The organism is Rhodoferax sp. GW821-FHT10B06 (assembly GCF_059415605.1).
On record NZ_JBWKNO010000021.1, the window covers coordinates 57,262 to 99,007 of the forward strand.

34 protein-coding genes (1 of these 34 cut by a window edge) are annotated in these 41,746 nt (G+C 57.5%); 8 read left to right on the forward strand and 26 right to left on the reverse strand.

All coding sequences use genetic code 11. The features are described 5' to 3' along the window. Positions 1-78 carry the 5' end (the start) of a sulfite exporter TauE/SafE family protein gene (locus AC07O2_RS23285; protein ID WP_495096703.1) on the reverse strand. Its footprint begins 660 nt before the window's first position, so 78 of the gene's 738 nt are visible here — the first part of the coding sequence; the start codon lies at positions 76-78; the stop codon falls past the left edge of the window. Positions 79-172: 94 nt separating this feature from the next. Then, positions 173-1,813 carry a phosphoglucomutase (alpha-D-glucose-1,6-bisphosphate-dependent) gene (gene pgm, locus AC07O2_RS23290; protein WP_495234584.1) on the reverse strand — a complete coding sequence of 547 codons (1,641 nt, stop codon included), beginning with the start codon at positions 1,811-1,813 and terminating at the stop codon, positions 173-175. 181 nt (positions 1,814-1,994) lie between these two features. On the opposite strand from pgm, the gene AC07O2_RS23295 reads away from it, so the two are divergent. Next, positions 1,995-2,726, forward strand: a complete 732-nt coding sequence (locus AC07O2_RS23295) for a DUF1223 domain-containing protein (RefSeq protein ID WP_495234585.1) — start codon at positions 1,995-1,997, stop codon at positions 2,724-2,726. Between the two features lie 7 nt (positions 2,727-2,733). Here AC07O2_RS23295 and AC07O2_RS23300 read toward each other — a convergent pair whose 3' ends face one another. Together AC07O2_RS23300 and AC07O2_RS23305 are read right to left on the reverse strand one after the other, a co-directional pair. Continuing rightward, positions 2,734-3,663 carry a glutathione S-transferase family protein gene (locus AC07O2_RS23300; RefSeq protein ID WP_495234586.1) on the reverse strand — a complete coding sequence of 310 codons (930 nt, stop codon included), beginning with the start codon at positions 3,661-3,663 and terminating at the stop codon, positions 2,734-2,736. Positions 3,664-3,677: 14 nt separating this feature from the next. Next, positions 3,678-3,884, reverse strand: a complete 207-nt coding sequence (locus AC07O2_RS23305; protein ID WP_495096707.1) for a hypothetical protein — start codon at positions 3,882-3,884, stop codon at positions 3,678-3,680. A gap of 259 nt (positions 3,885-4,143) precedes the next feature. Here AC07O2_RS23305 and AC07O2_RS23310 point away from each other — a divergent pair, with 259 nt between their 5' ends. After that, positions 4,144-5,442 carry an MFS transporter gene (locus AC07O2_RS23310; protein WP_495234587.1) on the forward strand — a complete coding sequence of 433 codons (1,299 nt, stop codon included), beginning with the start codon at positions 4,144-4,146 and terminating at the stop codon, positions 5,440-5,442. 51 nt (positions 5,443-5,493) lie between these two features. Beyond that, a complete protein-coding gene (locus AC07O2_RS23315; RefSeq protein WP_495234588.1) occupies positions 5,494-6,777 on the forward strand; it encodes a glycerate kinase type-2 family protein in 1,284 nt (427 codons plus the stop codon). Here AC07O2_RS23315 and AC07O2_RS23320 read toward each other — a convergent pair. The 20 genes from AC07O2_RS23320 to AC07O2_RS23415 form a co-directional block, all read right to left on the reverse strand. Further along, positions 6,767-7,660 (reverse strand): LysR family transcriptional regulator, encoded by an 894-nt coding sequence (locus AC07O2_RS23320; protein WP_495234589.1) that lies wholly within the window; start codon positions 7,658-7,660, stop codon positions 6,767-6,769. The two genes, AC07O2_RS23315 and AC07O2_RS23320, sit on opposite strands and share 11 nt — an antisense overlap. 115 nt (positions 7,661-7,775) lie before the next feature. Next, positions 7,776-8,951, reverse strand: coding sequence for an acetyl-CoA C-acyltransferase (locus AC07O2_RS23325; RefSeq protein ID WP_495234590.1), 1,176 nt, complete (start codon positions 8,949-8,951; stop codon positions 7,776-7,778). Between the two features lie 12 nt (positions 8,952-8,963). Further along, positions 8,964-11,063, reverse strand: a complete 2,100-nt coding sequence (locus tag AC07O2_RS23330) for a 3-hydroxyacyl-CoA dehydrogenase NAD-binding domain-containing protein (protein WP_495234591.1) — start codon at positions 11,061-11,063, stop codon at positions 8,964-8,966. A gap of 100 nt (positions 11,064-11,163) precedes the next feature. Further along, entirely contained in the window at positions 11,164-12,483 is a 1,320-nt protein-coding gene (locus tag AC07O2_RS23335; protein ID WP_495234592.1) for a lactonase family protein, read from the reverse strand. 90 nt (positions 12,484-12,573) lie between these two features. Then, positions 12,574-13,269, reverse strand: coding sequence for an ABC transporter ATP-binding protein (locus AC07O2_RS23340; protein ID WP_495234593.1), 696 nt, complete (start codon positions 13,267-13,269; stop codon positions 12,574-12,576). Next, positions 13,269-14,024 carry an ABC transporter ATP-binding protein gene (locus tag AC07O2_RS23345; protein WP_495234594.1) on the reverse strand — a complete coding sequence of 252 codons (756 nt, stop codon included), beginning with the start codon at positions 14,022-14,024 and terminating at the stop codon, positions 13,269-13,271. Before AC07O2_RS23345 ends, AC07O2_RS23340 begins: the two co-directional genes overlap by 1 nt. Next, on the reverse strand, positions 14,021-15,181 hold the full coding sequence (locus AC07O2_RS23350) for a branched-chain amino acid ABC transporter permease (RefSeq protein WP_495234595.1): 1,161 nt from the start codon (positions 15,179-15,181) through the stop codon (positions 14,021-14,023). The genes AC07O2_RS23345 and AC07O2_RS23350 overlap by 4 nt, the downstream gene beginning before the upstream one ends. Then, a complete protein-coding gene (locus AC07O2_RS23355) occupies positions 15,171-16,100 on the reverse strand; it encodes a branched-chain amino acid ABC transporter permease (RefSeq protein ID WP_495234596.1) in 930 nt (309 codons plus the stop codon). The genes AC07O2_RS23350 and AC07O2_RS23355 overlap by 11 nt, the downstream gene beginning before the upstream one ends. Before the next feature lie 53 nt (positions 16,101-16,153). Beyond that, positions 16,154-16,891: a contractile injection system protein, VgrG/Pvc8 family gene (locus tag AC07O2_RS23360; RefSeq protein ID WP_495234597.1), complete on the reverse strand. Its 738-nt coding sequence runs from the start codon at positions 16,889-16,891 to the stop codon at positions 16,154-16,156. A 426-nt stretch (positions 16,892-17,317) separates the two neighbouring features. After that, entirely contained in the window at positions 17,318-18,133 is an 816-nt protein-coding gene (locus AC07O2_RS23365) for a hypothetical protein (protein WP_495234598.1), read from the reverse strand. Next, positions 18,120-19,934: a hypothetical protein gene (locus AC07O2_RS23370; protein ID WP_495234599.1), complete on the reverse strand. Its 1,815-nt coding sequence runs from the start codon at positions 19,932-19,934 to the stop codon at positions 18,120-18,122. The genes AC07O2_RS23365 and AC07O2_RS23370 overlap by 14 nt, the downstream gene beginning before the upstream one ends. Further along, positions 19,931-23,149 carry a type VI secretion system Vgr family protein gene (locus tag AC07O2_RS23375; RefSeq protein WP_495234600.1) on the reverse strand — a complete coding sequence of 1,073 codons (3,219 nt, stop codon included), beginning with the start codon at positions 23,147-23,149 and terminating at the stop codon, positions 19,931-19,933. The genes AC07O2_RS23370 and AC07O2_RS23375 overlap by 4 nt, the downstream gene beginning before the upstream one ends. An 18-nt stretch (positions 23,150-23,167) precedes the next feature. Further along, entirely contained in the window at positions 23,168-25,876 is a 2,709-nt protein-coding gene (gene tssH, locus AC07O2_RS23380) for a type VI secretion system ATPase TssH (RefSeq protein WP_495234601.1), read from the reverse strand. A gap of 15 nt (positions 25,877-25,891) precedes the next feature. Beyond that, positions 25,892-26,989 carry a type VI secretion system baseplate subunit TssG gene (gene tssG, locus AC07O2_RS23385; protein ID WP_495234602.1) on the reverse strand — a complete coding sequence of 366 codons (1,098 nt, stop codon included), beginning with the start codon at positions 26,987-26,989 and terminating at the stop codon, positions 25,892-25,894. Next, positions 26,953-28,797, reverse strand: a complete 1,845-nt coding sequence (gene tssF, locus AC07O2_RS23390) for a type VI secretion system baseplate subunit TssF (protein ID WP_495234603.1) — start codon at positions 28,795-28,797, stop codon at positions 26,953-26,955. The genes tssG and tssF overlap by 37 nt, the downstream gene beginning before the upstream one ends. Position 28,798: 1 nt before the next feature. Then, complete coding sequence (gene tssE, locus AC07O2_RS23395) at positions 28,799-29,290, reverse strand: type VI secretion system baseplate subunit TssE (RefSeq protein WP_495096726.1); 492 nt, start codon at positions 29,288-29,290, stop codon at positions 28,799-28,801. Positions 29,291-29,355: 65 nt separating this feature from the next. Next, positions 29,356-29,847, reverse strand: coding sequence for an Hcp family type VI secretion system effector (locus tag AC07O2_RS23400; protein ID WP_495234604.1), 492 nt, complete (start codon positions 29,845-29,847; stop codon positions 29,356-29,358). Positions 29,848-29,882: 35 nt separating this feature from the next. Further along, the gene (gene tssC / locus AC07O2_RS23405) at positions 29,883-31,370 is read right to left on the reverse strand and encodes a type VI secretion system contractile sheath large subunit (protein WP_495104605.1); all 1,488 of its coding nucleotides are present in this window, start codon (positions 31,368-31,370) and stop codon (positions 29,883-29,885) included. 11 nt (positions 31,371-31,381) lie between these two features. Beyond that, on the reverse strand, positions 31,382-31,882 hold the full coding sequence (gene tssB, locus AC07O2_RS23410) for a type VI secretion system contractile sheath small subunit (protein ID WP_495096729.1): 501 nt from the start codon (positions 31,880-31,882) through the stop codon (positions 31,382-31,384). A gap of 71 nt (positions 31,883-31,953) precedes the next feature. Next, entirely contained in the window at positions 31,954-32,568 is a 615-nt protein-coding gene (locus tag AC07O2_RS23415) for a tetratricopeptide repeat protein (protein WP_495234605.1), read from the reverse strand. A 259-nt stretch (positions 32,569-32,827) separates the two neighbouring features. On the opposite strand from AC07O2_RS23415, the gene tssJ reads away from it, so the two are divergent. The 3 genes from tssJ to icmH are packed head-to-tail and all read left to right on the forward strand — an operon-like array spanning position 32,828 to position 35,660. Beyond that, on the forward strand, positions 32,828-33,493 hold the full coding sequence (tssJ, locus tag AC07O2_RS23420) for a type VI secretion system lipoprotein TssJ (protein WP_495234606.1): 666 nt from the start codon (positions 32,828-32,830) through the stop codon (positions 33,491-33,493). 38 nt (positions 33,494-33,531) lie between these two features. Continuing rightward, on the forward strand, positions 33,532-34,878 hold the full coding sequence (gene tssK, locus AC07O2_RS23425) for a type VI secretion system baseplate subunit TssK (RefSeq protein WP_495234610.1): 1,347 nt from the start codon (positions 33,532-33,534) through the stop codon (positions 34,876-34,878). Then, on the forward strand, positions 34,875-35,660 hold the full coding sequence (gene icmH, locus AC07O2_RS23430) for a type IVB secretion system protein IcmH/DotU (protein ID WP_495104601.1): 786 nt from the start codon (positions 34,875-34,877) through the stop codon (positions 35,658-35,660). Before tssK ends, icmH begins: the two co-directional genes overlap by 4 nt. A gap of 78 nt (positions 35,661-35,738) precedes the next feature. On the opposite strand, the gene AC07O2_RS23435 is transcribed toward icmH, so the two are convergent. Then, a complete protein-coding gene (locus AC07O2_RS23435; protein WP_495096734.1) occupies positions 35,739-36,470 on the reverse strand; it encodes an alpha/beta fold hydrolase in 732 nt (243 codons plus the stop codon). Positions 36,471-36,972: 502 nt separating this feature from the next. Between AC07O2_RS23435 and dnaG the strand changes: the two genes are divergently transcribed. Beyond that, complete coding sequence (dnaG, locus tag AC07O2_RS23440; RefSeq protein ID WP_495234607.1) at positions 36,973-38,850, forward strand: DNA primase; 1,878 nt, start codon at positions 36,973-36,975, stop codon at positions 38,848-38,850. A 254-nt stretch (positions 38,851-39,104) separates the two neighbouring features. Continuing rightward, entirely contained in the window at positions 39,105-41,453 is a 2,349-nt protein-coding gene (gene rpoD / locus AC07O2_RS23445; protein WP_495234608.1) for an RNA polymerase sigma factor RpoD, read from the forward strand. A gap of 67 nt (positions 41,454-41,520) precedes the next feature. Here rpoD and AC07O2_RS23450 read toward each other — a convergent pair whose 3' ends face one another. Next, entirely contained in the window at positions 41,521-41,664 is a 144-nt protein-coding gene (locus AC07O2_RS23450) for a hypothetical protein (protein ID WP_495234609.1), read from the reverse strand. Positions 41,665-41,746: the final 82 nt, after the last annotated feature.

The window sequence follows — 41,746 nt, forward strand, 5'->3', positions numbered from 1 at the left end:
GGTGACAAAAGAGCCGCCACCGGCCAGCGAGTTTTGCAAACCGGCCCACAGCCCAGCCACCAGAATCAATACAAGCACGCGGACCCCTCAAATTTCATATATAAAAAAAGCTTCTGGCGCAGTATTTACCTGCGCGAGAAGCTATTCAAACCATAGCAAGAATGCAGCGATATTACGCCAGTGCCTTATCCACAATGCCCTGCGCTTCTTGCGTAATACGGCGCAAGTGGTCTTCACCGTGGAAGCTTTCTGCGTAGATCTTGTAGATGTTCTCAGTCCCGGAGGGGCGTGCGGCAAACCAGCCGTTGGCGGTAGACACCTTCAGCCCACCCAGGCTGGCACCGTTGCCGGGGGCCGTGGTTTGCACCTGGGTGATGGCCTCGCCCGCCAGCTCCGAACTGGTGATCTGCTGCGGCGTGAGCTTGCCCAGCTTTTTCTTCTGCTCGGGCGTGGCCGGAGCGTCGATGCGGTCATAGGCGGGTGCACCAAAGGCCTGGGTCAGCTTTTGGTAAGCCTGGTGCGGGTCGTCGCCGGTGCGGGCGATGATTTCGGCCGACAGCAAGGCGGGAATCAGGCCGTCCTTGTCGGTGGTCCACACAGTACCGTCGCGGCGCAGGAGGGACGCGCCAGCGCTCTCTTCGCCACCAAAGCCCAGCGAGCCATCGCACAGGCCGGCTGCGAACCATTTGAAGCCCACCGGCACCTCGTACAGATTGCGGCCCAGGCGGGCAGCCACACGGTCAATCATGCTGCTGCTGACCAGGGTTTTACCCACGCCGGCCTGGGCGCTCCAGCCGGGCCGGTTCTGGAACAGATAGTCGATGCACACGGCCAGGTAGTGGTTGGGCTGCATCAGGCCACCGCTCTTGGTTACGATGCCGTGGCGGTCGTGGTCGGTATCGCAGGCGAAGGCGATGTCGTACTGGTCCTTCAGGCCGATCAGCGAGGCCATGGCGCTTTTGCTGGACGGGTCCATGCGGATGCGGCCGTCCCAGTCCACGCTCATGAAGTGGAAGGTGGCGTCCACTTGCTCGCTCACCACACTCAGGTTCAGCTGGTATTTCTCGGCGATGCGGGCCCAGTAGTGCACGCCCGCGCCGCCCAGCGGGTCCACGCCCATGCGCACGCCCGCGCCGCGGATGGCATCCATATCGATCACATTCGCCAGGTCGGCCACGTAGTTACCCAGGTAGTCGTGGCGGTGCGTGGTGCTGGCCTTCAGCGCCTGGGCATAGGGCATGCGCTTTACGCCCTGCAGCTTGTTCTGCAGGATTTCATTGGCGGCTTTTTCTATCCAGCCGGTGATGTCGCTGTCGGCCGGGCCGCCGTTGGTGGGGTTGTACTTGTAGCCGCCGTCTTCGGGCGGGTTGTGCGACGGCGTCATCAAAATACCATCGGCCAAGCCTGTGCTGCGGCCCTTGTTATAGACCAGGATGGCATGCGACACGGCAGGTGTGGGCGTGTAGTCGTCATTCACGGCCAGCATGACCTGCACGCCATTGGCGGCCAGCACCTCCAGCGCGGTGGCGCCCGCGGGTTCGGACAGCGCATGCGTGTCTATGCCCAGAAACAGCGGGCCGGTGATGCCGTTCTTTTCACGGTACAGGCAGATGGCCTGGGTAACGGCCAGCACATGGTGTTCATTGAAGCTGGCCTTGAACGCATTGCCCCGGTGGCCTGAGGTGCCGAAGGCCACGCGCTGGGTGGACTCGGCCGGGTCGGGCTGCAGGCTGTAGTACGCGGTAACCAGCCTGGGCAGATTGACCAACAGGGATGGGGGTGCGGTGTGTCCGGCCAGAGGGCTGTTGGGCATGGTGTGTCCTGTTCTTGGATGGGTGGTTCTCAACAATATTGAACCACAGCAATCCGGTGCCTAAGCCCTGGAACCGGGCCGATTGCCGGGTATCTATCCACGCATGTGTTTCCAGTTGTAAGCCTGTAAGAATTGGCGGTCTGCTGCGACCAAAGGCTATGACTATTTCCAGGAGCCGCTCATGTGGAACGCTATCAAGTTCGTAGCTGCCAGCGCAGGTATTGCCTGCGCTGGAGCGGCTTTTTCTTCAGAAGGAAGCTGCAGCCTGCAGTCGGGCCGCAACAAGCTGCCAGTGGTGGAGCTGTACACCTCCGAGGGCTGCAGCTCCTGCCCTCCGGCCGACCGGTGGCTCAGCCACCTCAAGGGCCAGACTGCCGTGGTGCAGGCCTTCCATGTGGGTTACTGGGACCAACTGGGCTGGGTGGACCGCTTCGCCACACCCGCCCACACGGTGCGGCAGCGCCAGGTGGCCGCGTGGAACCGGCAAAGCTCCATCTACACGCCGCAGGCGGTACTGGACGGCAAGGACTGGAGAACCTGGGGTGGAACGCTGGACAAGCAGGCCGCCGAGCCCGGCCTGGCCCAGATCAGCCTGCACCAGCTGGGGCCAGACCAGTTTGAGGCCACGGTGACGCCGGTTGCCGGCGCACCCGCGCACTGGTCGGCATATTGGACGGTGACGGAGAACGGCTACAGCTCCAAGGTGCAGGCCGGTGAAAACGCGGGGGAATTTCTGCAGCACGACTTTGTGGTGCGCCAATACACCAGTGCAGGCGTCTACACCGGCGACGCTGCGCAAAAGCTCAGCTTCCGCAGCATTGCCAGCACGCCGGAGCACAGCCGGCAGATCAATCTGGTGGTGTTCGATCCGCAAACGGGCAAGACGCTGCAGGCCATCACTGCGCCTTGTTAAGCACGTCTTAAATGGCCTTCAGCACATAGCCTATGCGTGGGAAGTGCACATGCACCGTGCCGGCCCGTGCATCCTCGCGGCGCAGCGTGATGTGCATGCGGGTGGCTGCCACCAGCTCGCCCTCGCTGGTTTCCGGGCCAAAGCTTTCGGCTTGGACACTGACGCGGCTGCCCAGCGGGATGCCGTGGTCGTCCTGGAACACTTCGGTTTCCAACGGCAGCGGCGTGGATTGCGCGGCGAGCGCGACGGCATCCTCCGAGCTGAGCTGCTGTATGGGTGGATGGTCCAGCGCGGCCATGTGGTCCATCCAGTCCAGCACATTGGGCGTGGCATCAAGGATGGGCGCCAGCGCTGGCACGTTAAAGCGGGTGAACCACAGCGGCGCGTAGGCAGCAAAGTCCGCCAGGCAGGGAGCCGTACCCACCAGAAAAGGCAAGTCTTCCAGCATGCTAGCTAGGCGGCGTAAATAAGACTTGTAGGCCGATGTGGCATCGCCCGGGCGCAGGTGCGGTACACCGCCCCTCATCTTGGCACGGTCCTCCGCGAAGGCCAGGCCCACCTCCGGCGGCACGTGGCCAAACAGCTGCTCGCGCCCGCGCGGTTGGAAGCAATAGGCCATGGCGGCGGTGAACAGCGTGGTATCGGCCCACTGCGCCAGTACCCGCGCCAAGCCTTTGTGCGAAGGGGGTGACAGCGAAGGGCTGGGCTGGCGGTGTTCCAGCACGTCGCAGATCAGCGCGCTGTCGCAATAGATGTCGGCACCGACCTGCAGCACCGGGGTTTTACGGTAGCCGCCAGTCAGGGCCACCACGTCAGGCTTGGGTGCGATGCTGGGCACGGTGACCGACTGCCAGTCCAGCTGCTTGTAGGCCAGCACCTTGCGGACCTTTTCAGAGAACGGCGAGATGGTGTAGTGGTGCAGTATCAGATCGGCCATGGCAAAACCTTCCACTATTCGTCGCTGGAGCGTACGCGCGAGCGCACGTAGATCAACACGGCCCCGAAGACTGCGGCCACCCCACCGCCGACCACCATGGTCTGGCCCAGGTCATCGTCCGCGCGTTGGGTGAACAATCCCAGGATGAGCGTCAGCAGCCCTCCGTAGAGCAGTATCCAAATGGTGTTCTCTAGCCGGGCAATCGTTTTAGGGGTGAGCATGCGCGCCACTGTACCGAAAGCAGGGCCCGCCCGCCATGGTTGCACTATTTTTACCCAGGATTTACCTGGGTAGAACGCCCCCTAGGGGTTTGCGCTAGGGCGGAATTAAACCCGCCGCGTAAGTCCTTGTCCTGCAACGGTATTCCGCCGCTTCCATGCAGGGTTGCCGATATATCAATCTGCACCAGGGCAAGACGCCACTAGACTGCGCGCAGGCTGATGGCAGTCCACAGAATCCCTCTTACGGAGACAAACAACAATGGCCCCCCTACCCTCCACCGCATCGGGCAGCGCGCTCGAAAAATCCGCGTACAACAAAGTCGCCTGGCGCCTGATCCCCTTTTTGTTTCTTTGTTACGTCGTAGCCTATCTGGACCGCGTCAACGTCGGCTTTGCCAAGCTGCAGATGCTGACCGACCTGAAGTTCAGCGAGACCATTTACGGCCTGGGCGCGGGCATCTTTTTCGTGGGCTACTTTCTGTTCGAAGTGCCCAGCAACATCATCCTGCACCGCACCGGCGCCCGGGTGTGGATTGCCCGCATCATGGTCACCTGGGGCGTGATTTCGTCGGCCATGATGCTGGTCACCACGCCGGCCATGTTCTATGTATTGCGCTTTCTGCTGGGCATTGCCGAGGCCGGCTTCTTCCCCGGCATCATCCTGTACCTGACCTACTGGTTCCCCATGCAGCGGCGTGCCCGCGTGGTGGCCCTGTTCATGACGGCCATTGCTCTGTCGGGCGTGGTGGGCGGCCCACTGTCGGGCTGGATCATGCAGGCTTTTGCCGGTGTGAATGGCTGGCATGGCTGGCAATGGCTGTTCCTGCTGGAGGGCATTCCGTCCATCCTGGTCGGCATCTGCGTGTTCTTCTATCTGGAGGACTCTATCGCTGGCGCCAAATGGCTGACCGACGCAGAAAAGCAATTGCTGATAGACAACATTCGCCGCGACGAAAGCGGCCGCAGCGAGCACAGCCTGAAGCAGGTGTTCCGCAACCCCAAGGTGTGGCTCATGGCCAGTATCTACTTCTGCAGCGTGATGGGCCTGTACGGCATCAGCTTCTGGCTGCCGCAGTTGATCAAGAATGCCGGCGTCAAGGACGTGCTGGACGTGGGCCTGCTGACCATGATTCCCTATGGCCTGGCGGCCGTGGCCATGGTGGTCGCCAGCCGCAGCTCGGACCGCAGTGGCGAGCGCCGCCTGCACACCTCTGGCGCGGCCTTCATCGGCGGCCTGGGCCTGGTGCTGAGTGGCGTGTTTGGCAACGATATCGTGCTGGCCATGGCTGCACTCAGCCTGGCCACCATGGGTATTTTGACCAGCCTGCCACTGTTCTGGACCCTGCCCACCGCCATGCTGCGCGGCTCGGCGGCCGCCGCCGGCATTGCCCTGATCAACGCCCTGGGCAACCTGGCCGGCTTTGTCAGCCCCTTCATGGTGGGCAGCATCAAGGACGCCACCGGCAGCACCACGGCGGGGTTGTATGTACTGGCCGGCAGCCTGTTCCTGGGCGGCATCCTGGTGCTGCTGGCCACCCGCAAGCCAGCAGGGCGTTGAACCGGCATGCGCCGCGCTGCACCGACAATCATCCGGAAAGGAAACCTCCCCGTGACGCCTTCTTCCGCCGACCACCGCGCTCTGCTGCGCAGCCTGTTTGACGCCGCCATCGCCGCCGCACAGCCCGCGCTGTGCCTGCCGCCGCATTTACCTGCACGCCCCAAGGGCCGGACCATCGTGATCGGTGCAGGCAAGGCCTCGGCGGCCATGGCGCAAAGCCTGGAAGCGCATTGGGACGGCCCGCTGGAGGGCCTGGTCATCACCCGCTACGGCTATGCCGTGCCCTGCCAGCGCATAGAGATTGTCGAAGCCGCCCATCCGGTACCCGACGCGGCCGGTGCGCTGGCCACCCAGCGCATACGCCAGCTGGTGACGGGCCTGAACGCCGACGACCTGGTCATCGCCCTGGTATCAGGTGGCGGCTCGGCGCTGCTTGTGGAGCCGGGCGCTGGGCTGACGCTGGCCGACAAACAGGCCGTGAACAGCGCGCTGCTGGAATGCGGCGCCAGCATCTCCGAAATGAACTGCGTACGCCGGCATCTGTCAGCCATCAAGGGCGGTCGGCTGGCCGCCGCCTGCTACCCGGCGCGCGTGCACACCCTGCTGATATCCGACGTGCCAGGTGATGCGCCCAGCAATATCGCCTCTGGCCCCACGGTGGCGGATGCCAGCAGCTGTGCGGATGCGCTGGCCATCATCACCCGCTACCAGATTGCCTTGCCACCCGCGGCGCGCACGCTTTTGGAAAGCGGCCAGGGCGAAAGCATCAAGCCCGGCGATGCCCGGCTGGACGCCAACGTCACCCGCACCATCACCGCCCCGCAGATCGCCCTGGAGGCCGCCGCCCAGGTGGCGCGGGCGGCCGGCTACACGCCCTACATCCTGGGCGATAGCCTGGAGGGCGAGGCGCGCGACCTGGGCAAGGCCATGGCCGGCATCGCCCGGCAGGTCGTGCTGCACGGCCAGCCATTCCAGACACCCTGCGTGCTGTTGTCGGGCGGTGAAACCACGGTCACCCTGCGCGGCAACGGCCGTGGCGGGCGCAATGTGGAGTTTCTACTGTCCCTGGCGGTGGGGTTGGACGGCCTGCCCGGCGTGCATGCAATTGCGGGCGATACCGACGGTGTGGACGGTGTGGAAGAAATCGCCGGTGCCACCCTGGCGCCGGACACCCTGGAGCGCGCCTGGGCCCAGGGCATCAACCCCAGGGCCAGCCTGGACCGCAACGACGGCCATGGCTTTTTTCAGGCGCTGGGCGACTCGGTCATCACTGGCCCCACGCTGACCAATGTGAACGACTTTCGCGCTATCGTGATCGAAGCACCTAAGCGCTGATACCGTCCCCCGGCCACACCATATCGATGGTTGCCAGCAAAGCTTGCAGCGTGGCGGATTCCTCTTGTGACCGCCGATACAGCAGCGACAGCGGGCAAGCCAGGCGCGCGCCCTGCCAGGCCACGACCTGTCCGGTCTCCAGCGCCGGGGCCAGGGTGCGCTCGCGCATCAAACCCAGGGCCACGCCGGCCTGTACCAGCTCCAGAATCGATGCCTCCTGGTCGGCCTGCACCACGGTGCGATAGCTCAGGCCGCGCTCCGCAAACATCTGGGTCACCACGCCATACTGCGAGCTGCCGGTCGGCGAGGCCAGCCAGGGCATGGCGGCCAGTTCCTCCCAGCCTGCCGTGTGCAAGCGCTCAGCCCAGGCGGCCGGCCCGATGACCACGTAATGCTCCAGCAGCAGTTGGCGCACGGCGATGTCGGTGTCCTTCAGCGGCCCCAGGTAGAAGCAGGCGTCCACCTCTCCGTCTCGGAGCATTTGCAGGACCCCGCCCGAGATGCCGTGCTGCAGCGACACATCCACCTGCGGGTAATACTGCAGCAGGGCCGTGAGCAAAGCCCCGAGGCGGATGGAGTCCGGATCGATGATGGTGCCCATGCGCAGCCCGCCGGCCACCGTGCCGCGCATGGAGGCGGCAAGCGCCGCCATTTCCTGTACCGAGTCCACGGTTTGCGTGGCCAGTGGCAGCAGGCGCCGCCCGGCTCCGGTCAGCACCATGCCGGTGGGTGTGCGGGCAAACAGCAGCACGCCCAGTTCGTCTTCCAGGCTCTTGATTTGTTTGGACAGCGCGGACTGGGTCAGGTGCAACTGGTCGGCCGCCCTGACGAGCTGGCCGCTGCGCGCCACGGCCAACAGCGCTCGGAGTTGGTGGAGTTCCATGCCGGGATTATGGCCCGCAGCCCAAGCGGAACCGGCGCCCGAGCATTTAAAAGAAATAGGCCGCTAGCGCAGACACCACCTGCGCTAGCAGCTATATATTCAATAGCAATGCAGCCTACAAAACCTCAAACACCCCGGCTGCGCCCATGCCACCACCTATACACATGGTGACGCACACCCGCTTGGCGCCGCGGCGCTTGCCCTCGATCAGCGCGTGGCCGGTGAGGCGCTGGCCGCTCACGCCATACGGGTGGCCGACTGCAATCGCGCCGCCGTTCACATTCAGCTTGTCGGCCGGAATGCCCAGCTTGTCGCGGCAGTAGATCACCTGCACGGCGAAGGCTTCGTTCAGCTCCCACAGGTCGATGTCTTCCACCTTCAGGCCCAGGCGCTTCAGCACCTTGGGGATGGCGAACACCGGGCCTATGCCCATTTCGTCCGGCTCGCAGCCGGCCACTGCAAAACCGAGGAAGCGGCCCAACGGCTGCAGGCCGCGCTGGCTCGCCAGGGTTTCGTTCATCACCACGACAGCGCCGCCGCCGTCAGAAAACTGGCTGGCGTTGCCGGCCGAAATCAGGCCGCCGGGCAAGGCCGAGCGCAGGCCGGCAATGCCTTCCTTGGTCGTGCCGTCGCGTATGCCTTCGTCCTGGCTCACCGTCACTTCTTTGGTGATCAGGCCGCGCACCTTGTCGGCCACGCCCATGGTCACGGTGATGGGCGCTATTTCGGCGGTGAACAGGCCGGCCGCCAGGGCTGCCACGGCCTTTTGCTGGCTGGCTGCACCGTATTCGTCCATCTGCTCGCGGCTGATGTTGTAGCGCTGCGCCACCTGCTCGGCGGTCTGCAGCATGTTCCAGTAGATCTCGGGCTTGTTTTTCACCAGCCAGGGGTCGTTCAGCATGTGGATGTTCATCTCCTGCTGTACGCAGGAAATGCTTTCCACGCCGCCGGCCACGTACACATCGCCTTCGTTGGCAATGATGCGCTGGGCCGCCATGGCAATGGTCTGCAGGCCGGACGAGCAGAAGCGGTTCACCGTGACGCCGGATGTCGTCACCGGGCAGCCGGCGCGCAAGGCAATCTGGCGCGCGATGTTGGCGCCGGTCGCGCCTTCCGGCGTGGCGCAGCCGATGATCACGTCATCGACTTCGGCCGCCTCGATGCCAGCGCGCTGGATGGCGTGCTGCACCGCGTGGCCGCCCAGGGTGGCGCCATGGGTCATGTTGAAGGAGCCCTTCCAGCTTTTGGCCAGAGGGGTGCGGGCGGTAGAGACGATTACGGCGGCGGTCATGTTCTGTATTCCTTAATTGAAGGTTTTGCCGTCAGCAGCGAGGCGGACCAAGAGCGGCGCGGGCGTCCAGAACGCGGCATCGTCCAGCGGGTTCTGCGCAAAGCGCTGCATGGCCTGGACCACGTTGAAAAGGCCCACTTCGTTCGCGTAGTGCATGGGGCCGCCGCGGTAAATGGGGAAGCCATAGCCGGTGAGGTACACCATGTCGATGTCACTGGCCTTGGAGGCAATGCCCTCCTCCAGGATGTGCGCGGCCTCGTTGACCATGGAATACACCAGGCGCTGGACGATTTCTTCGTCGCTGATCTTGCGCGGCGTGATGCCCAGCGAGGCCCGGTGGTCCGCCACCATCTTTTCCACCAGTGCACTCGGCACCGCGTCGCGCTTGCCGGCCTGGTAGTCGTACCAGCCGGCGCCGGTCTTCTGGCCGAAGCGGCCCAGTTCGCACAGCAGATCGGCCGTCTTGCTGTAGCGCATGCCGGGCTGCTCCACATAGCGGCGCTTGCGTATGGCCCAGCCTATGTCGTTGCCGGCCAGATCGCTCATGCGGAACGGGCCCATGGCCATGCCGAACTTCTCCATGGCCTTGTCCACCTGGGCCGGCGTGCAGCCCTCGTCCAGCAGAAAGCCGGCCTGGCGGCCGTACTGCTCGACCATGCGGTTGCCGATGAAACCGTCGCACACGCCGGAGACCACAGCCGTCTTCTTGATCTTTTTGCCGAGCGCCATCACCGTGGCCAGCACGTCCTTGGCCGTGGCCTTGCCGCGCACCACTTCCAGCAGCTTCATCACGTTCGCCGGGCTGAAGAAATGCGTGCCCACCACGTCCTGCGGGCGCTGAGTGAAGCTGGCGATCCGGTCCAGGTCCAGCGTGGAGGTGTTCGACGCCAGGATGGCGCCGGGCTTCATCACGCGGTCGAGTTCTTGGAACACAGCTTTCTTGACACCCATGTCTTCGAACACAGCTTCGATCACCATGTCGGCATCCCCCAGGTCGTCGTAGCTCAGCGTGGTGCTGAGCAAGCCCATGCGCTGGTCCAGCTTGTCCTGCTTCAGCTTGCCCTTGGCCACCTGGGCTTCGTAGTTCTTGCGGATGGTGGCCAGGCCGCGCTCCAGCGCCTCGGGCTTGGCTTCCAGCAGCTTGACCGGAATGCCGGCGTTCAGGAAGTTCATGGCAATTCCGCCGCCCATGGTGCCGGCGCCGATGATGGCGACGCTGTTGATAGCGCGTTGCGCAGTATCTGCGGGCACGTCAGGTATTTTGGATGCTGCACGCTCGGCGGCGAAGATATGCCGCAAAGCCCGGCTCTCGGGCGTCCACATCAGGTTCAAGAAGGTGCTGAGCTCGAAGGCCATGCCGGCGTCGAACTTCTGCTTGGTGGCGGCCTCGACCGCGTCCACGCACTTCAGCGGCGCCGGGTAGTTCTTCGCCATGCCCTTGACCATGTTGCGGGCGAACTGGAAATAAGCGTCGCCCTGCGGGTGCTTGCACTTGAGGTTGCGCACCAGCGGCAAGGGGCGCACGTCGGCAATGGAGCGGGCAAAAACCAGCACTTCCTCAAGCAGCGATTCGACGGATGCGGCCAGCTTGTCAAACAGCTTTTGGCCGGGCAGCGAGGCCAGCAATTCGCTCTTTACCGGCTCGCCTCTGACGATCATGTTCAGCGCAGCCTCCACACCCAGCACGCGCGGCAAGCGCTGTGTGCCACCAGCGCCGGGGATCAGGCCCAGTTTGACCTCTGGCAAGGCCACGTTGCAACCCGGCGCGGCGACGCGGTAATGGCAGCCCAAAGCCGTCTCCAGCCCACCGCCCATGCACACCGAATGGATGGCCGCGACGACAGGCTTGGCCGAATTTTCGATGGCCAGAATCATGCTCAGCAGATTCGGTTCGCGCATGGCTTCAGGGGTATCGAATTCCTTGATGTCGGCCCCGCCGGAAAACGCCTTGCCGGCGCCGGTCAGCACGATGGCCTTGACGGCCTCATCGGCATTCGCCTGGGCCAGGCCGTCGGTCACGGCGCGGCGGGTTGCCAGGCCTAGGCCGTTGACCGGTGGGTTGTTGAGGGTGATTACGGCAATGTCGCCGTGAATTTGGTATTGCGCCGCCATGGAGGAACCTCAGGTTTAAATCGAACGATCGTGCGATTTAAATTCTAGGCCCCGTGCATGTCGGCGCATGCACTGGTTTGTCCCAGTCGGGACAGTTTTACTAGCGCACCGAGATACTGCTGGGCCCCGAGCCGTTGGTGGATGCAGTCCCCAGCGAGGTCAATGCGCCGCTGGACCCTACGCTGAACGATGTAACCGTGGCGTCGTTGTAGTTGGCCGCATACACAAAGCTGCCGCTGGGCGACACGGCAATTCCGCTGGGGCCGGTGCCGGTAGCCACGGTGGGGGTAGCCATGGCAGTCAGCTTGCCGCTGGAGATGCTGTACTGGGACACCGTGTTGTCGCCCGAATTCGCCACATAGGCATAGCGCCCGCCAGGGCTGACGACGATGCCGCTGGGCGAGGTGCCGGTGCTAACGCTGGCGGGTGACAAGGCCGTCAACAAGCCGCTGCTGCCAATGCTGAACTGGGCCAGTTTGGCGCTGTCCGATAGGGTCACGTACAAGTAGTTGCTGTCTGGCGCAATGGCAATCGCCAGCGGCGTGGTGCCCACCGAGCTCAGGCTGACCGTGGCGGGCGACAAGGCCGTCAGCGCACCAGTGCTGCCAATGCTGTACTGCGACACGCTGTTGCCACTGGCGTTGACCACATAGGCGTACAGGCCATCGGGGCTGACCGCCACCGCGTAGGGGTTCACCCCCGCAGCCACGCTAGGTGTGGACATGGCGGTCAGGGCGCCGGTGGAGCCGATGGTGAACTGTGACACCGTGGCGCTGCCGTAGTTGGCGACGTACAGGTATTTGCTGTCTGGGCTGATAGCCAGGCCGTACCCTGCGCTATCGGCGCTACCAGTGCCCACCAGGCTCAAGGCCCCGGTGCTGGCCGAGATGCTGTAGACGCCGATGGCCTTGTTGTTCTGAAAGCTGACGTAGGCAAACTTGCCATCGGCACTGGTGCTGATGCTGGACGGCAGGTAAGTGTTGGTGGACAGCGTGGCCGTTGACTGCGCTGCCAAGGCCCCGGTACTGCCCACGCTGAATTCGCCCAGGCTACCGCTGTACCAGTTGCTGGTAAAGGCCACATAGCCACGGCAGGTGACCACCACGCTAGACACATTGCTGCCACCGCTACCGCTGCCATTGCTGACCACGCAGGTCTGCCCGTCGGGCTGCGTCGCCACGCTGACGTCATAGCTGCCCGTCATGCTGTCGCTGAACGTGAAACTGGTGGCACCCGAGGCCACCGCCAGGGTGGACGAGCCATTGGCCAGCACCAGGCCGCTGGTCGTCAAGCCGCTGACTGTACCGGCCAGCGTGTATGCGGTGGTGTCATCGCTGCTACCGCCTCCGCAGGAAGTCAATGCGACAACGGTGGCGCAGGTAATCAAAAATGGTAAGCCATTGCGGCGCTGTGTGTTCAAAGCTCACTCCGTAGTTTCTCTTGTGCGAACTACGGTAGCACCCACGCATAAAGTTATTTATCAATTGATGTCTGGCTTGCAGCAGGCATTTCACACTTCCAGCCATTCCTGACGCAAGGCATCGTCCTCACGCAACTGCTGCGGCGTACCCTCGAACACGATGCGCCCCCGCCCCATCAGCAATACGCGGTCGGCAATGTCCAGGGCAATGGGCAGTTTTTGCTCCACCAACAAAATCGCCATGCCCTGGCTGCGCAACTGCTGCAGGGTGGCGGCCATGTGCGCCACCAGCTGCGGCGCCAGGCCTTCAGTCGGCTCGTCTACCAGCAGCAGCTGCGGGTTGCCCACCAGGGTACGCCCCAGGGCCAGCATCTGCTGTTCACCGCCAGACAGCACGCCGCCGGGTGCGTGCTGGCGCATTTTGAGCGGGGGAAACATCTGGTAGATGCCATCCAGATCCCACGGGCCCTTGGGGCCGGCGGACTTCTGGCCCAGCAACAGGTTCTGCTGCACGCTCAGCCGCGGAAAGATGTCGCGGCTTTCGGCAACATAGCCCAGGCCACGCTGCGCAATCTGAAACGGCTGCAGCCCCAGCAGTTCCTGCCCCATCCAAAGCGCCGAGCCTTCTGCGCGGACCAAGCCCATCAGCGCCTTGGCCGTGGTGGACCGGCCTGCGCCATTGCGCCCCAGCAGGGCAACGATTTCGCCGGGCCGCAGGTCGAACGACAGCCCCTGCAGCACATGGCTGCGGCCGTAGTAGGCGTGGAGCTGGCGTATCTGCAGCATCAGGCGGAGGCCCCCAGATAAACAGCTTGCACTTGCGGGTTAGCGCGTATGGCAGCAGGGGTGTCGCAGGCAATGATCTGCCCTGCCACCATCACCGCTATTTTGTCTGCCAGCGCATATACCACCTGCATATCGTGCTCCACAATTAATAGCGTTTTACCCTGGGTCACGTCGCGTATCAGCTGCACGAAATGGGCGCTTTCGCTGGCCCCCATGCCGGCCGTAGGTTCGTCCAGCAGAACAGTGTGGGCACCGCCGACGATGGTGATGCCCAGTTCCAGCGCGCGCTGCTCGGCATAACCCAGTTCGCCAGCCAACACATCACGTTTGGCGCTCAGCTGCACCTGGGCCATGCAATGCTCTGCCAGGGCATTGGCATCCTTCAGGCCCGACAAACGACGCCAAAAACTGTAGCCATAGCCCAGGCTCCACAACACGCTGCAACGCAGGTTTTCAAACACGCTGAGCCGTTCGAATACGTTGCTGACCTGGAAGCTGCGCGACAGGCCCGCCCGGTAGATCTGGAAAGGTGTTTTGCCTTGTATGGCCTGGCCTTGCAGCACGACACGGCCGCTGTCTGGCGCATGCTTGCCGCTGATGAGGTTGAACAGGGTGGACTTGCCCGCACCGTTGGGGCCGATCAGCGCCACCCGCTCGCCCGCCGCCACGGCCAGGCTAGCACCCCGGATGATGTCTACCGGGCCAAAGCTCTTACGCAGGCCTTGCAGCTCCAGTGCTGGCACAGGTGCCGTCATATCCGGCGCGCCCCCATGAACATGCCGCCGCCCGCCAGCAATACCAGTACCGCGCCCAGCCAACAGGTCCAGCGGCTAGCGTCCAGCCGCAGCCCCATCCAGTGCAACTCCGGCCCCAGCGAAGACTGCAGTTGCAGCTGGTAGGCCATCTCTACCAGCATGGAAAAGCCCGCGAAGGCCATCGCTGCACACAGGGTCAAAGCCACATAACGCGGCCACCGGCGCCACTGCAGCCGGTGCGCCACCAACACACTGGCGATACCCCCCGGTGCCACAATCACGATGGCCAGAAACATCAAGCCCAGGTACAGCAGCCAGGCCTTGGTCACGGTACTCAACAACACAAAACACAGCACCATCAGTACCGCGCCAATGATCGGCCCCCAAAAGAACCCCGTGCCGCCCAGCACCGTGAACAATAGGTAGGCCCCCGAGCGCTGGCTTCCCAGCACGTCGGCCGTCACTATCTCAAAGTGCAAGGCCGCCAAGCCGCCGGAAATACCTGCGAAAAAACCCGCCACCACCACCGCCATGAAGCGCACACGGCGGGCGTTGTAGCCTACAAATTCGGCGCGCTCCGCGTTGTCGCGCACGGCGTTCAGCATGCGGCCCAGGGGGGTCAGGGTAAAGAAGTACATCAACGCCGTGCAAACGCCGGTATAGGCAGCCACCAGGTAGTACACCTGGATTAGCGGGCCGAAGCTGATGCCCAAGGGCATTGCGCCCTGCACGCGGTTGCCGGCCAGGCCCGATTCGCCGCCAAAGACCACTGGGAACAACCACGCCATCGCCGCCACCAGCTCGCCCAGGCCTAGCGTCACCATAGCAAACGTGGTGGCAGAACGCTGCGCACTCATCCAGCCCAGCAGCAAGGCCAGCATGGCCCCGACCACGCCACCTACCAAGGGCACCAGGCTGACCGGTAGCAGTGCCAGGTTCAGCACATGCATGGCGGCAAACGCGCCCAGCCCCGCGTAGACCGCGTGGCCAAAGCTCAGCATGCCACCCTGCCCCAGCAAAATGTTGTAGCTGAGGCAGACGATGGTGGCGATGCCCATCTGCGTCAGCAAACTTTGGCCCAGGCTGCTGTGGAACACCCATGGCGCCACCAGCATAAGCGTCGCCGCACCACCCCAGACCATAGCCTTAGTCAGCACGCCGCCCCCACAGTCCTTGCGGTCTGGCCACCAAAACGATCACCAGCAATAAGTAGGGCAACAGTGGCGCGATCTGGCTGACCTTGATGCGCCACAAGGCATCGCCCCAGGTGCCTGGGGCGACCAGCCATCCGAGTACCGGGGTATCGACGCCCACCGCCAAGGTTTGCAGCATGCCCACCAGCAAAGACGCCAGAAAGGCCCCCTTCAAAGACCCCATGCCGCCCACCACCACGACCACAAATACAACGGAGCCCACGGTGGCAGCCATGCCCGGCTCGGTCACAAAAGCGTTGCCTCCCACCACACCCGCCAAGCCGGCCAGCGCAGCACCGCCGGCAAACACCCCCATGAACACCCGTGGCACGTTATGCCCCAAGGCCTGCACCGCACTCGGGTGCGTCAGCGCGGCCTGCACCACCAGGCCAATCCGGGTACGCGACAGCAGCAGCCACAGCCCACCCAACATGGCCAGAGCCACCAACACCATGAAACCGCGGTAAGCCGGAAACGGCGTGCCCCACACATAGAACAACGGCCCCGCCAATTGGGTTGGAATGCGGTAGTCCACCGGCCCCCTGCCCCAGACCAGCTGCACCAGTTCAATCAGCACCGTATTCAACCCGAATGTCACCAGCATTTCGGCTATATGCCCATGGGCATGCATGCGGCGCAGCACGAACTTTTCAAACCCCGCACCCAGCAAGCCCACGGCAGCCGGAGCCAACACCAAGGCAGTCCAGAAGCCAAGCCACTGCGTCAAGCTGTAGGCTATGTAGGCCCCCAGCATGTAAAAGCTGGCATGGGCCAAATTCAGCACCCCCATCATGCTGAAAACCAGCGTCAATCCCGCGCTGAGCATGAACAACATCAGCCCATAGGCCAGGCCGTTCAACAAAGATAGGGTGAAAAACTCCATGCGTTTCCAGGGGAAGGGCCACGCGGTGCGGTGGGGCGGAAGTGTAGCTGGCGCTAAGGCCTGGCGAACGTCCCCCCTTGGTGGCTGTGGCTGCCGTATTGGCCAGCTGCATCACGCTGCCAGTGGAATTGGACTTTGACGCGGTGGTCGCGGTCGGTGTAGACCACCTGCCCGGTTGGGCCCACCACGATGGCGGTTTGCTGGCCGTAGACGCTGGGCTTGGGGTGGAGTAGCTGGCCGTTACCGTCAACCTGCGAGCCCCGGTAGGGAGTGGTGTTGCGTATGGCGTCTACGCGGTTGCGGTACAGGGGCTTGTCGCTACCGGAGTGGCCGACCAATGTGTCTTTCAAGACCTCTTGAATGCTATTGAATAGATAGCTTCTTGCGCTTGTATTACCTACGCCAGCGGCCGATTTGGCACTTGATTTTGCAGTTATCCCCGAAGCGCCGTCCTGCTCGCCTGCCAAGCGCTGGTCTACTGCGGCACGCAGCTCGGCACTGAGGTTGTTGTGCGCCAGGTGGACGACACGCAGCAGGGTATGGCGGCGTTCGTCCTCAGACGGTTCTTCCAACAGGGTGGATAAATCAGCCTGGCCGCTGAGCACGAAGTGGGTGCCAGGAGCGAAGCTGCGTACGGTGCCAGCCCCTGTGTAGAGCTGGCGGGCAACGTCCAAGGCATGGAGCTGGTTGCGGGCCAGGCGCTGGCCGTGGGCCGGGGTTTCGAAGGCGTAGGCGCCGGGGGCATCCCGGCGGGCCAGACTACCGGGTTTACGGTAGATGAGGTATGCCACGCCACTGTATGCCCCTACTGCGCCGGAGTCGATATAGGTTTCTTCATCGGATCAGCCCCGGATGTTGACCCTGGGGCATCGTCTAGAAACTCAATACTACGGATAATTTCGAGCGCATGGGAAGTGAGATCGCCCTTGGGAGCATCTTGCAGCAAAGCGACGGTACCCAAACCACAAATTGCTTTAGATGCGTGAATCAGACAAAAAGAAAGAATCCGCCTACGGCCTTTCTCCTCGCCAATTAAACCGTCTTGTGTCATTGCCTACTTGGACAGTTGCCCAGCACAGCCCACCCGTAAAACTGGAGCCGGTCAGCAAATCGTTCATAGCCGCCAACATTTTAAATGAATGAAGCTCGTAAGTTATTGATTTTATTGATCTGCAAGTTTTTAAAAAAAGCTTTACAGAGCATTATTAATGAGATATTCATTTATTTGATATAAAAAATTCAATGTTATTTTTTTTGACATTAAAAAATAATCTAAAAAACTCCTCGGAATTTTCGTACTGAACGTCCCACGAAATAGAACTATCAAGGAGAGATTTATCGACCGCCTTTGGATTTATGGAAATATTACAAGATTCTCGTGGTTTCAATGACTTTTTTTCGCATTCATTATTGATTATATTCACGGGAAGTTCATTGGGAAGCTCAGAAAAAGCCATTGCATTAGTGGCTAAATTTCCATTATTTTCAATTTTAAGTACTACATTACCATTAGGCAAATTGCGTGGACTAGCCTGCAACCAGACTCTTTCAATAATTCCACTAAATTTTTTGACAAGTGCCTCCATCACAGGTTGGCCTTGAGAGTTAACCCCTAAGAAATATGCATCCAGAAAAAATTCCCCTGGTGGCAAATCGGATCCATCAAATACAAAACTAACCACTGCCAAATTCACTGCAGAACATTTGCTAGCAATTGATTGAACGACAGCACCAAATGCCTTTCCAGTCAACGGAACATCGGCAATAACATCTCTGGAGCTAACAATATAGAATTGTGGGGGCAGATCATTAGATTGTCGAAAATTTACAGCGCCAATAGAAACACGACCATCATCTATTTTTTTAAAATTTGAATCTGCCAGGTAAATAAATCGCTTTGCAGGTATGGATATACCCGCACAAGCATCCTTGGCAGAAGCATTTTTTGGCAAGAAGATTAAAACCAAAGACATTAAAAATATCAGAGGCAAATCCAACAAATAAAATGAAAAAATTCTATTAGGCTTGTTCATTGAGATATTTTTCATAATCTGTCAACATTTTTTCTACTGTATATCCATTTGTCTCAGTCCCACCAGGAAGTGACGACCATTGCGAAGAATGTCCGGGAGTTGCAGTTGCAAGTTGTTTAGCTGCTTCTGCTATTTTTCCAGTTCGAACCAAAGCCAAACTTGTAGGGATCATCGTCTGATATCCAGCAGATCCCCAGCCTTGTCCTGGATGCATCTCCATAATGGCAATAGCTATTCGATCTTGAATAGTCGGACTAAATGTGTCTTCCTCTTTTTCCGGTACAACCCATTTGGGGAAATATAGCTTCCAAGTTTGCAATGTGATGCCATATGCACCTGAAGGCGTTGATGCCGCCTTGGTTCCCACATACGGGTGCGTTGCAAAGCTTTCAAACTTGGGTGGTGGCGATCCCCTTTTTACTGACGACATAGGCAGTGCGGAATAGGTCGCAGCATCTCCTGACTGAACAAAAATGGTTTCTGCTTCACGACTACGTATCACCTTTAAAAATGCGCGCATTCTTTTCTCAGGCATTGGATCAAAGTACTTGCGATATATGCCAGTTACTTCAAACCCACTTACCGGCAAATAACTATCCCAAAAATCGCTCACATAGCCGTCATAAGTTCTTATATCGATATGCCCTGCTTGCGCTGCACCGCGCTTGTCCGTGTACACAATCACATCTCCCGGGGCCGCCCATCGTGCATCAGGTAAAAGTTTTGTAATATTTTTAAACCCCCCCTTCTCAAGAGCCGGCCCCATCTCCTTCGCTGGAGCTGGACCATTTTCCCCTCCAAAGCCCATGTAACCTAGGGCGACTTTTACATATTTATTACAAGCATGCAGTGATTGTGCATATCCTTTTCCATCACCACTTTTTCGGACTGTTTCAAAAAATTTACTATTCTTCATTTCATCCAAAATGTTTGCCGAATTTTTGGAACCGTAGTCCCATTTTATTTGCCTCATCGCAAACTCAATCAGCAAATTGACTTTTTCGACATCACTTAAACTACCATATCCATTTTGGACCTTGACAGAGTTTATTCCCATCATATTCTTCAATCCATCAGTGACCACAACCAACGGATTGCCATCCTGATTGCGTTCCACTTGAGTTTTAGGTTTTTGATCGGGAGGGTTGCGTGAGATATTCGGCTTTGACTCTGGTGTTTGACTGTGCTTGCTCGCCAGTTCTTTGACTTTTTCTTCCGCCTTGCCCGGAACTCCTATGTGGCTGTAGGTGCTGAATTCAAATCTGAAGCGGGGTATTTTTAAATTGGCGGTGTGCTCACCGGCTACGGTAACGGTGCCTGTAGCTGAATATTTGTACTCACCCGTATCGCGTTTTATTTGTATTTCAAACGTAGTTCCAATTGCAATATTCTCTATCGCTGCGATTTTGCCCTTTGCATCAGTGCTGCCGTCAAATAGAATCTTTTTACTTGTATTCTTTTGTCTAGCATCGATAACACGTAGGGCCATTTTCGGGATGGAGTTCCCTTTTTCGTCGACAACAACAATCTCCAGGGATGCGCCCTCTTCCACGAGGGGAGCGTCAGTCGGTGTAGTTTTGCTTGTGTCGCCCTGCTCACCCGAGATATTGGGATTTGAAGCCGGGCTACTGGGTTTCTCTGTACCGGGACTTTCTGCCGTTGCGGATTGTGATGCAACAGGGGGCTGTGCCTGCTCCTGTGTGGGAGTAGTTGGCACATCCTTGGACTTTTCCGTTTGTCCAGACACGTCCACGGCGTTGGGTTTACCGCCAGCAATCGCGTCTTCAATGTCGCTGCTCATGCACTCTCTCCGTTTGTTGCTTGATTTTCTGGCGGGCGATGTTTGACATCCATTGACAGTTCATGCGCACCATCGCCGAGATACAGGTAAACATCTTGCGGCTCGTGCGTATAAACACGGCCTGTGTGTCCTTTGGCGTCGGTTCTGCCTGAACCTAATACAACGCCATCTTTGGTTCGATATTCATACGGTACCCCCACCACGGTATGCTGAGTTTCTGGGTGAGCTCCTACCATATCGGCTACATTGGTTTGCACACTGTATTGAGGGTTTTCCGAAGGCAATACCAGCGCACTCTTCGGAAACGACAACGCGGGCGTACCCACATTCCCCGGCCCAGCCAGTTCCACGGCACTTCTCTTGAACGCCATCGTCCCCGGCCCCTGAATGGTGATGTTGCCCCCTTCAATGCGCAGCCCTGCCCCACCGGCTGTCAGCAACACATGCTGCTGCGCACTGACGTTGATTGCACCTGTGACGCTGGCCACCGTAATGCCCTGGTCTGCCGTCAGCCGTGTCTGGCCACTCTGGCTTTGGCTGCTGACCTTGCCGCTGGCGGAATGCAGGGCGATGCCGGTTTCCTGGTTCGGCTGGCTGGCGTTGCTGACTTTGCCGTAGGTGAAGAAGCTGATGCCGTCTTTGACCAGGTGATGGCTGTTGCCTTGGGCGGCCAGGTTGATGGCGTTTCCTGCGGTGATGCTGCTGGTGTTGCCGGCACTGAAGACGCCGCTCTCGGGGGTGGCGGTGGTGATGCCGCCTTTGCCGCTGAGCTGGAGCAGGGGTTCGCTGTAGGCAGTGGCGTCTTGGTCCTGGGTTTGCAGGATGTTTATGCTGCGGGCCTGTTGTTCTACGGCGGGCAGCTTGGCTGGTTCGGGCTGGGCTTTGAGTTCGGCTTTGTGCTTTTGGGCGGTCTCGGCCAGGCTGGTGTGCAGCTGTTGGCTGGCCTGGGCCTGAGCTATCGCCTCCTGGCTGTCGAGCTGGGTGCGGCTGACGTTAGCTCTAGCGTCGGTACTCAGCAGCATGCCAGCGCCGGCCCGGCTGGCGTGGCTGTGCGGGGTTTTGAGTTCCGCGCCGAAGCCCACCGGATTCAGTCGTTGGTTGTCGCTTTGGTGGCGCAGCTGGCCCAGGTTGAGTTCAGCCGTTCCCTGGTGCGGGGAAGCATGGCTTTGCAGAGCGGTGCGGGCCTGGCCGGCGCTGTCGTCAAACACCAGTTGGTTGTAGCCACCTGCGCCTTGCTGGCTGGCGGACAAGGCCTGGGTTTTGATGCCGCTCAAGGCTGCGGGGTGCGCATGGCCGTCGGCCTCACCGGGGAACCATGCGGGGGCGTTGCCGGTGCTGCTGCCAGCACCACTAGGGGCCTGGTTGTATTGGGCGTCGGCAGTGCCTTGGCCGTTGTAGACGCTGCCGGTGATGACGGGGCGGTCGATGTCGCCCTCGATGAAGTCCACCCAGACTTCCTGGCCTATGCGGGGGATAGCGACAGCGCCCCAGTTGGCGCCTGCTGTGGGGGCCAGGCTGGCGGCGACCCGGACCCAGGTGCCGCTTTGTTCATTGGCAGGCGCCCCTGTGTGGGCTCCACCTTGGCCTTGCTGGCTGGGGTGGCTCTGACGGCTGTGGCTGCCGTATTGGCCGGCGGCATCACGCTGCCAGTGGAATTGGACTTTGACGCGGTGATCGCGGTCGGTGTAGACCACCTGTCCCGTGGGGCCCACCACGACAGCGGTTTGCTGGCCGTAGACGCTGGGCTTGGGGTGGAGCAACTGGCCCTGGCTGCTCACCTGGGAGCCCCGGTAGGGGGTGGTGTTGCGTATGGCGTCCACGCGGTTGCGGTACAGGGGTTTGTCGCTGCCGGAGAGACTACCCAACGTCTCTTTCAACGCCCCTTGCATGCTATTGAATAGATAGCTGCTTGCGCTGGTAGTACCTGCGCCAGAGGCCGATTTGGCATTTATTCCCGAGGCCTCTTTCTGTTCTCCACCCAAGCGCTGGTCTACTGCGGCACGCAGGTCTGCGCTGAGGTTGTTGTGCGCCAGGTGAACGACACGCAGCAGGGTATAGCGGCGTTCGTCCTCAGGTGGTTCTTCCAACAACGTGGATAGATCGGCCTGGCCGCTGAGCACGAAGTGGGTGCCGGGGGCGAAGCTGCGTACGGTGCCCGCTCCGGTATAGAGCTGGCGGGCGACATCCAGGGACTGGAGCTGGTTGCGGGCCAGACGCTGGCCTTGGGCCGAGGTTTCGAAGGCATAGGCGCCGGGGGCGTCCCGGTGGGCCAAGGGGATGGCGCCGGTGGCATCGGATTCCCCATTGCCGGTATTGCTGGCCAGCGCTGGGCGGCTGGTACCGACACGGTAGTCCCATGTGCTGAGTTGCACCGTGCGGGCCTGCCAGCGGCTGAGGCTGCGCCAGCGGTCGACACTGTCGCGTTGCATGACTGCGCCGGGCTGGGTGAAGGCGACATTCGCGCTGGCGTTGGGCTGGAATGCGCCGTTGTGGTCGGCTATCACGACGGTGTGGGTGCCCAGTGCGGGGCTGTTGGCATCGCCCACATGCTCTACCCAGGCGAACAGGCCTTCTTCGGCCATGAGCCGGGTGATGAAGGCCAGGTCGGTTTCCTGGTACTGGGTCGTCAGACTGCGTTTGGGGTAGGCAGACTTGTCGGCAATATCAAACCGCCACTGCGGCTGCAGAGCGCCCTGGCCCTGGTAGTCCTGGAAGATGGAATCCAGGATGTCAAAGACCTGCATGTCCTGGAAGCTGGCGCTGTCCTGGCGCTGCGCCAGAAAGGCGAGCCAGGGTTCCACGGTCAGCTGGTAACGGGCCAAACCGCCGTTGGCACCCAATTGCTCAACATGGGTGATATGGCCATGGAAGGGACGCAAATCGGTACGGCTGGCATCGGTAAGCAGCTCCAGTAGCACTGGCTGGCCCAACAACGTGGACAGGTCGATATGGGCGTCTTGGCTCAGGCAGCGTATGTACCAACGGGTGCCGCAAAACGCGGGGTCCGCGGCCAAGCCGGTCCCGGTTTCGTCTTGCACGCCCAGGTTGCCAGGGTACAAGGACTCTACCGCCTGCAGACGTTCGGCCAGCAGTAATTGTCCTGGCAGCGTGGTGTGCAAACGCAGCAAACGGTCGGACTGGCCCCAGCTGTCGAGCATGCTGCTGAATACGCCACTGAGCGGGCCAAGACTGGCGATGGTGCTGATCGCGGTCATATGTGCTTACCGGTTCACTTACTGTATGGCGTACTTGAAGTCGCCCTTTTTATTGGCGCTGACCTTGATCTTGCGGATAAGGCCGCCTGTGGCCATCTGGGCCAGCACGCTTTCTGATATTTCAGGCAACAGGCTGCCGTTCAAGATGTTGTCTACATTGCGGGCACCCGAATCCACCTCGGTGCAGCGGGCCAGGATTGCATCCACCAGCGCGTCGTCATACACAAACTCGGCTTTGTGGTTGACGGCAATGCGCTTCTGGATGCGCGATAGCTTGAGCTCGATGATTTGCGCCAGCACCTCATCGCCAATGGGGTAGTACGGAACCACCTTCAGCCGCCCTAGGAAAGCGGGTTTGAAGGCCTTCATCAGCTGCGGCCGGATCAAGGCTTCCAGCGCTTCGGTGCTGGGTAGTTCGTCAGCGGTCTTGTTCAGGCAGGCCTGCATCATCTGGCTGGAGGCAACATTGCTGGTCAAGATGATGATCGTGTTCTTGAAGTCGATTTCGCGGCCCTCTGCATCGTCCATCACACCTTTGTCAAAGACCTGGAAGAACAGCTCCATCACATCGGGGTGGGCTTTCTCGACTTCATCCAGTAACACTACGCTGTAAGGGTTGCGGCGCACAGCTTCTGTCAGCACACCGCCCTCGCCATAGCCCACGTAGCCAGGTGGCGAACCTTTCAGGCCAGACACGCTATGCGCTTCCTGGTATTCGCTCATATTGATGGTGATGAGCTTTTTCTCGCCACCATACAAAGCGTCGGCCAAAGCCAGCGCAGTCTCGGTTTTGCCGATGCCGCTGGGGCCTACAAACAGGAACACGCCCTTGGGCTTGTTGGGGTCGTCCAGGTTGGCGCGCGAGGTGCGTACACGCTGGGCAACAGCTTCGATGGCATGGGGCTGGCCCAGAACGCGCTCTTGCAGCAGGTCCTTAAGCTTGAGCACGGTTTTGATTTCGTCACTGACCATCTTGCCCAGAGGAATACCGGTCCAGCTGGCAACAATTTCAGCTACGACATGACCGTCAACCTGGACGGGGACCAGGGGCGTTTCGCCCTGGTGGATCTTGAGTTCTGTCAACAGTTGCTGAAGAGCAGCCAACTCCGGGCTATCACTGGCTTTGGCCGGCTTCTTGGTTGCTTTAGCCGGTTTGGAAGCGCCCTCCGTCACCACGGCTGGTGCCTGCACTACAAGCGCTTCCAGAGCAAGACGAGCGGCCTTTATTTTTTTTGCAAGGGCTTGCTCTGTATCCCAGCGCGCGGTCTGCAGCACTAGCTCCGCATTGGCCGCATCGCGTTGGGCAAAGAGTTCTTGCAGCCGCTCTCCGTGCTGGCTGCCACTGGCCTGCTCGCGCTCCAGGTTGGCAATCTCGGTGTGCATGCGGTCCAGATGTTTTCGCAGATTTTCCAGCACGGCCGGGACCGCGCTTTGCCCCAGCGCGACTTTCGCGCAGGCCGTATCCAGTACGCTGATCGCCTTGTCGGGCAATTGACGGCCGCTGATGTAGCGGTGGGACAGGCGCACTGCTTCGGTGATGGCTTCGTCAAAAATACGCACGTTGAAGTGCTTCTCCATCACCGCAGCCATGCCGCGCAGCATGGCACAAGCCAGTTCTTCGCTGGGCTCTTCCACCTTGATCACCTGAAAGCGTCGAGCCAACGCTGCGTCTTTTTCAAAATACTTTTTGTATTCACCCCATGTGGTCGCAGCGATAGTGCGCAGCTCGCCCCGGGCCAAGGCCGGTTTGAGCAAATTGGCCGCATCGTTCTGGCCGGCTTGGCCGCCTGCTCCGATCATCGTATGGGCTTCGTCAATGAACAAAATGATGGCGTGTGGGCTCTTCTTCACCTCGTCAATCACATTTTTCAGCCGATTCTCAAACTCACCTTTGACGCTGGCGCCAGCCTGCAGCAGGCCCATGTCCAAGGTGTGGATTTCTACGCCTTGCAGAACTTCGGGCACATCCTTCTGTGCTATGCGCAAAGCCAAGCCTTCAACTACAGCGGTTTTACCCACACCGGCTTCACCGGTCAGAATGGGATTGTTCTGCCGACGCCTCAGCAAGATGTCGACGGCCTGGCGTATTTCCGTATCGCGACCTATCACCGGGTCTACCTTGCCTTCACGAGCCCGCTGCGTGAGGTTGGTGGTGTACTGGTCCAAGGCAGGAGTCTTGGTGCCTGTTCGAGCGGACAGATCACCGACGGGATCGCCGCCCTGCTCTTGCGTAATCGATTGCACACGGGCCCCTTCTTCAGAACCCTCGGTCAGTTTGGCTAAGTTGTGCTTCAGTTCGTCCAACTTGAATTTGACAAACAGCTTGGACCCTCTGTAGGCCAGCTGCGCCAAATCGGGCTGAGTCAATAAAGCCAGCAAAAGATGGCTGCTGCGTATGCGCGCAGACTGGTTGTCCAGTGAAGTAATCAGCCAGGCATGTTCGAACAAGGTCTGCAAATGTGGCGACAGCACGGGTGTGCGCGTGTTGCCAGTTTTGAAGCGGCCGATTTCGGCCTCTAGATCTGATTGCAGGCTCTCGACACTGATGCCGGACTTACGGGCAATCACGGCAAAGTCGCTGTGGGGCTGCTCCAGCAAAGCCAGGAACAAATGCTCCAGATCGACTTCGTATTGACCTCTGCTGGTACACATATTGGCTGCGCGTTCTGTCGCTAGCCGTGCGTGGTCGTTGAGTTTGCTGATCAGTGTTTTGAGATTGGTGCCCATCGCCTACTTTCGCGTCTAAAAATCTGCAGCCAGCGCATGGATGTCGTAACAGACGTCCGCGCGGTCCTGCACTTCTGGTTTACTAGTCAAAAATAAATCCCACCCAAGCCGACCACTTGGGCCATCCGTACCTAAACGGGCGCCGGATACATCGGAAGAGCGCAATACCAATTGCACCTCGTACTCCAGACACACGCCGGTAAAAAGGGTGAGTATTTTTTGCAAAGCTACAGCCGCCTTGGCCCTTGGCAAAAACTGTTCAAAATCTGCGCGGGCCAGCGGCCCTACGCGCAGACGTACCCGCAGGTCACGTTGCCAGACACGCGAGCCCACCATCGCAGCCGTGCCCAACACGGCATTGGTTGACCCTAGTTGCGTTTGGTGCTCACGTGGCACGTGGTACCACATGCCGACAAACTGCTCTAGCGCGATGGGTACCGCAAAATATTCGCTTAAAACGCGCTGCAACAGCGCAGCAGATGTGGGGCGCTGACGTACGGCGGCGGCAAACCGCGCAATGGACTCATCAAGAACGCCCTCTCCGTCGCGCCCCAGACGGCTATGCAGAGAGCTTTGCCCCAGACCCGACAACGACAGCAACAACGGGAGAAACCCGTCTTTTCCCTCGGCTTGGTCGTAGTGCAACTCCAGCCGGTACTTACGCCAGGCACGGTAAAACAAAGCCAATGCACGATTGGAAAAAGTGTCTAGAAAAGCACGTGGGCCTTCATCTTTTTCCAAAGCCTGATGCGCAGCAACACGCTCGGTGTAATGGTTTGGCAGGGCTCCATTGCCGCCCAGAAAACCCATGAATGTAGGCGTCAAGCTGAAATGCTTGAATGCCTCGCTCTGCATTGCAAGCTCAGACTCCACCACGGACGCATCCGGCTCCGACGGAAAAACCGCAAGGCTCTCGACTTCACTAGCCGGATAGCCAAGAGAAATCCGATTGGCAAAGCGTATGTGGTTGGACAGCATCTGCTCCGAACCCACACCTCTGTTCTTAAACCACAGTTCGATCAGCCGCACCGACTGGAAGAACTGGAAGCGATATGGCGTGGCGAGCAGGCGCTGAACTACGCTAGGCTCAAATCTCCGCTTCGTGGTCGGCATCGCAACAGCTCCTCCCCATTTCTTTTGGATGTAATGACGAGTTGGGTAAAACTGTTGACGTGTACGTATAACCCTAAAAACCGGTCAATCAGGCTGGCAAACACATGTAAGCCACTGCCGACGAAGCCCTCTTCATCCAGCGTCAGACGCACTTCAACTCCCCGTACCAGGCTGGCGAATGGATTGCCAGGTAACCACGCAGTGGCCGCACGGTGTTCTATGGAGAAAATTGCTCCGATCTGGCGCTGCGTTGTCGCGGAACGCGACAAGTCATACAAGGTCAAAGTTTCGCGAAAGGCATCAACCCCACCTTTGGTCAACGATAAATGGTTCAACGCCAGATGCGAAATCAAGCGCCAATGGGCTCCTCGTCCGCGCTCAAAGCGCAGGGGGGCACTGGGCTTGCGCAGCAAACTCATGGACTTGACCAGCGTGCCGCCTTTCAGAAACAAATCACCGCCTGGTAGCCCGTAGGCCAATGCGGCAGGCAAGTCACGATTGGTCGCCGTGAGTTCCAAACTCAAAGTCTGCGTCTCAATCTCGGCGGGATCAAAGTCAATATCAACAATCGAAATTTCTGCCTCATACCCTGGGCTTCTGAGAGCCACAATTTCATTGCGGCGCATGACCCAGTAATGCCCCTCTTTGCCCGGCACCTGGCCGTGGCGCAAAGAATAAAACGGACGGAATTCAGTGACAGACTCACCCTGTGACGATTGTCGAACCAGTTTGACTGAGTCAATTGCGTACACCTCGAACGCAAATGCATTCTGCGAATCCGCGACCACCGGATACTGCGCACCCGTATGCGTGAGGCGGATGGGGTCACCATGTTGTTTAAACAGATTGACCACGGGCGTACACCCCAACAGCAGATTCTTGGCCGATAGCGTACCCAACATCCGCGCGATATTCGAATCTGAACGCAGACCCTCCAGCGCCAAATGCAGAATAAATCCCTTACACCCCAACGGCAACAGCGCCAAAATGGGCAAGAGTTCCAGATCAAAAAAATTGAATTTCTCTGGAAAAGAGAAATACTCAGTCAACAGACGGTAAGCAGGATGCGAGTTGGCAGGGAAATCAATCAGTGCATCTTCTTCGTCAAAGCCCACCTCCCGAATTGGAACGGCTGGCAGTGTCTTCCATTGCGTCGTTTTAGGCAGCTCAACATAGGCTCGCACACTACGGGTAAACAATGCGTCCCGCAAAGCTGCGCAAAAGGATGGCTCTCCATCGATAAACACTCTGAGTTTGCCAATACCGAGTTGACCAACGCCGAGCTGCTCTGACAGAACATCTATGTGAATGCTGATTTTTGAAGTGACCTTGGGTGGCAACACAACGGATTCCGGAGCCGACACAATGGCATCGAACTGGGCATGAGACAACCGAATAGGAGCAACAACCACGTCATAAGCGGTTTGAAATCTACACTCAACACCCTTAACCGGACGCGTGCTCACCTCCGTCCCTCGCGGCATTAGAGTTGCAGCCGTTAACTGGGATACGTTGACACCCGAATCCATACGCGCGATCGCACACGATGGAAATGGTCGCAAATAATGTGGGTAAAGCACTTCAAACAGTGCTTCCGTAAACTCGGGGTAGTCGTCGTCGATGCGTTTAGAAACTCGCGCACTCAGCAACGCAAATGACTGGATCATGCGCTCGATGTGAGGATCTTCACAGACCTCCCCCACCATCAATAGGCTGCCCGCAATTTTCGGATAACGCTCCGAAAACTCGCGCGAATACCGCCTTAGAAAGCCTAGCTCTCGCTCATAGTAAGGAAGAAGTTCTTGCAACTTAAATTCCGATCCGTGCCGTATACCGGGATTTTTTAATTGAATATTGCAAAGACGATGGTTGCAATACGGCATCAAAACTAACTGGCTCCTGGGTTGTACTCACAACCAAAAGCGCTGAAATGGAAAAGCTCAATCTATTGATCTTGCCGTCCTGAACCTCCAGAGAAGCCCGCACACTTCTTAATCGAGGTTCGTGGCGAGCAATCGATTGCTCTAGATTGCGGCAAATAGTGGCTCTGTCATCCGTACTAGCCAAACTCATACCTGCAAAATCATGCAAACCATAGTTGATGATCGAGGTCGAACATTCGGGATATTTTTTTAAATTGTCCAACGTAAAAACAGCACGCGTGTTTAAAAGGGACTCAAGGTCACGGGCTACCTCATCCTTCAATTCTTCTAGCGACAACAACCGTACGAGGCTCTGCGATGAAGATCGCGCACCATCGCCGAGTAATTTCTCAAACAATCCTGAAGAAAATCCTTTCATATATATTTATATCCAAATGAAATAACCACCAACGAAAGTCAGTGGTTATTTCAAGTGACAAGATCTTAGGCAACCTTGTTTTTAGACAGATCCCAGCCGCCAGAGGTATTACCACCAGCGCCGCCGCCAATCTTCTGCTGCGTGTACTTCCATTTAACCAACGAGTATTTCAAGGAAACCACATCCGTCAAAATACTACCTTCAGCGACAGAAGAGGAAACGCTGCTGATAATCAGGTTTTCAATTTCAATTTCGAAGTATTTGACGCGCTCACCTTTGCCATCAGCGCGCAAAAATTCAAATTTTGCCTTGGCAATCGTTTTGCCAGACGAGCTATTTTGCAACAGCAAGGGCGTTGACAAATCAGCAAGTTTTGTGAAAATGATATCTTTGTGTTCACAGCGTTCGGCAGTGTGCCCGCCTCCTGTAGATGCCGTCGCGGACTTTGGTTGCAAAACACCAAAATCAACGGATTGGCACTCAATCCAATCTTTGTGTGAATCATCGGTGGATTCACCCTTAATGCCATCAATCTGCAAATATACGTCAATTGCCATAATTTACCTTTCGGTTATGTTGTATAAAACAACGGTTAAGACTTGGAGGACTGAGGCAATTCAGCCACCAAGCGGAGAGATACTGACAATTCATCCAGCTGAAAGTGCGGGCGTAAAAAAGATACTGCACGGTAAACACCCGGTCGGCCTGGCACTTCAGAAACCTGCACAGACGCCTCCCGTAAGGGGAATTGTGCTTTTGCCTCTTGGCTAGCGTTGTCATCCAGCAGCACATACTGCGCAATCCAACGATTCAAGAAATCCTCCACATTGGATGCTGCAGCAAAACTGCCAATCTTGTCGCGCATCATGGATTTCATGTAATGGGCAATACGAGATACCGCAAAAATATATTGCAACTGAGAAGACAATACCGCGTTGGCGTTGGCTGATTCTGTGTTGTAGCTTTTTGCCTTTTGCGTAGATTGCGCACCAAAAAAAGCCGCGTAATCGGTATTTTTGCAATGCACAAGCGATATGAAACCAAGATCGCTCAGTTCTTTTTCGCGCCGATCCGTAATTGCAATTTCAGTCGGACACTTTAAAGCGACTTCACCTTCATCAGTTTTAAAAGTGTGAGTTGGTAAATCCTCAACCAAACCACCACCCTCAACGCCACGTATTGCGGCACACCAACCGAAGTCTTCAAAGGCTTTGGTCAGTTTTGTTCCGAAAGCATATGCTGCGTTACACCACAAATATTTTTCGTGGTCTGTCCCATCTACATCCTCTACAAAGTTAAAACCTTCCACAGTTAATCCATCTCTGGGATTAAATGGCAGTCGCCCCAGAAACCTCGGCAAGGTCAAACCCACATAACGTGAGTCTTCTGATTCACGAAAGGATTTCCATTTTGCATATTCAACTGTATCGAATATTTTTGCCAAATCACGCGGCTTACCTAAATCGCTATATGTTTCCAGCCCAAACAGTTCGGGTGACGCAGCAGAAATAAACGGAGCATGAGCGGCCGCGGCTATACGCGACATTTGCTCAATAAAATACATGTCTTCTGGCTGTCGCGTAATTTCGAAATCACCAATCAGGCTCCCAAATGGAGCCCCACCAAAAGTGCCAAACTCTTCCTCATACACCTTTTTGAACATCGTACTTTGATCAAACTCCAAAGCCGAATTGAAATCTTTGATCAATTCTTTTTTGGTGGCATTTAAAACTTTTATTTTTAAATTTTGACCAGTTGACGTGTTTTTTACTAAGTAATGCAGTCCGGTCCAGCTACTTTCCAGCTTTTGGAATTCGGCTGCGTGCATGATCGCACTTACTTGATTAGAAATTAGTCGATCAATTTCGGCAACACGCGCATCCAAGGTCGCCATCAAATTCTCTGACACCACCACAGTGCCGTCCATGACCTGATTTACCAGCTCAGAAATAATATCTTTTGCCCGGGTGTGCTCGGCACTTGACTTGGCAACCTTACTTTGCTCAACGATTTGATCCAACAAACCAAGCTCAGTCTGCACTTCAACGGCAGCCTCTGCTGTATTTTTTTGTTCAGACATAATTACCCCGATTACTTGGTAGTTTTTTGACTTAGTTCCGCTAGCTTTTCCGTATTGTTAAGCACATCATTGAGAATATCTTCAAGCTTCTCACTGCCAGCCAATTTATTACGTAAATCAGCCAATTTTGTACGCGCCTCTAATAGTTTTTGGAGGGGTTCCACCTGCCTCACCACCGCTTCTGGACGAAAATCCTCCATGGATTTAAATTTCAGATCCACAGAAAATTCACCGCCTTTCTCGCTCAATTCATTTTTTACGCGATATGCAGCTCGCGGCTCCAACCCCTTCATAACCTCATCAAAGTTGTCCGGGTCAATGTTAATAAATTTGCGATCCTTTAACTTGGCCATGGCAATTTCAGAGTTACCACTGAAATCTCCAACAACACCGGTCACAAATGCCAGTTCTTTCTTTTCAATAGCATCACCAATTTCGACGTCATAAGTCATTTGCACCCGTGGTGGACGCACTTTTTGAAGTTTCTTTTGAATGCTTTCACTTTTAGCCATGTTCACTCCACAGGTAACAAAAATTTAAAATGCTGCGGGGAGCAATGTATCTCTTGCAGCGGGCAACCGAACTACTTTAATCCACCAAATGGATTAGATTTCCCCGAGTCTGGAGTGTCGACCTTGGCCGAAGCGCTGGTAGGCTTGGAGCTCGCCGCCACCGGCTTCACCGCAAGGGGGGCCGATACACGTGGCCGGGGAGCCGTAGCTGCTGGAGGAGGCACCAAAACAGTTTCACCAAGATTTTCGCGAAGCAACTTGGCAAGGTCTTGAGCTTCATTTTTGACGGTACCAGACAGCGCATTTTGGGTACGCAAATCGGCGAGAGATTTTGTTGCGAGACGTAAACCACTCACGGTCACAATACTATTGGCAATCTTATCTGAAGGATCTCGCTGCAATGCCTCCAGCGCATTTATGATGGCTTCGCCATAGATTCCACTATCAAATTTAATCTGCGCCATGCGTAACCATGGTGTTTTATCAGTAGGAAATTTATTGGCAGCATCTTTAAATAAACTTAATGCCTGATCCGTTTGCCCTGCTGCCTGAGCAGCATTTGCATCTGTTACTGCAGACTCCAGGGTCACTTTGACAGGTTCGGGCGTTTTAACTGGTGCGGCACACCCCCCTAAAAGAGATGCCAGCAACAAAAAATAAGCAGAATTCAATTTACGAATATGCACGCGTAATGCTCCTAGTACAAAACAATGTTTTCATTGTTGAAAATGCGAATCTGTCTATGTTAGCGCAGGTTGCATGCGAAATTTTCGGGTCTTCCATCTTGCAACTTCGTTTTCAGAAACCTTCAGAAGCTTTCAGTTGATCAATGAAGCGCTGTTGCCCCCCCCCTAGAACTGCAAGCAAAGATGTACTGGGACGGCATAATTTGCTTGGTTTAATCGATAAAAAGCACACATCACTCTTAGCATTGGATCAATACAAGTGCGCGAATCCGACTTTCGACAAACATCATTTTCTTCATCAAAATTGTGGAAAAAATTCTTTTATCAGATCCTGATGATTCTTTCTTTTTTGGGGGTCGCAGGATGCTCGGCCACATCTGCTGTCTCTGTTTTGGGGGCAGTAGCTAATTCCGCACTCGAGGCCACGGGCCTTAAAAAGCCGGATGCCCCCGAGGTACCGGATGCCTTAAAGGTGCCTCGCAATGTACCGATTAAACTGCACGCCAGTGATACTTTGAACCTGGATGCATCCGGACGTCCACTTGCGGTTATTGCAAAGATTTACAAACTCAAGCAAAACACTGCATTTTCTCAAGCCCCTTATGACGTTTTCTTGAATTCTCAAAAGGAAAAAGAGACGCTAGGTGCTGATTTATTGGAGGTTCGAGAAATTACACTAATACCAGGCCAACGTTATGAGGCAATTGAAAAAGTCAGCTATGAAGCCGGATATATTGGCGTTGTTGCATTATTTAGAAACCCAGTCCCATCACGCTGGAGGGTTGATTTCCCCGCGGCACAGGCAGAAAAATCCGGCATCGTTCTAGGATTGCACGCTTGCGTTCTGACCGTGGGGGTTGGCACTACTTCGACCGACACACAAAGCAAAAATCCCATGCTGGCGCCAGTACGGTGTCCACAATAGTTTTACTGAAAAACGAATATATAAAAGAGATCCATACTGTGAATCAATCTGACAAGGTTTTGTGGGGCGAGGGCTTGTTCCTGCGTCCACAGCATTTCCAGCGCCAAGATAGCTACCACGAAAGTCGTCTGCACCAGACCGCTACAGCGCTTAACCCTTATGCCTGGGGTGTCCAGCAACTCAAAATTGACCGGGATGCTTTGGCCAATAACTCTTTTCGGTTGTTGGACCTGTCCGTTATTTTTCAGGACGGTGAAATTTACCGCGCGCCTGACGGTGACGATTTACCAGAAGCCGTTGCTTTGACAGATCTGCCACCCACGCTGCAAACCATTACCTACTATGCGGCACTGCCAGCGCTCAAAAGTTTTGGCGGCAACTTCGTGGCAAATGCGAATGGTCAACAGTCGTCCCGCTACACCCAGGCCAATCATGAGACACCCGACCTTTTCACGGATGCGGCCAAAGCCGAAGTGGTTTACCTCAAAAAGTCGGTGCGACTTATTTCCGAACTGGAACCACGTGACGCCATGGTCTGCCTGCCTATCGCTCGATTACGCCGTTCCAGCCAAGGCGGCTTTGAATTGGACCCGCATTTCATCCCACCCAGCCTATCTGTTGGCAGCGCGCCGCACTTGGTACTCAGGCTACGGCGCCTAATGGATGCGTTACAAGCCAAAGTCAGCGCGCTATATGGACACCACAGGGAACCCAGTAAGAACGTAGTTGAATTCCGCTCTGGAGACATTTCGTCTTTTTGGCTTCTACACACTGCCAGCACGGCCTATGCTGCATTGAGCCATTACCAAAACAATCCTCTGTTGCACCCCGAGCGACTCTACGAGCAACTGTTGACTCTTACAGGCTCGTTAATGACCTTCTCCAAAAACTACGCGCTGAGCGATCTGCCACCCTATGTACACCAGGATCCGGGCCCCGGTTTTGCCAAGCTGGATGGCATCATCCGAGAGCTGCTGGACACCGTTATTTCATCGCGCTATTTTGCAATCGCACTGTCAGAGGCCAAGCCGTCTTACCACCATGGCATGCTGGATTCCGGAAAAATCGACGACAAGACGGCCTTGTACCTCGCGGTCGGCGCCGATATACCCGCGGTTGAACTAATTGACATCGTGCCGCTTCGCTTCAAGACCGGAGCGCCAGATGATGTGGAGAAGTTTGTGCTGGCGGCCATGCCAGGTGTGAAACTGGTGTACTCACCCCAGGTACCAGCTGCCGTACCGGTGCGACCTGATACTTATTATTTTGCAATCGACCCCAAAGGGGCCATGTATGAGCGTATGTTGCAGGCCCAGTCCATCTGCATTTACGTACCCGCAGGTATTCGTGGACTCAAGCTTGAACTTTTAGCAGTAACCGCATGACCTCATCCGCTCCCTCCCTGCTAGGTGCATCTGCAGCGCCATCCTCTAGCCCATTCTTTGCTAGCGAAGCCCCTGTGCATGCAAACTCCCTATTGGATTTGATGTACGACGGTTTCTACGCACTCTTCTTGCTCAAAGGTGGCAGTGCTCCGCAAGATAGCGAGACACTGCTGGCAAGAATGCAGAAATTTTTAACCGTCGTGGAGCAAGGAGCCAAGAAACTGAATGTCTCTGCCGAAGATGTACACGCAGCCAAATATGCTTTTTGCGCTTGCGTGGATGAAATCGTTTTGCGCTCGCAATTTGCCATCCGCGATGCATGGGAACGACGGCCTCTGCAGTTGGCGTTGTTTGGCGATCAGCTGGCAGGTGAAAACTTTTTCAACCAGCTGGAAGCCATGCGGGCCAAGGGTGCCGCGCACATTCATGCATTAGAAGTATTTCATATGTGCTTGCTGATGGGCTTTCAGGGCAAATACGTCATTGAGGGGCTGGAAAAGCTGAACTACATTACGGCTCGCCTAGGAGACGAAATCAGTCACATAAAGGGAAAAAGCGCCGGTTTCGCCCCCCATTGGGCTCGCCCTGACGCTATTGCCAATCGGCTTCGCAATGACGTTCCTGTATGGGTGATAGGCGCCATATTTGCCTTGATGGCTTTGTCCGCCTACGGTGTTTTAAGCTGGATGCTGCAACGCTCCACACAGGATGGCATCAACGGCTACAACGACATCGTGCGCTTGGCCCCACGCCCAGCCAACCTCACGATTACCCTCCCCTGAGGTTGCATCGTCCAGCATAAACAAATATAGCCGCTGGCGCACTAAACACCTGCGCTGGCAGCTACAAAATAAATAGCATCAACGTTTAGCCTTGGCCTGGGCGTAGCGTGCAGCAGACAGTACGCTCAAAATTGCGGTCGTAACCATCTCCGGTCGATCTTGGTGGATGTTATGCCCGCTGTCTTCGCATACCCGCATGCGACCAAGCTTAGACATCTTGGCCAGGTTGCGCTGGCTGGCGTTCCAAACCTTGCCCAAGCGCTCGGGCCAGTTCGATGTGGCCTTGCCTTGCGAAAGAACAATCAAAGGAATAGGGGGGAAAGGCCCAGCCCGGCGCGCTTGCCGCATGGTCAAGGCCGACGCCGCCAGCTCCGCGCGGGTCGCTCGTGAAGAAAGCGCAAACAGGAGCTGTGGAGGCTGGTAGAGCAAGCGGTGCACGCCCTGCTGCCTACAGCGTTTGTCGAATTCAGAATGACGGGCATCGACTAACACCACTCCTGCCACGTCACCAGGATGCATGCGGGCGAACAATTTGACAAATGTGCCACCCAAAGAATGCCCCACAAGAATATAAGGCGGCTTGATTTCCTCCGCCTGCAGCAATGCCCGCAACTCTTGCACCACCTGGTGGCCGTCACGTTGCAAGTTGGATGGGTCACTGCCGCCATAGCCGGCCCGATCATAGGCAAACACTCGGGCGACAGCGCTGACTTCATTAAAAATATTGCCCCAAATCTCCTTGCCGTCACCCAGGCCAGATTCGAAGACGACGGTAGGCCCGCCCTCGCCTGCACTGATGAATGAGCGCATGCCCATGGGCGTGTATGCCAGCAAAGGGGCTGGTAAAGCCTGGGAGCGCAAGGATGGATCTACACGAAGACGCTCCAATTGGGGTTCGGCTTGCTGTGAGGCTTGCTCGGGATGCTGTGCGACAGGTGCCCCGACGGTATAGCGAGTCCGCGGCTGCAAAACCGGCGCCAAGCTGCCGACCGCCGATCGCACCACCGTAGTGCGCCGACTAGGAGGCAATGCATTCAAAGACGGCTGTGCCTCAAGCTTGCTTTTGTCGTCAAACTGGAGGGAAAAAGCTCTAACCATTTTGGAAAATCAAGGAAGACGCCATAAAAGTCATGAATTTACCAAGGAGACGATAGTGGCATGGTGCTGCCTCGCCGCATTTATAGATTATCAGATCGGCGTGGCAACTTGAATAAGTGCGGAAGGCGGTAAAGCCAGGGCATTTCACCGCCACCCCAAAAGCAAAAAACCGGCCTTGACACCGACATCGCCCCGCTGCATGGACAATAGTGTGGTGACTATTCCCCATACCTTCATCCAGGAACTGATTGCCCGCGCCGATGTCGTCGAAATCGTGGGCCGCTACGTGCAACTCAAAAAGGGGGGCGCCAACTTCATGGGCTTATGCCCTTTTCATTCCGAGAAGTCGCCGTCTTTTTCCGTCAGTCCCACCAAGCAGTTCTACCACTGCTTTGGCTGCGGTAAAAATGGTGATGCCGTTCGGTTCCTGATGGACCACGTGGGCATGACTTTTGTCGAGGCCGTGCAAGACCTGGCCCAGCAATACGGCATGCAAGTGCCGGAAGACGAGGCATCGCCGCAAGACCGGGCCCGTGCGGCGGAACAAAAGCAAAAACAGGCCACGCTGACAGACGTGCTGGAAAAGGCATGCCTGGCCTATAAAAAGCACTTGAAAGAATCGTCCCGGGCCATTGCCTACTTCAAGGGCCGAGGCTTGTCCGGAGAAATTGCCAAGCAATTCGACCTGGGTTACGCCCCGGAGGGCTGGCGCAGCCTGGCCAGCGTATTCCCGCACTACGACGACCCGCTGCTAGTGGAAAGTGGGCTAGTCATTACCGGAGAAGATGGGGAAGACAAGCGCTACGACCGCTTCCGGGACCGGGTCATGTTTCCCATCCGCAATGTCAAGGGCGAATGCATCGGCTTTGGCGGCCGGGTGCTGGGCGACGACAAGCCCAAGTACCTGAATTCGCCCGAAACCCCGGTATTCAGCAAGGGGCGCGAGCTGTATGGCTTGTTTGAAGCGCGCAATGCCCTGCGCGACGCCGGGTATGCCCTTGTTACAGAAGGCTATATGGACGTCGTGGCCTTGGCCCAGTTGGGTTTTCCCAATGCAGTCGCCACACTGGGTACAGCCTGCACCAGCGACCATTTGCAAAAGCTGTTCCGATTTACCGATTCAGTCGTTTTCAGCTTCGATGGAGATGCCGCTGGCAGACGTGCTGCGCGCAAGGCGCTGGACGGCGCACTTCCCATGGCGACCGATGTACGCAGCTGTAAATTTCTATTCCTGCCGCCAGAGCACGACCCAGACAGCTACATCCGAAGCTTTGGCCAGGATGCATTTGCCCGCTATATCGCCGAGGCCATTCCGCTGAGCCGCTTCCTGATCGACTCGGTCCGTGAGGGCTGCGAACTGCATACCGCTGAGGGGCGAGCCCATTTGGCCAGCAATGCCAAGCCGCTGTGGGGACAACTGCCTGAGGGCGCACTCAAACGCCAACTGCTGGCAGAAATTGCCGATCTGGTACAGCTCAACAGCAGCGAACTCAACGATGTATGGCAAGGCAAAGCCATCAGCAGCACCCGCACCGAAGTTAAGGGCTACAAAAAAAGTAGCACTCCATATACACCCGGCCGGCGCTACGAGCCCAAACCACCCCCTGTTGGATCGGATCGCCAAGGCCGTCGCCAACCCGCGAGTCGTTCCGACCATGCGGCCCGGCTGCTACTAGCCAATAGCTCGGCCTGGAATGATCTTTCCCATGAGGAACATGCGCTGCTCTGCGACCTGCCCCAGCCCCACGGCGCGCTATTTGTGTGGCTAGAGATACAGCAACACGAGCACGGGCCCCAAACCTGGGGCAATCTACGAGAGAGCCTACGCGAAGAAGCATTCGAAAGCCTGGCGCTGAAGCTCATGTCTGGGCTGGAAGCCGGCCCTCCGCCCGAGCCCATAGACCCCGGCGCCACGCCTGGGCGCGAGGCCTTGAACGAATTGAAGGCCTTGTTGAACCTGATGCTGATCGACCAGCTCAAACAACAGGAAACGGAAGCTCTTGCCGCCGCAGCCTCTGATCCCGAGGCTCTGGAGCGCTATCGGGCCATCAATCGGCGCCGCCTGGAGCTTATGGCCACCAAAGTGACATAAACCGCAATTAGCACTTGAATTTAAGCCAGCAGGCTATAATCTAAGGCTAACTGCTCGGCAAGAGCGACAGCAGCACCTCCGGACACCGCCAATCGGCGCCACAGCGCGCGCCGGCTCCTCCGCAAGGACTGCATGCCAAATGATCGCCCAGACATCTTGCCAACGAGAAACTCTCTCTCCCACGCGCCCGCGCCGGTAACCTGCGGTTTCCGGGTTTATTTCGTTTGTTTGCTGTTGTCCTGAGGTTTCTGCCCATGCCCGCTCAAAAGTCCGAGAAGCCCGTCAAATCCGCTGCAGCACCCGCAGCAAAAACCAAAAGTACGGCAAAAGCCGCACCCGAGGTCGTGGCCAAGTCCGCCTTGAAAGTGAAATCCGTGCCCGCATCGAAGACCCCTGCCGTAAAAGTAGTAGCAGCCGCTGAAGACTCCGCAGCCAAGAAAAAACCTGGCCGCCCCCCCAAGGTCGTAACCATTCCTGCAGCGACCGCCAGCACTACCGCGGCAGCGGCCAAGCCCAAGCCGACCGGTGCCAAGCGCGGCCCCAAGCCCAAGGGCTCCATTTCGACGGAAATCAATCTGGACGATCTGATCGAAATCGAAGAAGACCCGGTGGAAGAAACGCCGGTTCAACTCAGCCCCACCGGTGAGAAGATCAAGCCTCTGCGCATGAAGATCAGCAAGGCGAAAGAACGCGCGCTGATGAAGGAATTCGGTCTGGACGAAACCGTCCTGTCCGAAGAAGACATGGCCAAGCGCCGCATGCGCCTGAAGGCCCTGATCAAGCTGGGTAAGACCCGCGGCTATTTGACGCACGGCGAAATTTCCGACCACTTGCCCGACAAGCTGGTCGATGCGGAAACGCTGGAAGTCGTGGTCAACATGTTGAACGACATGGGCGTAGCGGTGTACGAGCAAACGCCCGACGCCGAAACCCTGCTGCTGAACAACACCGCACCGACTGCGGCGACCGAGGAAGAAGCCGAAGAAGAAGCGGAAGCAGCCCTGAGCACTGTGGACAGCGAATTCGGCCGCACCACCGACCCGGTACGCATGTACATGCGCGAAATGGGCACAGTTGAGCTGCTGACCCGCGAGGGCGAAATTGAAATCGCCAAACGCATCGAAGGTGGTCTGATGCGCATGATGGAAGCCATCAGCGCAAGCCCCGCCACCTTGGCCGAAGTGTTTGCCTTGGGCGAACAGATCCGCGAAGGCAAAGTTGTCATCTCCACCATCGTGGACGGCTTCTCCAACCCGAACGAAGCCGACGATTACGTGGCCGAAGAAGACTTCGACGAATTCGACGCGGCCGACGATGACGACGGCAAGGGCGGCTCCAAGGCACTAACCAAGAAGTTGGAAGAGCTGAAAAACGAAGCCCTGACCCGCTTCGACCGCCTGCGCGAGTTGTTCGAGAAGGTCCACAAGATCTACGACAAGGAAGGCTACGGCACGCCGCACTACGTCAAGGCCCAGGCCGCTTTGAGCGAAGAGCTGATGACCATCCGCTTTACCGCCAAGACGATTGAAAAGCTGTGCGATCTGCTGCGCAGCCAGGTGGACGACGTGCGCAAGAAAGAACGCGAGCTGCGTCGCATCCTGGTAGACAAATGCGGCTATCCGCAAGAAAACTTCATCGCCGACTTCAGCGGCCGCGACAAGATGGGCAACAAAGTGCCATCGCATCTGCTGGACCTGAAGTGGATCGAAAAGCAGACCGCGGCCAACAAGCCGTGGAGTGCGATCATGGGCCGCAACATTCCGCCCGTGCAGGATATCCAGCAAAAGCTGACCGACCTGCAAGCCCGTGTCGTGGTTCCGCTGGACGAACTGAAAGGCATCAACAAGCGCATGAACGAAGGCGAAGCCGCCTCGCGCGATGCCAAGAAGGAAATGATCGAGGCCAATTTGCGCCTGGTGATTTCCATCGCCAAGAAGTACACCAACCGCGGCCTGCAGTTTCTGGATTTGATCCAGGAAGGCAATATCGGCCTGATGAAGGCGGTGGACAAGTTCGAATACCGCCGCGGCTACAAGTTCTCGACCTACGCCACCTGGTGGATTCGCCAGGCCATTACGCGCTCGATCGCTGACCAAGCACGCACCATCCGTATTCCGGTGCACATGATCGAAACCATCAACAAGATGAACCGCATCAGCCGCCAGCACTTGCAAGAGTTTGGTTTCGAGCCCGATGCATCCATCCTGGCTGAAAAGATGGAGATCCCGGAAGACAAGATCCGCAAGATCATGAAGATCGCCAAAGAGCCGATCTCCATGGAAACGCCGATTGGTGACGATGACGACAGCCATTTGGGCGACTTCATCGAAGACGGTGCCAACACCGCGCCTATCGAAGCTGCCATGCAAGCCGGCCTGCGTGATGTGGTGAAGGACATTCTGGACAGTCTGACGCCACGCGAAGCCAAAGTGCTGCGCATGCGCTTCGGTATCGAAATGAGCACCGACCACACGCTGGAAGAAGTCGGCAAACAGTTCGACGTGACCCGCGAGCGCATCCGCCAAATAGAAGCCAAGGCACTGCGCAAGCTCAAGCACCCCAGCCGCTCGGACAAGCTGCGCAGCTTCATCGACACGCTGTAAGAGCACTGCCCATAAAAAAGCCCCTGCCGGTTCACGCTGGCAGGGGCTTTTTTTATGTGCGCACAGCTTAAGTGATGGACTCCATCAACATCAAACCAGCGGCAGTGTTGGAGATGGGAATGTGGTAGTTCGAATGCAGCAACCGCGCCTGTCCAGGCAAAGCGGCCCGCGTGGCCAGCCACATCAGCAGCTCAATACCTTGGGTGCCCACCTTTTCGACTAAGAGCGGCTAACAAAACGGGGAAAGTCTACGAAGGCAGATGACACAACAAGCCAGGGAAAGCAAGGCCGTA

Bases quoted from the DNA above. Each gene is read 5' to 3' on its own strand.
- pgm (WP_495234584.1), bottom strand. From the start codon at position 1,813: ATGCCCAACAGCCCTCTGGCCGGACACACCGCACCCCCATCCCTGTTG.
- AC07O2_RS23295 (WP_495234585.1), top strand. From the start codon at position 1,995: ATGTGGAACGCTATCAAGTTCGTAGCTGCCAGCGCAGGTATTGCCTGC.
- AC07O2_RS23300 (WP_495234586.1), bottom strand. From the start codon at position 3,663: ATGGCCGATCTGATACTGCACCACTACACCATCTCGCCGTTCTCTGAA.
- AC07O2_RS23305 (WP_495096707.1), bottom strand. From the start codon at position 3,884: ATGCTCACCCCTAAAACGATTGCCCGGCTAGAGAACACCATTTGGATA.
- AC07O2_RS23310 (WP_495234587.1), top strand. From the start codon at position 4,144: ATGGCCCCCCTACCCTCCACCGCATCGGGCAGCGCGCTCGAAAAATCC.
- AC07O2_RS23320 (WP_495234589.1), bottom strand. From the start codon at position 7,660: ATGGAACTCCACCAACTCCGAGCGCTGTTGGCCGTGGCGCGCAGCGGC.
- AC07O2_RS23325 (WP_495234590.1), bottom strand. From the start codon at position 8,951: ATGACCGCCGCCGTAATCGTCTCTACCGCCCGCACCCCTCTGGCCAAA.
- AC07O2_RS23330 (WP_495234591.1), bottom strand. From the start codon at position 11,063: ATGGCGGCGCAATACCAAATTCACGGCGACATTGCCGTAATCACCCTC.
- AC07O2_RS23340 (WP_495234593.1), bottom strand. From the start codon at position 13,269: ATGCTGCAGATACGCCAGCTCCACGCCTACTACGGCCGCAGCCATGTG.
- AC07O2_RS23345 (WP_495234594.1), bottom strand. From the start codon at position 14,024: ATGACGGCACCTGTGCCAGCACTGGAGCTGCAAGGCCTGCGTAAGAGC.
- AC07O2_RS23355 (WP_495234596.1), bottom strand. From the start codon at position 16,100: ATGGAGTTTTTCACCCTATCTTTGTTGAACGGCCTGGCCTATGGGCTG.
- AC07O2_RS23365 (WP_495234598.1), bottom strand. From the start codon at position 18,133: ATGAACAAGCCTAATAGAATTTTTTCATTTTATTTGTTGGATTTGCCT.
- AC07O2_RS23370 (WP_495234599.1), bottom strand. From the start codon at position 19,934: ATGAGCAGCGACATTGAAGACGCGATTGCTGGCGGTAAACCCAACGCC.
- AC07O2_RS23375 (WP_495234600.1), bottom strand. From the start codon at position 23,149: ATGACCGCGATCAGCACCATCGCCAGTCTTGGCCCGCTCAGTGGCGTA.
- tssH (WP_495234601.1), bottom strand. From the start codon at position 25,876: ATGGGCACCAATCTCAAAACACTGATCAGCAAACTCAACGACCACGCA.
- tssG (WP_495234602.1), bottom strand. From the start codon at position 26,989: ATGCCGACCACGAAGCGGAGATTTGAGCCTAGCGTAGTTCAGCGCCTG.
- tssE (WP_495096726.1), bottom strand. From the start codon at position 29,290: ATGAAAGGATTTTCTTCAGGATTGTTTGAGAAATTACTCGGCGATGGT.
- AC07O2_RS23400 (WP_495234604.1), bottom strand. From the start codon at position 29,847: ATGGCAATTGACGTATATTTGCAGATTGATGGCATTAAGGGTGAATCC.
- tssC (WP_495104605.1), bottom strand. From the start codon at position 31,370: ATGTCTGAACAAAAAAATACAGCAGAGGCTGCCGTTGAAGTGCAGACT.
- tssB (WP_495096729.1), bottom strand. From the start codon at position 31,882: ATGGCTAAAAGTGAAAGCATTCAAAAGAAACTTCAAAAAGTGCGTCCA.
- icmH (WP_495104601.1), top strand. From the start codon at position 34,875: ATGACCTCATCCGCTCCCTCCCTGCTAGGTGCATCTGCAGCGCCATCC.
- AC07O2_RS23435 (WP_495096734.1), bottom strand. From the start codon at position 36,470: ATGCGCTCATTCATCAGTGCAGGCGAGGGCGGGCCTACCGTCGTCTTC.
- rpoD (WP_495234608.1), top strand. From the start codon at position 39,105: ATGCCCGCTCAAAAGTCCGAGAAGCCCGTCAAATCCGCTGCAGCACCC.